43 protein-coding genes are annotated in these 57,671 nt (G+C 61.0%); 14 read left to right on the forward strand and 29 right to left on the reverse strand.

Features of this window, described 5'->3' with window-relative positions; genetic code table 11:
* Together V6B08_RS00005 and gmd are read right to left on the reverse strand one after the other, a co-directional pair.
* The coding region (locus V6B08_RS00005; RefSeq protein WP_341976798.1) for an NAD-dependent epimerase/dehydratase family protein at positions 1 to 183 on the reverse strand (183 nt) is incomplete at its 3' end.
* Positions 184 to 230: 47 nt separating this feature from the next.
* Entirely contained in the window at positions 231 to 1,286 is a 1,056-nt protein-coding gene (gene gmd, locus V6B08_RS00010) for a GDP-mannose 4,6-dehydratase (RefSeq protein WP_341976800.1), read from the reverse strand.
* Positions 1,287 to 1,734: 448 nt separating this feature from the next.
* On the opposite strand from gmd, the gene V6B08_RS00015 reads away from it, so the two are divergent.
* Positions 1,735 to 3,189 carry a mannose-1-phosphate guanylyltransferase/mannose-6-phosphate isomerase gene (locus tag V6B08_RS00015; protein WP_341976802.1) on the forward strand — a complete coding sequence of 485 codons (1,455 nt, stop codon included), beginning with the start codon at positions 1,735 to 1,737 and terminating at the stop codon, positions 3,187 to 3,189.
* Between the two features lie 26 nt (positions 3,190 to 3,215).
* On the opposite strand, the gene pgmG is transcribed toward V6B08_RS00015, so the two are convergent.
* The 6 genes from pgmG to V6B08_RS00045 form a co-directional block, all read right to left on the reverse strand.
* A complete protein-coding gene (pgmG, locus tag V6B08_RS00020; RefSeq protein ID WP_341976804.1) occupies positions 3,216 to 4,598 on the reverse strand; it encodes a phosphoglucomutase/phosphomannomutase PgmG in 1,383 nt (460 codons plus the stop codon).
* Positions 4,599 to 4,635: 37 nt separating this feature from the next.
* Positions 4,636 to 6,006, reverse strand: coding sequence for an NAD(P)/FAD-dependent oxidoreductase (locus tag V6B08_RS00025; RefSeq protein WP_341976806.1), 1,371 nt, complete (start codon positions 6,004 to 6,006; stop codon positions 4,636 to 4,638).
* Positions 6,003 to 6,401: a GtrA family protein gene (locus tag V6B08_RS00030; protein WP_341976808.1), complete on the reverse strand. Its 399-nt coding sequence runs from the start codon at positions 6,399 to 6,401 to the stop codon at positions 6,003 to 6,005. The genes V6B08_RS00025 and V6B08_RS00030 overlap by 4 nt, the downstream gene beginning before the upstream one ends.
* Positions 6,391 to 7,350 carry a glycosyltransferase family 2 protein gene (locus V6B08_RS00035; RefSeq protein WP_341976810.1) on the reverse strand — a complete coding sequence of 320 codons (960 nt, stop codon included), beginning with the start codon at positions 7,348 to 7,350 and terminating at the stop codon, positions 6,391 to 6,393. Before V6B08_RS00035 ends, V6B08_RS00030 begins: the two co-directional genes overlap by 11 nt.
* Entirely contained in the window at positions 7,334 to 8,026 is a 693-nt protein-coding gene (locus V6B08_RS00040) for an NAD-dependent epimerase/dehydratase family protein (RefSeq protein ID WP_341976812.1), read from the reverse strand. Before V6B08_RS00040 ends, V6B08_RS00035 begins: the two co-directional genes overlap by 17 nt.
* Before the next feature lie 102 nt (positions 8,027 to 8,128).
* On the reverse strand, positions 8,129 to 8,863 hold the full coding sequence (locus tag V6B08_RS00045) for a class I SAM-dependent methyltransferase (RefSeq protein WP_341976814.1): 735 nt from the start codon (positions 8,861 to 8,863) through the stop codon (positions 8,129 to 8,131).
* Positions 8,864 to 9,073: 210 nt separating this feature from the next.
* On the opposite strand from V6B08_RS00045, the gene V6B08_RS00050 reads away from it, so the two are divergent.
* The 7 genes from V6B08_RS00050 (at position 9,074) to V6B08_RS00080 (ending at position 19,787) form a co-directional block, all read left to right on the forward strand.
* Positions 9,074 to 9,967, forward strand: a complete 894-nt coding sequence (locus V6B08_RS00050; protein WP_341981543.1) for a glycosyltransferase family 2 protein — start codon at positions 9,074 to 9,076, stop codon at positions 9,965 to 9,967.
* A gap of 7 nt (positions 9,968 to 9,974) precedes the next feature.
* Complete coding sequence (locus V6B08_RS00055; protein WP_341976817.1) at positions 9,975 to 11,279, forward strand: glycosyltransferase family 4 protein; 1,305 nt, start codon at positions 9,975 to 9,977, stop codon at positions 11,277 to 11,279.
* A 41-nt stretch (positions 11,280 to 11,320) separates the two neighbouring features.
* Positions 11,321 to 12,451, forward strand: a complete 1,131-nt coding sequence (locus V6B08_RS00060; RefSeq protein WP_341976819.1) for a glycosyltransferase — start codon at positions 11,321 to 11,323, stop codon at positions 12,449 to 12,451.
* A gap of 29 nt (positions 12,452 to 12,480) precedes the next feature.
* Entirely contained in the window at positions 12,481 to 14,898 is a 2,418-nt protein-coding gene (locus V6B08_RS00065) for a glycosyltransferase (RefSeq protein WP_341976821.1), read from the forward strand.
* 128 nt (positions 14,899 to 15,026) lie between these two features.
* Complete coding sequence (locus V6B08_RS00070) at positions 15,027 to 16,022, forward strand: GDP-mannose 4,6-dehydratase (RefSeq protein ID WP_341976823.1); 996 nt, start codon at positions 15,027 to 15,029, stop codon at positions 16,020 to 16,022.
* A gap of 33 nt (positions 16,023 to 16,055) precedes the next feature.
* Positions 16,056 to 17,696, forward strand: coding sequence for a glycosyltransferase family 4 protein (locus V6B08_RS00075; RefSeq protein ID WP_341976825.1), 1,641 nt, complete (start codon positions 16,056 to 16,058; stop codon positions 17,694 to 17,696).
* Positions 17,697 to 17,819: 123 nt separating this feature from the next.
* Positions 17,820 to 19,787 (forward strand): hypothetical protein, encoded by a 1,968-nt coding sequence (locus V6B08_RS00080; protein WP_341976827.1) that lies wholly within the window; start codon positions 17,820 to 17,822, stop codon positions 19,785 to 19,787.
* A 6-nt stretch (positions 19,788 to 19,793) separates the two neighbouring features.
* Here the strand turns inward: V6B08_RS00080 and V6B08_RS00085 are convergent, their stop codons facing one another.
* Genes V6B08_RS00085 through V6B08_RS00095 form a run of 3 tightly spaced genes read right to left on the reverse strand, consistent with a single transcriptional unit; the run spans position 19,794 to position 23,754 of the window.
* Positions 19,794 to 21,797, reverse strand: a complete 2,004-nt coding sequence (locus tag V6B08_RS00085) for a sulfotransferase (protein WP_341976830.1) — start codon at positions 21,795 to 21,797, stop codon at positions 19,794 to 19,796.
* Positions 21,794 to 23,041: an ABC transporter ATP-binding protein gene (locus tag V6B08_RS00090; RefSeq protein WP_341976832.1), complete on the reverse strand. Its 1,248-nt coding sequence runs from the start codon at positions 23,039 to 23,041 to the stop codon at positions 21,794 to 21,796. Before V6B08_RS00090 ends, V6B08_RS00085 begins: the two co-directional genes overlap by 4 nt.
* Entirely contained in the window at positions 23,041 to 23,754 is a 714-nt protein-coding gene (locus tag V6B08_RS00095) for an ABC transporter permease (RefSeq protein ID WP_341976834.1), read from the reverse strand. The genes V6B08_RS00090 and V6B08_RS00095 overlap by 1 nt, the downstream gene beginning before the upstream one ends.
* A gap of 407 nt (positions 23,755 to 24,161) precedes the next feature.
* Here V6B08_RS00095 and V6B08_RS00100 point away from each other — a divergent pair, with 407 nt between their 5' ends.
* A complete protein-coding gene (locus V6B08_RS00100) occupies positions 24,162 to 25,127 on the forward strand; it encodes a GDP-L-fucose synthase family protein (protein ID WP_341976836.1) in 966 nt (321 codons plus the stop codon).
* Positions 25,128 to 25,284: 157 nt separating this feature from the next.
* A complete protein-coding gene (locus V6B08_RS00105; RefSeq protein WP_341976838.1) occupies positions 25,285 to 26,538 on the forward strand; it encodes a sulfotransferase domain-containing protein in 1,254 nt (417 codons plus the stop codon).
* A gap of 3 nt (positions 26,539 to 26,541) precedes the next feature.
* Here the strand turns inward: V6B08_RS00105 and V6B08_RS00110 are convergent, their stop codons facing one another.
* From V6B08_RS00110 to V6B08_RS00170, 13 genes are all read right to left on the reverse strand, one after another.
* Positions 26,542 to 30,756, reverse strand: a complete 4,215-nt coding sequence (locus V6B08_RS00110) for a hypothetical protein (protein WP_341976840.1) — start codon at positions 30,754 to 30,756, stop codon at positions 26,542 to 26,544.
* 128 nt (positions 30,757 to 30,884) lie between these two features.
* A complete protein-coding gene (locus V6B08_RS00115) occupies positions 30,885 to 31,946 on the reverse strand; it encodes a sulfate/molybdate ABC transporter ATP-binding protein (protein WP_341976843.1) in 1,062 nt (353 codons plus the stop codon).
* A 9-nt stretch (positions 31,947 to 31,955) separates the two neighbouring features.
* Positions 31,956 to 32,765: a sulfate ABC transporter permease subunit CysW gene (gene cysW / locus V6B08_RS00120; RefSeq protein WP_341981545.1), complete on the reverse strand. Its 810-nt coding sequence runs from the start codon at positions 32,763 to 32,765 to the stop codon at positions 31,956 to 31,958.
* A 65-nt stretch (positions 32,766 to 32,830) separates the two neighbouring features.
* On the reverse strand, positions 32,831 to 33,688 hold the full coding sequence (cysT, locus tag V6B08_RS00125; protein WP_341976845.1) for a sulfate ABC transporter permease subunit CysT: 858 nt from the start codon (positions 33,686 to 33,688) through the stop codon (positions 32,831 to 32,833).
* Positions 33,689 to 33,739: 51 nt separating this feature from the next.
* Positions 33,740 to 34,726 (reverse strand): sulfate ABC transporter substrate-binding protein, encoded by a 987-nt coding sequence (locus tag V6B08_RS00130; RefSeq protein ID WP_341976847.1) that lies wholly within the window; start codon positions 34,724 to 34,726, stop codon positions 33,740 to 33,742.
* Between the two features lie 54 nt (positions 34,727 to 34,780).
* Positions 34,781 to 36,679 carry an adenylyl-sulfate kinase gene (cysC, locus tag V6B08_RS00135; protein ID WP_341976849.1) on the reverse strand — a complete coding sequence of 633 codons (1,899 nt, stop codon included), beginning with the start codon at positions 36,677 to 36,679 and terminating at the stop codon, positions 34,781 to 34,783.
* Between the two features lie 4 nt (positions 36,680 to 36,683).
* Complete coding sequence (gene cysD / locus V6B08_RS00140; RefSeq protein WP_341976851.1) at positions 36,684 to 37,481, reverse strand: sulfate adenylyltransferase subunit CysD; 798 nt, start codon at positions 37,479 to 37,481, stop codon at positions 36,684 to 36,686.
* A 22-nt stretch (positions 37,482 to 37,503) separates the two neighbouring features.
* Complete coding sequence (locus tag V6B08_RS00145) at positions 37,504 to 38,244, reverse strand: phosphoadenylyl-sulfate reductase (RefSeq protein WP_341976853.1); 741 nt, start codon at positions 38,242 to 38,244, stop codon at positions 37,504 to 37,506.
* Complete coding sequence (locus tag V6B08_RS00150; RefSeq protein WP_341976855.1) at positions 38,241 to 38,762, reverse strand: DUF934 domain-containing protein; 522 nt, start codon at positions 38,760 to 38,762, stop codon at positions 38,241 to 38,243. The genes V6B08_RS00145 and V6B08_RS00150 overlap by 4 nt, the downstream gene beginning before the upstream one ends.
* Positions 38,749 to 40,407, reverse strand: a complete 1,659-nt coding sequence (locus tag V6B08_RS00155) for a nitrite/sulfite reductase (RefSeq protein WP_341976858.1) — start codon at positions 40,405 to 40,407, stop codon at positions 38,749 to 38,751. Before V6B08_RS00155 ends, V6B08_RS00150 begins: the two co-directional genes overlap by 14 nt.
* 10 nt (positions 40,408 to 40,417) lie before the next feature.
* Positions 40,418 to 40,717 (reverse strand): DUF2849 domain-containing protein, encoded by a 300-nt coding sequence (locus V6B08_RS00160; protein WP_341976860.1) that lies wholly within the window; start codon positions 40,715 to 40,717, stop codon positions 40,418 to 40,420.
* Between the two features lie 17 nt (positions 40,718 to 40,734).
* The gene (gene cysG, locus V6B08_RS00165) at positions 40,735 to 42,120 is read right to left on the reverse strand and encodes a siroheme synthase CysG (RefSeq protein WP_341976862.1); all 1,386 of its coding nucleotides are present in this window, start codon (positions 42,118 to 42,120) and stop codon (positions 40,735 to 40,737) included.
* Between the two features lie 182 nt (positions 42,121 to 42,302).
* Complete coding sequence (locus tag V6B08_RS00170) at positions 42,303 to 44,537, reverse strand: CHASE2 domain-containing protein (RefSeq protein WP_341976864.1); 2,235 nt, start codon at positions 44,535 to 44,537, stop codon at positions 42,303 to 42,305.
* Between the two features lie 214 nt (positions 44,538 to 44,751).
* Here V6B08_RS00170 and V6B08_RS00175 point away from each other — a divergent pair, with 214 nt between their 5' ends.
* Both V6B08_RS00175 and V6B08_RS00180 read left to right on the forward strand, forming a co-directional pair.
* Positions 44,752 to 46,068, forward strand: coding sequence for a tetratricopeptide repeat protein (locus tag V6B08_RS00175; RefSeq protein WP_341976866.1), 1,317 nt, complete (start codon positions 44,752 to 44,754; stop codon positions 46,066 to 46,068).
* An 11-nt stretch (positions 46,069 to 46,079) separates the two neighbouring features.
* Positions 46,080 to 50,819: a FecR domain-containing protein gene (locus tag V6B08_RS00180; protein WP_341976868.1), complete on the forward strand. Its 4,740-nt coding sequence runs from the start codon at positions 46,080 to 46,082 to the stop codon at positions 50,817 to 50,819.
* A gap of 65 nt (positions 50,820 to 50,884) precedes the next feature.
* On the opposite strand, the gene V6B08_RS00185 is transcribed toward V6B08_RS00180, so the two are convergent.
* From V6B08_RS00185 to V6B08_RS00200, 4 genes are read right to left on the reverse strand one after another with little or no spacing between them, the layout of a single operon-like run.
* Positions 50,885 to 51,556, reverse strand: coding sequence for a DJ-1/PfpI family protein (locus V6B08_RS00185; RefSeq protein WP_341976871.1), 672 nt, complete (start codon positions 51,554 to 51,556; stop codon positions 50,885 to 50,887).
* Positions 51,557 to 51,576: 20 nt separating this feature from the next.
* Positions 51,577 to 52,602 (reverse strand): fatty acid desaturase family protein, encoded by a 1,026-nt coding sequence (locus V6B08_RS00190; RefSeq protein ID WP_341976873.1) that lies wholly within the window; start codon positions 52,600 to 52,602, stop codon positions 51,577 to 51,579.
* A 43-nt stretch (positions 52,603 to 52,645) separates the two neighbouring features.
* Positions 52,646 to 53,104, reverse strand: a complete 459-nt coding sequence (locus V6B08_RS00195) for a hotdog fold domain-containing protein (RefSeq protein WP_341976875.1) — start codon at positions 53,102 to 53,104, stop codon at positions 52,646 to 52,648.
* A gap of 1 nt (position 53,105) precedes the next feature.
* A complete protein-coding gene (locus V6B08_RS00200) occupies positions 53,106 to 53,765 on the reverse strand; it encodes a TetR/AcrR family transcriptional regulator (RefSeq protein ID WP_341976877.1) in 660 nt (219 codons plus the stop codon).
* A gap of 142 nt (positions 53,766 to 53,907) precedes the next feature.
* Between V6B08_RS00200 and V6B08_RS00205 the strand changes: the two genes are divergently transcribed.
* Together V6B08_RS00205 and zapE are read left to right on the forward strand one after the other, a co-directional pair.
* On the forward strand, positions 53,908 to 54,975 hold the full coding sequence (locus V6B08_RS00205; protein WP_341976880.1) for an NAD(P)H-dependent flavin oxidoreductase: 1,068 nt from the start codon (positions 53,908 to 53,910) through the stop codon (positions 54,973 to 54,975).
* Positions 54,976 to 55,040: 65 nt separating this feature from the next.
* On the forward strand, positions 55,041 to 56,171 hold the full coding sequence (zapE, locus tag V6B08_RS00210; RefSeq protein ID WP_341976882.1) for a cell division protein ZapE: 1,131 nt from the start codon (positions 55,041 to 55,043) through the stop codon (positions 56,169 to 56,171).
* Positions 56,172 to 56,257: 86 nt separating this feature from the next.
* Here the strand turns inward: zapE and V6B08_RS00215 are convergent, their stop codons facing one another.
* Positions 56,258 to 57,568, reverse strand: a complete 1,311-nt coding sequence (locus tag V6B08_RS00215) for a pentapeptide repeat-containing protein (protein ID WP_341976885.1) — start codon at positions 57,566 to 57,568, stop codon at positions 56,258 to 56,260.
* Positions 57,569 to 57,671: the final 103 nt, after the last annotated feature.

Raw genomic sequence — 57,671 nt, forward strand, 5'->3', positions numbered from 1 at the left:
GCGGTCGCAGATATCGAGCTGCACGAAGCGGTGCAGGCCGGGATTGGGCAGGTTGGCGATGTTGTCCAGGTTGGCGGCATAGGTCAGCTTGTCCACCGTCACCACCGACTCGCCAGCCGCATTTAGCTGCCGCACCAGCGCCGAGCCGATGAACCCGGCACCACCGGTTACGATTACCGTCATCGCCTCGCCTCCTCAACGCGCCCCGCCCGTGCTATTAGACAGCAGCTTTATTCGGCTACAGGGTTGTGCGCCAGCTTCATGTCAGCCGCCACCATATCGGCGATCATCTGGCGGAAGCTGATCCTGGGCTTCCAGCCCAGAATGGTATTCGCCCGCTCAGGGTTGCCGAGCAGGTAATCCACTTCGGTGGGGCGGAAATAACGCGGGTCGATCTGCACCAGAATATCGCCGGTCTTGGCATTGACGCCAACTTCCTCAAGCTCGCTGCCGCGCCACTCGATCCTGACATCGGCCTCTGCGAAAGCCAGTTCGACAAATTCGCGCACGGTATGCGCCTCGCCGGTGGCCAGCACAAAATCATCCGGCTTGTCATGCTGCAGGATGCGCCACATGCCCTCGACATAATCACGGGCATCGCCCCAATCACGCAGTGAGTTCAAATTGCCGAGATACAGCCGGTCCTGCTTCCCGGTCACGATGGCGGCCACCGCGCGGGTGATCTTGCGGGTGACGAATGTCTCGCCGCGGGTCGGCCCTTCATGATTGAACAGGATACCGTTCGACGCGAACATGCCATAGGCTTCACGGTAGTTTCGCGTGATCCAGTAGGCGTAAAGCTTGGCGGCGGCATAGGGGCTGCGCGGCTCGAAAGGCGTATATTCGGATTGCGGCGGCTTGGCATTGCCATACAATTCCGAGGTCGATGCCTGATAGAAGCGCACCTTGTCGTTCAAGCGCAGGATACGGATCGCTTCCAGAAGGCGCAGCGTGCCCAGCGCGTCCGAATTAGCGGTGTATTCCGGCGTCTCGAAACTGACCTGCACATGGCTTTGCGCCGCCAGGTTATAAATCTCGTCCGGCTGCACTTCCTGAACCACACGGATCAGGTTGGTGGCATCGGTAAGATCGCCATAGTGCAGGAACAGATTGACGCCGGACGTATGCGGATCCTGGTAAAGATGCTCGATACGGCCAGTATTGAAGGATGCGGAGCGGCGCTTCAGGCCGTGAACCACATATCCTTTCTGCAATAGCAGTTCCGCCAGCAAGGCACCGTCTTGACCCGTTACGCCCGTGATAAAGGCGACTTTCTTCTTATCCATACAGCAAGCTTTTTCTATGCAGGTTAAAGAACAAGACGTTATATTTCATTTTTTTGGGTTGAGCCAAGCCGTAGCATGAAGTCGAGCAATTGCCTCCGTATTAAACCTTAAGGTTGCGGCGCACGCTGCAAACATGTAAATGCCAACCGAATACTTTCGCTTAGCTCTGAGTTCTATATATGCAATCTGTCCACTATTATGCCCATTTTATGGAGAGAATCTATAACTTTTGAGACATAAAAAAGTCTTATGGAATAGCATTAGGGTTGCTCAGATGCTATACGACCAGTCGATACAATTCTTCCATGGCCTTGAACGAAGGCGACCACTTGCTGGGCTGGAGCGTTTAGTTTACGAAATCTACAGTTTGTTTCTCTAATCTAGCCTCAGCTATTAAAGCAGCGGACAAATCATAGATTTTTATTATTTGGATGAAGAAACGGCCATTATGACAACAGCAGCCATTATTGTCCCCGTGGTTCTTTGCGGCGGTACCGGCACCAGACTTTGGCCTTTATCGCGCCGGGCGCTGCCCAAACAATTCCTTGCAATGGATGGCGAAGCCACCATGTTGCAGGAAACCGCCGCCCGGCTGAGCAATCCGGCACTGGAACCCACTTGGTATGTATGCAGCGACGAGCATCGTTTCATGATCGCCGAACAGCTGCGCCGCACCGGGCTGCCAATGGGGAAGATTCTGCTTGAGCCGGCGGCCCGCGGCACCGCGCCGGCGGCGGCCATAGCCGCCCTGGCCTGCCTCGCCCAATATGACGGCGCGGATAACGACCCGCTGCTGCTGGTGGCGCCGGCCGATCATGTTGTGCGCGATGCCGGCACCTTGCTCAACACCATCCTGGCGGCGGCCGACGCCGCCCGGGCCGGCCATATGGTGGTTTTCGGCATCGAGCCGGATGCGCCGGAAACCGGTTACGGCTATATCAAGGCCGGCGCCGCCCTGGCGCATCAATCAGCCGGCGCCGCGGCAACCGCCCGCCATGTCGACCGCTTTGTGGAAAAGCCGGATCGCGCCCGCGCCGAAGCCTTCCTGGCCGAAGGCAGCTATTACTGGAATAGCGGCATCTTCCTGTTTTCCGCCCGGCGCTTCCTGGCCGAACTGGAACAGCATCGCCCGGATATCCTGGCGGCCTGCACGGCAGCGGCGCAAAACCTGCTAACCGATGCCGATTTTGTCCGCGTCGATGCCGGGGCTTTTGCCGCCTGCCCGTCCGACGCCATCGACACCGCGGTGATGGAACGCACCAGCAAGGCCACCGTGCTGCTGTTGAGCGCCGGCTGGAGCGATGTTGGCACCTGGTCGGCGCTGTGGGATATCGGCAGCCGCGACGACGACGACAATGTGACACGCGGCAATGTCCACGCCATCGACTGCACCCGCTCATATCTGCGCAGCGAAGGACCGCTGATCGCCGCCCTGGGCGTATCCGATCTGCTGGTGGTGGCCACCGATGATGCCGTGCTGGTGGCGCCACGCGACCGGGCGCAGGATTTGCGCCAGGTTGTTGATCGCTTGAAACAGGCGCAATGCGAAGAAGTGGAGCAAAGCGCCACGGTTTACCGGCCGTGGGGCTACTTCCGGCGCATCGATGCCGGCGCGCGTTTCCAGGTCAAGCATATCATGGTCAATCCGGGCGCCAGTCTGTCGTTGCAGATGCATCATCACCGCGCCGAACATTGGGTGGTGGTCAGCGGCACGGCCCGCGTGGTGCGCGGCGACGATACTTTCCTGCTATCGGAAAACCAGTCGACCTATATTCCGATCGGCGTGACGCACCGGCTGGAGAATCCCGGCCGGCTGCCGCTGTCGCTGATCGAAATCCAGTCCGGCAGCTATCTGGGCGAGGATGATATCGTGCGCTTCCAGGATACGTTCGGGCGCGTCTGAGCAGACCGCAGCTCGCCGGCGCCCCCTCAATAGCCGGCAGGCCGGGCGATGCCGCAGGCGTCGAGATGCTGCCAAAGCGAGGCGAGCAGGATCGGCAGCCCTTCCGGCGCCGTGGCCTCGCAGCGCGCCACCAGCACCGCCTGTGTGTTGGAGGCGCGCAACAGCCACCAGCCATGCTCGGTATCGGTGCGGATGCCGTCCACGGCATTGAAGGCCGTGCCGGCGGCATGCAGCCGCTCACGCACCTCTGCAATCACATCGAATTTGCGTGAATCGGCGCAATCGATGCGGATTTCCGGCGTGTTGTAGAGCTTGGGCAGGCGCTTGCGCCAATCGGCCAGGCCCTGATCCGGCCAACCGGCAACAATGCCGAGCAGCCGTATCGCGGCATAAAGCGCATCGTCGAAGCCATAATAGCGGTCGGCGAAAAAGATATGGCCGCTCATCTCGCCGGCCAGCGGCGAGCCAATATCGGCCATCATGGTTTTGATGAGCGAATGCCCGGTGCGCCCCATCACCGCCTTGCCGCCCAGCTTGTCGACCTGATCGAAAAACACCTTCGATGCCTTCACATCGGCAATGATCGGAGCGCCCGGCCGATCCGCCAAAATCTGTTCGGCAAAAGCGATCAGCAATTTATCGCCCCATAGAATCTCGCCCTCGCCATCCACCACGCCGATGCGGTCGCCATCGCCATCAAAAGCAATGCCGAGATCGGCACCCTGGGCGCGCACCGCGGCAATCAGATCGATCAGGTTGTGCGGCTCGGTCGGATCGGGATGATGATTGGGGAAACTGCCGTCGATCTCGCCATAGAGAACCGTGTTCTGGCCCGGCAGGCGCTGCGCCAGCGCCGTCGCCACCGCGCCAGCGGCGCCATTGCCGCAATCCCAGACCACACGCAGCGGCCGGCCCGGCGTGAAATCCTGCAGCAGCCGCTGCACATATTCCTCGAATACCGAAGCCTCCGTTGCCAGGCCGTCGCCCTGCTCGCAATCCCCGGCGGCAGCCAGCCGGCCGATATCGAGAATATCGGCGCCAAAAAACGGCTTGTTGCCAAACACCATCTTGAAGCCGTTGTGATTGGCCGGATTATGCGAGCCGGTAACCATGATGCCGCCATCGGCATGCCGTGCCTTGGCGGCGTAATACAGCATCGGCGTGGGGCCGCAGCCGATCTGCACCGCCGTGCAGCCGGTGCTGGTCAGGCCGCGCACCAGGGCGGCGGCCATTGCCGGGCTGGAAAGCCGGCCATCCCAGCCGACGCAGACGACGCCGCCGCCGGCGCGGCGCACACGGGTGCCGAAAGCGCGGCCGATCGCATCGGCATCGGCTTCCCACAGGGTTTCGCCGACAATGCCGCGAATATCGTATTCGCGCAGAATGCTCTTATGGAAAACATGCGTCATGGCAATGCCCCGGAATAACAATCGGCACCGCGCCGGCTTATGCCTGCGGCTTGGTGGCAGACAGAGAATTCACGATGTGGGCAGCCACCTTCTTGCCTTCACGAATGGCATAATTGGTGCCCCGATCCTCAGGGTAGACCTGCGCCATGGTGGAAATCAGCACATTCTCAAGCGGCGTCTGCATGCCGGGCACGATCTTGGAATAATGCTTCTCCACGATCGGCTGGGCGTAATCCGCACGCCAGACATAATGCTGCTTGATCCAAGATTTCTCCATCGCCGGAAACATGCGCTTTAGATGCGGCATGGCGAATTCGAGCAATTCGTCATCCGGCATGGTGTAGAACGCATCGGTGGCCGGCAGATAGCGCGACAGATAGACGATATGGCTGTTGCCGTAATATTGCGGCGGCTCAAAATTAGTGTGTTCGATCACGCCGACAAAGGGAAAGCCGGGATCGTTTACGTTGAGCCAGTAGGTACTCGACAAGCTGCGGTCGAGTTGCAGCACCAGGCAGATATTGGCCAGATACTGCACCCTCCGCAGCGCCTGTAGATAGGTTTCCGGCGCGGCATCCCGCAACAGATCAGCCGCGTCGGGCAAAGCCGTTGTCAGCAGCACGCTCTTGGCCTTGTAGATACCCTTCGAGGTTTCCACCGCCAAGGCGCGACCATTTTCGGCGATCACCCGCTGGGCGGATTGACCGGTTTCGATACGGCCGCCGCGACGCAGGATTTCCTCGCCCATATGCCGCGCCAGGGCGGCGAAGCCGCCACGGTAATAGGCCAGCATCTCCTTGCCGCTATTGGCGCGGCTGCCGCCACGCAGCACCAGCTTTTTCCAAAACCAGACGGCGGAAATCGTATCGGCGAAAACACCGAACTTGCCCACCAGCAGCGGCTCCCAAACCACCTTGAATACCTTCTCGCCGAACAATTCGAGCAGCCATTCGCGCGACGAGCGGTTTTCCAACTGCATCCAGTCTCGCACTTGGCGTGCTCGCAGCACGCCGATGCCAAGCCGTATACGTTCCAGGAATGGCAAGGCGCTGAACCGCAGCAGGTCGACCGGCGTGCTTAGACGGAAAAAATTATTCGAGAAATACATGCCGGTGCGCGCTTCATGCGTCACCACCGAATCGGTGCGCCCAAGCTCGGCCACCAGATCGGTCACTTCACGGTCGCTGACAAACCAGTGATGATAGAATTTCTCCAGTTCGAAGCCGCCGATATCGAAGCCGCCGGCCAGGCCGCCAAGCGACGCATCCTGCTCTAGCAGCAGTACCGAGCGGCCCTGGCGCGTCAGATCGAGCGCGGCCGAGAGGCCGGTGAAACCGCCGCCGACGATCAGGCAGTCAACCGCTGCGTCTTCGGCGGCTTGAGTTGTCGGGAGAGTTGCTTGCGTCATGGAGTAGCCTGAGCTGATTTGAATGTAATCAGGCGGTTCAGGCTGAATTGCAGTACCAGAACAACGCCAAGGGTGAGAAGTTTTGCCAGAATCGGATGGATGGCCAGCCTGTCGATCATCCACCACAGCATCGCGGTGGAGACCAGATAGCCGGTGAAGGCGACACCGCAGAAAACCGCAAGCCGCAAGAGCGGCCGGTCGAAAACCTTGAAGGTGAAAGCGCGGTTGAGCACAAAACTGAGAAGCGTGCCGCCGGCATAACCGGCCAGATTGGCGAACTGGTACCATATGCCGGCCTGTATCAGCACGGAATAGAGTATAAAATCCATTGCCACACCACTGCCGCCGCACAACGCATAGAGTACAAACTGCCGCAAGGCAGGATTATTGAGCATTTTCATCTTCAACATTAGCACTGGCCGCGACCGTATATTGGGGCTTGCCGGTCAGCATCATGAAAATATTGCCGATATATTCGCCAACAATACCGATGCAGGAAAGCTGTGCTCCGCCCAGGATCAGCGAGGCGACAACCACGGAAGACCAGCCGACCGGCATGGCATTCCAGGTGAAACGCTGTACCACCAGCAGAATGGCCAGCACAAGGCCGCTAAAGGACAGCAACAGCCCCATCAGCATGGCAATGCGCAGCGGAATAATGGTGGTGGAGGTCGACATCCGCATCAGCAGCCGGGTGGATTTCAGCAGGCTGTAGCCGCCGGTGCCATGCAGGCGCGGATGATGCTTGGCCTCGACCGAGGTGATGTTGCGCGTTAAGCTGAGGATGATGCTGTCGATATAGATCGACACGCCGCGGTATTTCACGATCTCGTCGGCGAGTTCGCGCGAAAAAGCCTTGAACGGCGACAGGTAAAGGTCTTTCGGCTTGCGCAGCAGAATGCGCGCCAGCATGTCGTTGAACTTACTGCCCAGGCGCTTCCACAGCGCATGATGCCGGGCCGGAAATTTCGCATAACAAACATCGAAACCGTTGCGCACCTGCTCGCACAGCATGGCGATATCATCCGGCGCATGCTGCAGGTCGTCGTCCATGGTGACGACTATCTTGCCGCGCACGGCATTTAGGCCGGCCATGATGGCATTATGCTGGCCAACATTGTGGCGCAGGTTGAAACCGCGCACCATCGGATTGGTCTTGCACAATTCGACGATCACCTGCCAGCTGTTATCCGGCCCGCAATCATGCACCAGGATCACTTCGAAGGAGCGATCCTGCAAGGCTTCGCGAATCCTGGCGATAAGATCTGGAAGTATTTTTTCGCTTCTATAAACAGGAATGACTATGGATATGTCATATTTCTTTGACCTAACCATGGCGGACATAATACTTCCTTAGTATCTTTTCGAAGTAATTGCTGGGAAATTCTACTCCAGCAGCCGCCATTATAGCAGCCATATCAGTAGTATCAACATGATAGGGCGTACCCAGCGGCAGCACTTCATATTTGCCGACCCGGCCGAGAATAACCTCGAAAGCCCGCACAATATCCAGGGCGGTGACCGCGAAAGGCGGAAAGACATTCATGGCGCCGCTTGGCAAGGCTTCGTTATCAATTACATAGCTGCAAATCCGGCAGACATCTTCAATATCGAGCAGCGCCCGCGGCGCCCTGGCCCAAACGTTGAAACTTTCACCGGCCTTGATCTTGTCATGCAGAAAATTCGCCAAGGTATTCGGATTGCCGATATTGCCGACAACCTGCGGCAGACGAAAAATATAATGCCGCGGCGCGGCGGCGGCGATCAGCGCCTCCATGGCCAGTTTATGCCTAGTATAACGGCTGTCCTGGCGCTCCGGATCAAAAATACTGCAGGTGCTGAAATAAACGAAAAGCCTGTCAACGCCGCACAGATGCCGCTCAAGCAAATTCTGCTCGCGGCTATAGGCGGCCTGATCGGTTTCGGCAGAATTCGAAACCCCGGAAGCAAAAATGACTATATCGTCCCTGCCGCTATATTTACGGAAACCTTGCGCAAGCAAGCCGCTGCCAACAATCATTTTTAATCATTCCCCCGAACCACGCCGCCACCAGTATGTTGTTGGGTCGGTGAAGTTGCAACGCTCGTCGTTTTCAGGCCAGACAACCGGAATCCGGCGCGGTCATGCCCGCCTTGCCTGCAACCAGACGGAGCCGCCGAAAGGCAGCCCCAATCCATAGCGGTTCAGCCATTCTTCTTGGCGCGCAATGGAAAACAACGCCGTGTTGAGCCAGGGAGCGAGCGGCCGCACATCGCTGGCGGTCTGCATTTTACCGACGCTCATGCGGTGCAGCAGCATCAGGGGAAATAACAGGCTGTTCCAATAGCCCGCCGCCTCGATGGCAAACCCGGCCTGCCGCAGCCGCTGCATGGCCTGCCGCTTGGTGTAGCGGCGGACATTATGGACATGGATGTCATGCGGCGAATTCATCCAGGAATAAGCCGGCAGGTTGAGCAGAAGACGGCCGCCCGGCTTCAGGCAACGCAGGAATTCCGCCAAGGCGGCAGCTTGATCCACCCCGGCATGGCACAGTACATCGTCTGAAACGATGGCATCGAACGCAGCATCGCCAAACGGCATTGCATTGACCGAACCTTCGGTCACCGGCAGGCCGGATTTGGCCCGCGCCATGCCGGCCGCCTCGGCATTGAATTCCAGGCCGTGCAACACCAGCGCCGGCATCTGCTGGCGCAGAAAACGCAACAGGCCACCGGTGCCACAGCCAGCATCCAGGACATGGCCGGTCGGGGCGAGCCGCAGCGCCGCGAGACGCTGCTGCTGGATACGGTGCAAAGCCCTGTACCACCACAACGTCTCCTCAACCGCGGCCATGCGGTCATATTCATCCTGATCCATATTCCGCCCAGCAGTCTCGGGAAAGCCGGCGCCGGCGCATGCATTGCTCCCGGCGGCCGGCCGCAAACTAATCGCGGGAAAGCCGATTTACAACGCCTATTGGTTCAGCATAAATTTCGGCGCTGCGTGAAACAGCGCCTGAAAATCTACACTTTTCTTCATAAAGCCCATAATATTTCCCGGCGTCAGGGAAAGGTCGCAACCATGGTCATGTTCAGCGTTATTACACCCTCATTCAATCAAGGACAGTATATTGAGAGAACCATCTTAAGTGTTTTAAATCAAGGAAATGCAACTTTTAAGTATAATGTTTTCGATGGCGGCAGCAAAGACGATACGGTTGAAATCCTCCGCCGCTATGGCGACCGGCTAAGCTTTGTCAGCGAACCCGATGGCGGCCAGGCGGCTGCGGTAAATCGCGGCCTGGCCGCCGCCGATGGCGATATCATTGCCTGGCTCAATTCGGACGACATCTATTATCCCGGGGCTTTTCAGGCCGTGGCCGAGATTTTCGAGCGCCACCCCGAGGTTGACTTCGTATATGGCGAGGCCAGCCATATCGATCCCGCCGATGCGGTGATGGAACGCTACTATACCGAAGCCTGGAATCCGGAACGGCTGCGCGATGTCTGTTTTCTGTGCCAGCCGGCGGTATTCTTCCGGCGCCGCGTGGTCGATCGCATCGGCCCCCTGAACAGCACCCTGCGTTTCTGCATGGATTATGAATACTGGCTGCGTGCCGCCCAGGCCGGCTGCGTATTCCATCATACATCCGCGCATCTGGCCGGTTCGCGGATGTATCCCGAGAACAAGACCCTGGCCAACCGCGTTGCCGTGCATGGCGAACTGAATAGCATGCTGCGCCAGCGCCTGGGCAGGGTTCCGGCCCGCTGGCTGTCCAACTACGCCCATGCGGTGGCCGATGCCCGCGGCATCGAACGCCAGGATCATGCGCGCTTTGTGAAACACCTCACCCTCCATCTGATCTATGCCGATCTGCGCTGGAACCGGGGCCTGGGCAAGGAAGTGCGCGGACTGATCCGCGAATGGAACGGCCCGCTGATCGGCAAATATCCCCTGCTCGGCAAATTGCTGCGCGATTAGGAGCATCATGCGTATAGGCTTCGATGTCAGCCAAACTGGTCTGCTGCGCGCCGGCTGCGGCAATGTCGCGTATCAAACGATCCGTGAATTAGCGCAGATCGACAAGACCAACAGCTATCTGCTCTACCCGAATTTCGGCGACCTGTTCTGGGACGAGAACTGGCGGCAGAGTACCGTGCTGCCGATGCAGTATAACTTCCATCGCGGGCTGCACCAGGATACGTACGAAAAGCTGCGGCAATTCTGGTATAATCCACCGCCGGATCTGGAACACCTGCTGGGTTCGCCGGACGTGGTGCATAGCCACAACTTCTATTGCCCGCCGCATCTGCGTAAAGCCAGGCTGGTCTACACGCTCTATGACCTGAGCTTCATCAGCAACCCTGAATGGACCACGGAAGCAAACCGGATCGGCTGCTTTCGCGGCATCTTCCAGGCCAGCCTCTATGCCGACCGGATCATCTCGATCTCAAAATTCTCCCGCGACCATTTCCTGTCGCTGTTTCCGCATGTCGAACCGGAAAGAGTGGAAGTGGTGCCGCTGGCCAGCCGCTTCACCAGCGCCACGCCGCTGCCCTGCCCGGCCCGGCTGGCGCCGTATGCCGGCAGCGACTTCCTGCTTTCAGTGGGCACGCTTGAACCGCGCAAGAATTACTTCAAGCTGACCGAGGCTTATGCCCGCATCCTGCATGGGCGCGCGGATTGCCCGCCGCTGCTGATCGCCGGCGGCAAGGGCTGGATGTTCGATGGCTTCATGCAACACTTGGCCGAACTCGGCATCGCCGACCGGGTGCATATGATGGGCTTCTGCAGCGAGGAGGAACTGCAATGGCTGATGCAGAACTGCACGCTGTTTCTGTTCCCGTCCTATTGGGAGGGTTTTGGCCTGCCGGTGGTGGAGGCCATGAGCCAGGGCGCTTTCGTGGTGACATCCAATGTCAGTTCGCTGCCGGAAGTGGCCGGCGACGCGGCATTGATGGTGGATCCGCATGATGTGGCCGCCCTCGCTGCGGCGATCTGCAAGCCGCTGGACGATGCCGAACTGCTGCGCGCCGGACGCGAGCGTTCGCGGCTCCAGGCCGCCAGCTTCTCCTGGCGCAAATCGGCCGAACAGGTGCTGAATATTTATCAGGATACCGTCAACAAACCGAAAATCCACAGCCAAGTGGAGATGCAGCCGGCGGCTGTGCCTGACATGGCCGAATCGGTTGACATCATCGCAGCGGCCGACACTGCCGAAATCACCGACACCCGCGAAACCAAATCATGGTGGCGAGGATTGCTGGACCGCTGGCAGAGCCGCCAGCAATGAGCGGTTGCGCCGCCGGCACGGCCCAAAGTTTCAGCATCTCGGTGCCGCTGCGCACCGGGCTGGAGAAGCTGCACGGCGCCTTGGCCAGTCTGGCGCAACAGGAGGTTGCCCTTAACTATGCCCTGCTTGATGCCAGCGGCGATGCCGGGGTGGACAGCATCGTGGCAGCCGCCGGCTTGCGACCGGCCTATTCCTACTACCGTACGGCGGATGGCGGGCAGGCGGCCGCCATACAGGAAGGCTGGAACAATACTGCGGGCTCGATTCTCGGCTGGCTGAATGCCGATGACCGCCTGCTGCCCGGCAGCCTGGCACGGGTCGGCAGAATCTTCGACACCCATCCCGAGATCGATATTGTGTACGGCCAGGCCAGTTATCTGGACGCGGACGGCGCCTTCATCGGCTACTTTCCCGCCTATGCACCTGATACCGCCAGGCTGGACCGCAGCAACACGATCTGCCAGCCGGCGGCCTTTGTGCGCCGCTCCGCCGTCGAGCGGATCCAGGGCCTGAATACATCGCTGCATTATACGATGGACTGGGATCTGTGGCTGCGCCTGCGGGATGCAGGGTGCAAATTTCTCGGTATAGATACTGTGCTGGCGGTCGTTATCAACGACTCGAATACCAAGACCAACAGCGGCGGCGGCGCGCGCGCGGAGGAAATCGCCGCCATTCTGGCCCGCCGGCCGCGCCGGCCGGTTGAGCGCCTGCAGGATTGGGTCGGCCAGGCTTTTGGCGCCGCCGCACTGGCTGGCCGGCAGACGGAATGGCGCTTGCTATCGGCCTTGTTGGCCTGCAAACGCGGCTTATCCGGCGCTGGCCGGCGGGACCGCCTGCCCGGTTTCAGATACGGCCTACAGCCGCTGAGCAACGAGGTTGCAGGCCGCTGCACTGTGACACTGCCGGTGCCGCCCGATCAGCTGCCGGCACAATTCTCGCTGTTCAGCGACAGCAGTGGGCCGTTCCGCCTCAGCACCGATCCGGCACACCCCACCGCCACCCAGATGCTGGTGCCGCAGGGCCGGGTGCGGCAGCGGGGTATCGGCGGCATGCATCTTGCGTACAAGCACGTGACATCCGAACCCGTTACCTGGTCCAACCCATTCATTGCCGGCATCGAAGGCCCCGATCGATGGCGGCTGGTCGCCGCAAAAGCGGAACGCCTATAACCAGCCCGATTAGGGAAAGCCGCCTCATCATGAAAGCCATTATTGATATCCGCGCGCTGATACCGGAGAAATCCGGCGGCATCATCCAGAATATCATCGGCGTCTTGCGCGCCTTGTTCAGCCTGCCAGACAGCAATGATGAATATGTAATAGCCTGCTGCGTATTCAATCGGCACCTTGTGGAAGATATTCCCGGCAGCAAGGCGGTTATCACGCTGCCTCTGCACCAATATTATGACCAGCTTGAGGCATTGCGGCTGAAGCAGCAAGCCGACGTGATTTTTCATATCTATCCGCGCGGCGACTGCGTTGACTACGATCTGTCGAGACGGGTTTTTTATATCCCCGATCTGCAACATGAGTTTTTTCCGGAATTCTTCAACGCCGAGATTATCAAGGGCAGGCAGAACGCATTCACACCGGTGCTGAACCATGCCGGCGCCATCGGCACGATCTCGGAATTCTCCAGAAACACCGTGCTGGCGCATCCGGAATGCCGTTGCGCAGACATCTTCCTCATGCCGCCGGCCCTGCAGCTTGAACATGCAGAAATCCGGCCCGACACATTGACCGCGGCCGAGCAAAAGCAGATCCCCGACGGCGACTTCCTGTTTTTCCCCGCCAATCTGTGGCCGCACAAGAATCACCGGCGCCTGTTCGATGCCCTGCGCCTGCTGTCCAAGCGGCATGGCATCGCCATTCCGCTGGTGCTGACTGGCGCGAAGAACGACTGGCCGGCATTGGCCGCACAATATCGCGACCTGACGATCCGCCATCTCGGCTATGTGCGGGGTGAGCTGGTCAGCGCCCTGCTCGCCAGGGCCACGGCTTTATGTTTCTTCTCATTATACGAAGGCTTCGGCATTCCGCTGCTGGAAGCCTTCCATGCCGGCACGCCGGTTGCGTGCAGCAACACCACCAGCCTGCCGGAAATTGCCGGCGATGCCGCGCTCTACGCCTCGCCGCTCGATCCGGAAGCAATGGCAGACACGCTGCACCGGCTGATAACTTCTCCCAATCTGCGGCAGGACATAGTGGAGCGCGGACGCCAGCGTCTGAAACTGTATTCCTGGAAGCAATCGGCGCTGAACCTGCAACAAGCCCTGCGGCGTGTGGCGCGGCGTGGCGGCATCGGCAGATCCGTGGCCAAAACCAGCGATAAGCAAGTCGACGCCAGGCCGCTGGTTTCGATCATCACCCCGTCATTCAACCAGGCCCGTTTCATCGCCGCCACCATCGACAGCGTTCTCGGCCAGACTTACGACAATATCGAATATATCGTGATGGACGGCAATTCCACCGACGGCACCGTGGATATCCTGAAACGCTACGACGCCCGCGTGCGCTGGATTTCGGAGCCGGATGACGGGCAGACCGATGCGATCAACAAGGGTATGGCGCTGGCAAAGGGCGACATCCTGGCCTATCTCAATTCGGATGATGTGTTGGAGCCAACGGCGATCGCCGAGGTGGTGGCGTATTTCACCGAGAATCCCGCCGTCGACATGGTTTACGGCGAAGCCCTGTATATCGACGAGGATGGCGCCGAGATCGGCCGCTACAACACCCAGCCCTACACCAACGACGCCCTGGTCTATGACTGCATGATATGCCAGCCGGCGGCCTTCTGGCGCCGCCGTATCGCCAGTATCGTCGGGCCGTTCGATGCAGCGCTGCATTATGCGATGGATTACGATTACTGGCTGCGCATGCGCAAGCTGAAGGCCAGCATCACCCATGTGCCGAGGGTATGGGCACGCTCGCGGCTGCATGCCGATACCAAGACAATCGGTCAGCGCGGCAAGGTGTTTGGCGAGGTCTTCGATGTCTGCCGCCGCCATCTGGGCTTTATCGCCACACAATATTTTGAGGGCCTGTGGCACTACCGTCTGGTCGAAAGCCATCCTCGGATGGGGCCGCTGATCGGTTCCTTCCCGTCGATCTGGCGCCTCGTCGCCCGGCTGCACCGGGTGATCTATTTCCAGCAGCAGGGCATGCTGAGAACAATCGTCGGCTCCAAGCTGCGCTCCATGTCATATCACGGCTCGCGTCTGACCGGCCTGATCTACAACACCTACCGCCGCCTGCGCCGCAGCCGCAACAATGCCGGTGAAGTCCCGCGCTCAGTGGCCGGCTTCTGGGCCGATAACTGGTTTTCTGGCCATACCGCCATAACCTATGCCACGCACCAGAAGCCGCAACAGGCTTTTCTGCGCGGCGTGCCGCCGCTGACCTGCGATCTGGATATTACGCTGAACGGCAAGAGCCTGCTGCATCGGCAACTGGGCGGCGGCGAGCATGCCAGCATCACGCTCAACCTGCCGGCAATGCGCCCCGGCGACCGTTTGGTCGTGGCTTTCTCGAAATGGGAAGTGGAGGTGGGGGGCCGGCCTCTGGCCTTCCTGGCCGATAGCACAAATCTGTTCGCCGAGAGCGACCACCTGTAGCGGCCAGGTGGTTTCGTCTCGCATTTGTAGCGGCAGATGAATTGGGCTAGAATATCGGCTGAATTCCAAGGCATTCCGCCCACCAGATCGGCTAAACTACCGAATATACGGAGCGCTCGACATCTTTCATGACACAAGTAAATAAAACAAAAAGGGCGCTTATTTTTGGCATATCCGGGCAGGATGGCGCTTATCTCGCCGCCCATTTAAGCAGAAATGGTTATAAGGTCTTTGGTTCTTCACGCGGATCAAATGAGAATAGTAAGGATAATTTGCGCAGAATTTCCCCTGATCTGCTTGATTCCGTTGATTTTCTTACCACAAGCCTTGAAGACTTGCCTTCGTTAATTACATTGCTGGAAAAAATCGAGCCGGATGAGATGTATAATCTCGCCGCGCAGAGTTCGGTCGGGCTTTCCTTCGACCAGCCGCGCGCCACTTTCAACAGCATTATCGGCACCACGCAGAACCTGCTGGATGCGATCCATCTGAGCAAGGCGCCGATCCGTTTCTACAATGCCAGTTCCAGCGAATGTTTTGGCGCCATCGATGGCCCGGCGGATGAAACCACGCCTTTCGCGCCACGCAGCCCCTATGCCATCGCCAAGGCCGCAGCGCATTGGCTTGTCACGAGTTATCGCGACGGGCGCGGGCTGCATGCCAGTTCCGGCATCCTGTTCAATCATGAATCGCCGCTGCGGCCGGTGCGTTATGTCACCAAGAAGGTTATCAATGGCGCCCTGCGCATTGCCTCCGGGCGCAAGGAGCGGCTGAAGCTCGGCAATCTGGATATCCGCCGCGATTGGGGCTGGGCGCCCGAATATGTCGATGCCATGTGGCGTGTGCTGCAACATTCTTCCGACGATTATGTGATCGCCACGGGCGAAAGCTACAGTCTGCGCGAATTCGTCGCCTATTGCTTTGAACGGCTCGGTCTCGACTGGCTCGACCATGTTGATGTCGATCCCGGCCTGCTGCGTCCATCCGAAATTCCCTATAGCGGCGGCAATCCAGCCAAGGCCGCGGAAAAACTCGGCTGGCGCGCGCAAAGCAGGATGCAGCAGGTGGTGGAACAGATGCTGGCTGCGGAAAAGCTCGCCTTGCAGGAATCCGGGGAAATATAAACCAGTGTCGCCGCTGCCGAAAACGAGAGTGCCGTGAATACCGAGACGCAGAAACTGACCTTGCTGGTGGATTGCATGCCGATGCTGAGCGGCGGCGAAAATGGCGGCGCCAAATGGGCTGCGATCGGCATCGTGGACAGCATCACGGCGGTGCATCCGGAATGGCGGGTCATCGTCATGTGCCGCGCCATGGTGGCCGATGAACTGCGCGCCGCCCTGCCCAATGCCGAAATCCTGATCGGGCTGGACAGCAGCGGCATGCATATCGCCGGTCTTCGGCTGCCCCGGCTGCGCGATGGCCATCGCATCGATGCCATCCTGTGCCCCTTTGTCGGCCCGCAAATTGTGCATCCCGATATTCCGATTGTTTCCGTGATCTACGATGTTCAATTCCAGTATTACCCCAACTTCTTCGCGCTGGAGGATTTGCACGCGCGCGCGCGCAGCGTGGTCGATGCGCTCGGACAAAGCGACCGGGTGATCTGTTGCTCCGATGCCACGCGCAGCAGCCTGATAGATTTCTACACCTATGATGCCGAGCGCATTCACGCCATTCAGCTGCGGCTGGCCGACCGCCTGCCCGGCACCACGAATGGCGCACGGCACCTCGCCGAGCTTGGACTGAAGCCTCGGCAGTATCTGCTCTATCCGGCAAATGCCTGGTTGCACAAAAACCACGCCATGCTGTTGCTGGCCTATACGCTCTATTGCCGCCAGGCGGGCGAGGACAGCCTGACCCTGGTCTGCACCGGCACCGGCCCTGGCCATGAAATGGATATCGTGAAGGATGGCATCGAGCGCATGGGCCTGGCCGGCAAGGTTCTGCTGCCCGGCTTCCTGGATGCCGACAAGCTCGCCGCACTGTTCGACGATGCCTTCGCCATGATCTTCCCGTCGATGTTCGAGGGCTTCGGCATGCCGGTGCTGGAAGCGATGCAGCGCGGCATCCCGGTATTGTGCAGCGACCTGCCGCCGCTGCGCGAACTGGCTGCGGATGCGGCGGTGTATTTCGACCACCGCAAGCCGGACGAGATCGCTGCCGCCATACTGAAATTGCAGGCCGATCCGGCGCTGCATGCCGAAATGATCGAGCGCAGCCATGACCGCGCCCAGCCTTATACCGACCGCCTGGAAATGGGCCGCGACTTTGCCACCGTGATCGCCGATATGGTGGCGGCGCGCAACGCCGCCAGACCGGCGGGCGATACCAGGCTTTATGAATACGGCCATGCGATTACGCCGGCCAATCCGGCTGAGATGGAAGACTTGCTCGGCGATGGCTGGGCACATTCAGAGCCGCATGGTGTATGGGCCCTGGGCGAGCGCAGCGTGCTGTTCGTGCATGCCAATACAGTGTCCAGCAATGTCACCCTCGACCTCGAATTCTCACCCTTCCTGGCGCCAGGCCAGGTGGGCCAGCGGGTGGGACTGTTCGTAAACGGCAAGGCCCAGGGTGAATGGCTGATTACACGGCCTGGCGAAGCTGTCAGCGCGGAAGTGCCAGTGCATGTTTGGAATATCGGGCGACCGACGGAAATCACCCTGCTGCATCCGGATTACCAATCGCCCAGTGCGCTGGGCATGAGCCCGGATGAGCGGCGGCTTTCGATCAGCCTTAGCCGCTTCTCGGCCACGCTGGCGCCGGTTTCGGCCATACCAGAAGGCACCGACTGAAGATGTGGTGGCAATCGGCAAGTCGGCCACTAAGACCGGCTCGGCAAAAAGATCGGCGCGGGATCAACACAGGCCGCCAGAATTGCGGGACGGCTTTAATACTTGAAGTGGAGCGGGGGCAAAATGCGTGATATGGCGGCAATATGGCAGCCCCGGCTCCGCCTGAATCTCAATCATCTGCTGCTGCTTGGCGGCCTTTGCTGCATCCTGGTCTTTATGCTGATACTGCCCGCTCAGCGTGTTGGCGATGGCAGCGAATATTACGCTATGTATCTGTCGTGGCAGGAAACGCTGCGCCCCTATATGACCGAAACGGCCTACCAAGCCTACGCAAAATTCATGGCAAGCGGACAGGTTCCTGGTCTGGTTTCACGGACTCAGTTGGAGAATGCCTTTCCAGCACTACGCCTTGGCACCACCTCGGATTTCAATCACTTTTGGCTCTTCAGTTTTCTAGCTTTTGTGATCGGCAAGCTGACCAGCCTGCTGCAGATCGGGATCCAGCTGCATACCGGCTTCATCCTGCTGCATTTCATTCTGCTATCCACCACGATATTGCTGGCCTACCGCTTCTACAAATGGCCCGGTGTTACCACCGTTCTCATCATGACATTCGCCTCGCCGATGTTCTGGTTCATCGACAAGGCGCATACCGAGTTCTTCACCTATTGCCTGGTGCTGTCGTCCATCATCCTGCTGTTGCAGGAACGCTTCTTCCCTGCTGCTTTTTTCCAGGCCCTGGCGGCGACGCAAAATCCCAGCTTCGCCATCATCGCCGCCTTCATCCTGCTGCTCAGCCTGGTACGCCAGCCGGGCCGCTCCTATGGCCTGTTCGAATTGATTTTGGCCGGCGCAATTGGCCTGCTGGTGCTGCTGCATCCGTCTTATTATTTCTTTCGCTTTGGTGTTGCCACACCACAGTTACTCGCCGGTGGCGCCTCACTGGGCGGTAATCTGTCATCCTTCCATGTCTGGCTGCTCGATCTAGATATCGGCTTGCTGCCCAATTGGCCGATCGGCACGCTCTCCCTGTTGCTGGCGGCACTATTTTTCCTGAGCGCCCCACGCAGCTTCATATGGTCCAAGCAGAAGCTGGGCATCGCCGCTTTCATCCTGTTCTATCTGCTGATCAATCTTTACGCCCATTCCTCCACCACCAATATCAACAGCGGCGCCACGCCGGGCCTGTCGCGGTATTCCTTGTGGTATCTGCCGCTTGCATTCCCTTTTTTCATCTATGTCATCGTCAAATTGTCAGAACGCCTGGTAGCGGCTTCGGCCGCCGCAATGGCCTTCTGTGCGCTGGCCATGCTGAGCCTGTATCAGAATGTGCCTATCCGCTCGGAATCCTATACAAAACCAGCCTATCTCTCGATGCTGGTGCAAAGCCGACTCCCTTGGTTTTACAATCCACCACATGAAGTATTCCTTGAGCGTTACACACCATTTGGTGAAGCCGTTCATCTTCACGCCATGCTTATGGCTGTTGGTCCAGACTGCAAAAAAGCGCTGGTCATACCATTTGGTGATAGGCAAACAGTCACTTCGCCAACGCATTGCTTTCTAGATAATCAAAAACTCAAGGCTATTGCTTCTGAGCTCATCGGAAAAATGAAGCGACCGGATTATATCTCGCTCAGCACTGAACAGGTAAAATCAGCACGACTTACCATTAATACCGGCCAACGCTACAAGGTGGGCATGGATCAGCCCGGCAATTTCCTGCTCCGTTCGGGTTGGAGCGGCATCGAGCCGTGGGGCGTATGGTCAGAAGGTGCACAAGCCGCAATTGCTTTGCCTTGTGATGATGACCGTTTCAATGCCAAAGAAATGTTCCTAGGTTTTCGCGTATTTGAAAAACAGACCTTGACTGTAAAGGAGGCTAATGGCGCCGTATTGTGGTCCGGCCAGGTAGCTGGGGCTGCAGCATCTGTAAAATTTGATATGCGGAGGGAAAATTGCCAAAGCGGGCAATATCTCATCCTGTTGGATATTTCCAACCCGACCTCGCCGAGCGAACTAGGCCCGTCGAATGACCGGCGCAAGCTCGGTATCGGCCTCGTCGAAATGATGATCGGCAATACGCTTTAGAACAACTCACGGCTTGGCTTTCAGCCATGCCGTGAGTTGTTCAATCGCCTTGCCGCGCGCGGCACGGTCAGCTTCTGATTCACGCAGCAAGGCTTCCAGCTGATTGACCGCCGCCAACCGCGCGGCGCGATCAGCTTCGGCCACTTCAAGCAAGGCTGATAATTTTTCCATCGCCTCGCCACGCGCGGCACGATCGATTTCAGATTCTTGTAACTGCGTCACCAACTGTTTTATCGCCTCGGCATGATCCAGCTCTGCGGCCTGCAATTGCAGCCCGAGCTTGTCGATAGCTGCGCCACGGGCCGCACGATCTGCTTCCGATTCCTGTAACTGTCTACTCAACGTCTCAATAGCCCCGGCCCGCGCCGAACGATCCGCTTCAGACTCCTCCAACTGACGACTCAATTGTTCAATAGCCCGGGCACGATCCGCGCGGTCAGCCTCCGCTTCGCGCAATTGCCGCGTCAGCTCGTCAATCGCCCCAGCCCGCGCCGTACGATCCGCTTCAGACTCCTCTAACTGACGGCTCAATTGTTCAATAGCCCGGGCACGATCCGCGCGGTCAGCCTCCGCTTCGCGCAATTGCCGCGTCAGCTTGTCAATCGCCCCAGCCCGCGCCGTACGATCCGCTTCCGATTCTTCCAACTGGCGGCTCAATGTCTCAATAGCACGGGCACGATCCGCGCGGTCAGTCTCCGCTTCGCGCAATTGCCGACCTAATTGTTCAATGGCCTTGATCCGATCCGCGCGGTCCTTCTCCGCTTCGTTCAATTGCCCGGTCAACAAATCCATTGCCTGGCCGCGCGCGGTCCGATCCGCTTCGGCTTCCTGCAATTGCCGCGTTAATGTCTCAACCGCTGTGCCGCGGGCAAACAAATCGGCTTCCATTGCCACCAGCCTGCGGCCGATGCTTTCCGCTTCCAGCTTCAGCGCGACATGCTCGGCGAGCAGATTGGCCAGCCGGCCCCGCATGCCGGATTCGACATAATCGGCACTCCCAGAGAAGATGAAGCCTAGATCGGCCTGCTCGCCCTCGGATAGCGGCTGCGCCAGGCTGGCTGCCCGAATCTGGTCGGCTATCCGCGTATCATACAAGCGCTGCGCCTGTTGCCGGTATTGACCGGCGCGGCGCGGATCGGGCACCGGCATGCCACTAGCCGCAGCATGCTGCACCATCTCGGCATAGCCCCAATCCGTCACCACATCGACGCCGATCCATCCCAGCAGTTGCGCCAGTTGCTCCGGCGCCAGGCTGCGCCAGGTATCGCGCGACTGGCGGTGCACTGCCTGCGTTGCCAGGATTTTGCGGTCGCCCATATCGCCATCGGCGCGGCGCTTATGGCTGAGCTTGATCTGCTCGGCAAGCTGCCGATTGCTGCGCTTGCGACCGATAAAATCATAAATCTCGGCCAGCAGCTTCACCGGATCGTCAACCAAAGCCTCATAATGCACGGTGATCTGGCGCTCTGGAAAATAGGCAGCAAATCGATCCAACAACCGAGGGCCGAGCAGCAGATCGAAAACAAACGGATCGTCCGGCGCCTGCCGCATCAGCAAAAACGGATCGATATTCCAGCTATCCCGATAGGATAAGGCGACATTGACCGGATTGCGGCGCAGGATGATGAAACGGGCGGCCGGAAACAAATCCGCGATCTGCCCTGCAATCTGATAATAGCGCGGCGTCTTGTCGAGAAATATCGCGCATCCCGTATCAGCCAGCTGTGTATTATAGGCTTCGCGGGCAAAATCGCGCTGTGCCTTGCGTAAATTGTCATCGCCGAGAAAACGACGCACGGCACTGCCGATGGATTGCGAACCGGCTGGATGGCGAACACCCACGCAACCGATTTCCAAGGCCGCGAACATCAGCCAGGGTTCAGGCGGCGCCAGGATTTTCGGGTCGTTGCCCAGCATCTCGGCCAGCAAAGTGGTGCCGGAGCGCGGCAGGCCGAGCAGAAACAGCAGGTTCTCGCCGTTTATACCGATTCCCGCCGCCGGCGCGGTCATTGCTGAACCTGGATCGATGGCGGCGCAGCCAGCAACACATAGCCGGCAGCAGCGCTGCTGCCCAAAATCTTCAGCGGAAAGGCATCGATATATCGGGCGGCAAAATCATGCAAATTGCTCTCGCGCGAAATGCCGCAAGTGATGAAATAATCGCCTGGCAGCAATCCGCCGCGCACGGCCCAACGCAGTTCCAGATTCATACCGATGGCAGGGGTGACTTTCCGCACCTGTTCAAACAGCGTATTGGTCGACAGCACCACATCGCCGCGTTTGTTCACCAGGCGGATGCCGAAAACCGGATCGGCCAGGGCGGCATGGAACGATACGCTGTAGCAGATATCGAATGCCTCGCCCTGGCCGACCGTGCCGACCCTTTTATGCTCTGCATTCTCCAGCCACACGCCATCGATGGTGCAGGCATCCGAACGATAGACGATGGCGGATTCGGATAGCGGCAGATATTGCGTTTCTGGTGTTTCGGGCGGCGGCGCGGCCACAGGCAGCGCCTGCCGGGTACTCGACATCACATAGGCGCGGGTCACATCCGCCGGCTCGCCTTCGGCGGCAATGCGGCCCTTGTCGAGCCAGATAACGCGATCGCAAAAGCGGTTGATGGCGTTCATGTCATGCGACACTAGTATCACCGCGCGATCCTTGGCACCGATCAATTGTTCGATCCGGCGAAAACATTTGAGCTGAAAATCGGCATCGCCCACCGCCAGCGCTTCATCAATAATCAGGATATTCGGCTCAAGAAAGGAGAAGATCGAAAAAGCGATGCGGGTCAGCATGCCGGAGGAATATTTCCGCGCCGGGATATCGATGAAGTCGCCGATGCCGCAGAATTCAACAATATCGGCCTCGCGTTCGGCGGCATAGCCGGCCGGAAAGCCGAACATGGAGGCGGCGGCATGAATATTCTCCCGGCCGGTGAGATCCGGATTGAGACCGGCGCCCAGTTCAAGAATCGCCAGCACGGTGCCCTTCAGCGACACCCGCCCGCCCGAGGGCAGGGTGCTGCCCACCAGGAGTTTCAGCAACGTGCTTTTACCCGAGCCGTTGGCGCCGATCAGGCCAAGGCATTCGCCCGGCATAACCGTGAAATTAACCCCGTCCAGCGCAACGATTTCACTATGGCGGGGGGCTGCCAATGGCAATAGCATCTGCAACAGCCGGTCCCTCGGCCGCTTGAACAGGCGATAGCGTTTCGACAGGTCTTGCGCAGAAACCAGCGGTGCCGTCATCACAGATTATCCCGCACTTCATATTTCATGCCGCGATACAGCAAGCCAGCGCAGCAGGCCAGAAAAATCGCCCAGCCGCCGGCCAGCAACCATTGCAGCGGGTCGCCGGCATGATCGTAGAGCAATTGCTCGCGCAGCAGGATCATCGGCGCGCTGAACGGGTTCAGATAGAGCAGCCAGCGGAAACTGTCGCCAATGGCGGTGACCGGATATACCACCGGGGCCGTCCAAAGCAGCAATTGCAAGGCCGCCGGTAGCATCAGTTCCACATCACGGAAAAATACGTTGAACAGGCCGCAGATCATCGCAAGCGAGAAAGCCTGTGACAACACCAGGATCAATGTAGGCACCGCCAACAGCCAGGTTGCGGTTGGTCCGATGCCGAAGATGACGATGAAGAACAGCACAAGAGGGAAGCTGATAAGCAGCCCGACCAGCACCAGCAGCAAACCTTCCACGAAGAAAAAAACCAGCGGCACCGGCAGCCGCTTAATTGTATCGGCATTGCCACGCAGCACATTGGTCCCGGTGGAGATCAGTTCGCTACAGAATTGCCAGACAAAAAAGCCGGTGGCGAGGAAAAAGCCATAACTGATGCTGGCATTTTCGGCGACGATGCGGGTGGGCATGACCTGGGAAAAGATCAGCCAGAAAATACTCAGCATGATGATGGGATGCAGAAATGCCCAGAATGGGCCGGCCAGCGACAGCAAGTATTTCTGGCGAATCTGGACCCGCACCCGATTGAACAAAAACCCGGCATAGCCCGGAGCGTTCATGAACAAATCCCCTCGGCTCGACAGCGTGGCGTTTTACTCAGGGCAGGCGCCACGAACAAAATATTATCTACAATTGATGTAGTTACCGAATTCATTAGCCACCACATTTATTGATTGAATACTTTCGGAGAGCATTCATCATCCCGCCATCAAATGAAATTCCGGCACATAAATGCCCGGATACTTTCCTTCTCGCAATATTGCCTACACAAGGCTCAGCCAGCATTATATGGGCTTTAGCCGCTGTTTTGAAGTGGGCGGAGCGATGACCAATTCTGGCGCCCAGGTCATGTTTAGGTTAATTAAAAAGCGGTTTGTTGGCTGATATTTGGGGTAACATGATGGCGCAAGCGTCAGTTTTCGATTTGGCAGGGAAGCGGGTATGGGTTGCCGGGCATCGCGGCATGGCGGGCAGCGCCATCACACAACGCCTGGCCCCTGAGCATTGCACCCTACTGACCACTGACCGCCGCCAGGTAGATTTGCGCCAGCAGTCCGCTGTGTCGGAATGGATGCAGGCCAACCGGCCCGATGTTGTTATCCTGGCCGCCGCCACGGTGGGCGGGATTTACGCCAATTCCACGCGGCCGGCGGATTTCATCTACGACAATCTGATGATCGAGACCAATATCATCCATGGTGCGCATGAAGCCGAGGTCGCCAAGCTGGTCTTTCTCGGCTCCTCCTGCATTTATCCGCGCCTGGCGACACAGCCGATGGCGGAGGCGGCGCTGCTCACCGGACCGCTGGAACCAACCAATGAATGGTATGCGATCGCCAAAATCGCCGGCATCAAACTTTGCCAAGCCTATCGCAAACAATATGGCCGCGACTTCATTACCGCCATGCCCACCAATCTCTATGGGCCGGGCGACAATTACGACCCGCTGAACAGCCATGTGGTGGCGGCCATGCTGGTCAAGCTGCATAATGCCAAACAGCATGATCTGCCGACTGTCGAAATCTGGGGTACCGGCTCGCCGACACGGGAATTCCTTTCCGTCTCAGACATGGCCGACGCGGTGGTGTTCCTGCTTAAACATTATTCCGGCCATGACCACGTGAATGTCGGCACCGGGATCGAAACCAGCATCCGCGACCTTGCCCTGCTGCTGGCCGATATCATCGGCTTTCATGGCCAACTGGTCTTCAATCCGGAAAAGCCCGACGGCATGCCGCGCAAGGTCATGGATATCGGCCAGATCAAGGCGATGGGCTGGTCGCCCGTGCAAGACCTGCGCAGCGGCCTGACCGAAGCCTATCGGGCCTATCTGGCACATCTGGATGCCGAATCGCACTCAGAATGACAGCATTTTTACATGGACGCGTTTATTTTCTCGCGTCATTGTCTGTGTAGCTGAATAAAGAATTCACCGAGAACAAGAAACAATGTGGCCAACTTCTTTCCTGTATAAAAATACCGATGATGTTGTGTTCCAGGCCCCCTGGCCGGATCGTGAGGACTTGGAAAGCTTTTATGCCTTTGCGCTGCCTAAGGCCGGCAGCTCGCTGCTGGAAAGCATCCTGTTCGACATCTCCACCCTTAGCGGGCACACCACCTTCACGCCAACGGTGACGCTATTCGAACACGGCATCAAAGAAGAGGATGTCGATATCGATCAGCCCAATACGTTTGAGGCGCAGGGCTATTGCTTCTCCGGTTTTCGCCACGCCCCGCCCTTCCTGTCTTCGCGCCTGCTGGAAAACCGCAAGGCGATCTTGCTGGTGCGCGACCCGCGCGACATGCTGGTGTCGATGTATTTTTCCATGCGCTACAGCCATGTCGAACCGGGGCCGGGCGCCTATCGCGACTGGTTCCTGGCGCAGCGCAAGTCGCTGGCCGATATTCCCATCGACCGCTTCGCCGCCGGTGTGGCACAGGATCTCAATGCCACGCTGGAGGCCATGCTGGGCTTGCTGCGGCACGCCAATATCAGGCTGTATCGCTACGAGGATGTGATCTACCGCAAGCAGCAATGGATTGAGGATATCGTCAGCTTCCTCGGCCTGACCTTGGATAATGCGGCCCTGGCCGGCATTGCGGCAAAATACGACACCCTGCCCGCGGGCGAGAATGTGAACAGCCATTATCGCCAGGGCCATCCCGGCGACGGCGAACGCAAACTGGAGCCCACTACGCTGATGCGGATCGGCCGCATGCTGGCCCCGCAATGGCAATGGCTGGGCTATCCCACCGAACAGCCACAGGAAGCGCTGGCCCAGTCGGCCGATGTGGTGGCCCGGCTTATACCGCCTTCGCCGTCGGCCAGCATCACCTGCACGCGCCTGGAAGGCGAAATTCCGGATGGCCTTGGCCCGGCACTGGCCCGCGCCTCGCATCCCGGCACGATCAGCCTGAAAACTGGCCGCGCCGAAATCCTTTCCGCCCATCTGGCCACCCGGATCGCCGAGGACGGCACCAAGCGGCTGGCCTATTCCTACATCGTTGCAGTCGGCCCGGTGGCGGAGGAACTTATTTTCGGCTGCCGCATGGTGAATGAACGCGGCGGGGTGTTCTTCGGGCGCAATTCGCTGGCGCTGAACCAGCCGCCGCTGCATTTCCCCGAAGGCGGCACGCTGTGCATCACCTGGGATTTGCCGCATCCGGTGCCGCCCGGCCTCTATCGCTTCAGTGCTGGCTGCTCCTATGCCAACAACCCGACCAATTTCATCGCCCGGGAAGTGGATGCCTTCCAGGCCGCGCTGCCGCAGTCCTGAGCTTCAGGCCGGGGAGCAAATCCCCGGCTTCACCCGATAAATCCGGTATGGTCCGATGGCAGCCTGCAACGCATAGCGGGCAGCTAGGGCTGCCTCTTCGGGGCGGCCGGCAGGACTTAGGATAAAATCGTACTTCCATTCCAAGGCACTCCAGGCTGCAGCTTCATTGCGGGCCAGCCCGGCCCAGAACGCAGCCGCGCGCTGGCGCCCTTCCGGCGCCATGTATGAATCGGACCGGATGCGCGAGAAATCAAAATCGATCCGGCGCCCGGCAACCGATGCCGTGATCTGGTCGCCGCCGAACATGACAATATCGGCGCAGCGGGGCAGCCGCCTCAATTCCGCGATCAGCGCACGATGCGAGGCATCACCAGGCAGCCATGCGCCGCGCATATAGTAGGCCACGGTGGGAATATTGATTGCAGTCAGCAGAAGCATCGCCAGCGCTGCCAGACCAAGCACCAGATTGCCGATCTTCAGGCTGCGGCGCTCAACCAGCGCCATCAGGCCAAAAATGGCCAATGGCACGGCAACAACGCGAAGCCATAAGCCGGATTTCAAGCCGGCATCAGGATAGGCGCCGAATAGGTAAAACAGCAGACCGGCTGCAAACAAAACCAGCAATGCGACAACCAGCCGCCGGCTGTCATCGGTCCGCGCATAGCCGCGCCCATAGGCTACGGCGCCCACCAGCGCCAACGGCAGCGCCATGCCGAATGCGGCCAGCACATACAGCCATTGCACGGAAAATGCCTTGCCTCCGAAAAAAGCCACGTCGGCGCCACTGCCCCACAGCAATGCCTCCGCCAGAAACGGCACCAGCAAAGGCAGTGGCAGCAACGCAGCGCCCACCAACGCGGCCTGGGAATTACGCAGCCCCTGCTCACGATAAAGCTGCACCGCGAACAGCAACAAGAGCAGCACATATGAGAGCAGGATATGCGGCAGCAGGATCAGGCTGCCGAGAGCCGCAGCCACGGCCAGCAATCCAGCAAGCGCGATGCTGCGGCCCGGCGTGGCGGACTGGCTAGCATTCGCCAGCAACAACATCATGCATAGGCCGACAAGCACCACCAGCAAATGCTGCGGCACGAAGATATAGGAGATGAAAACTTCATCCACCCAGATGCTATCGAGAATCAGCCGGGCGCGGAAAAAAGCAAAGCCGATTGCCGGCACCGCATCGATCAGCAGCGGCAGCCCGCCACCAGCCCATGTGGCCAGTAGAACCGCCAGCACGTGCGCCATTCTGGATGCCGTCATCGCCTGGGCCAGTTCAAGCGCAACCACCGGCACGGCGACCGACAAGACAACAACCACAAGCCAGAAAGCGGCAAAACTCAGTTGACCGGGTCCGCTCAGTTGCGCCAGCAGCGCCGCAGGCGCGTAATACAGAAAATTGTAGGCAAAAGCCTCGCCCTTGAAAAAAGCGTTTTCCGGCGGCCAGGATTGCGCCTCATACAATGCCTGTAGCGCGAAGAAATGCTTCGGCAGATCGTATATCTCGGGAAAGCGGTAATTCGCCGCATCGCCCAGCATTGCTACCGGCCAATAGATGGCGGCCACCGCCACCACCCATGAAATCGTTATCAGACCAATAAACGCGCCGGCCCAGGTGAAGCGAGGAAAAGCAGGCACAAGGCCGGATTGGCCGCGATGCCGAAGCGCCAAGACATGGCCGGCGGCGGCAAAGAGCAGGATTGCCGCCGGCATCATGCTGCCGAACAGCCTGAGCGCATAAATAGCGGCCAGCCCAAGCAAGGCGTATCCGACAACCAGACCGGTGCCGAAATGGCTTGCCCTGCCGATGCCGCAGGCAAGCAGGAACGTGCGGCCAAGAAACGCCGCTGCGCCAACCATTGCCATGCCGAACACCGCCAGCAGCCAGTAGGATTGCGGCGTCACGCCGTTTGGCCTTGAAGGCTGGTCGGTGATGCGGAAGGTGAAAACGTCAAGCGCAACCAGTCTGATATCGCCACTGCCTCTGGACCATCCACCCAGGCCGAATGACACGGCGCCCTGCCACGGCCCGGCCTGGCCATTCGCCAGGCCGATATATTGCTGGCCGGGCCGGTAGCTGCCCGGGGCTAGAGAGACCAGCTTCTCACGCCCATGCAGGGAAACATGCGCAGAAGCCGCATTGTTGCCTGTGAGCTGACCGGCAAAAGCCGCCTTCACATAAAACGAGCCTTTGAAGTTCAATGGCTGCGATATGAAGCCGGCGTCGACAGGACTATCGCTTGATACCCTGGGCTGACCGTCGGCAATGGAAAAATCAACCCCGGCCGGCCCCCAGGTCTGCCATTGCAGCATCGACAAATCCGCAACCTTGGTTAATTCGACCCGCCGGCGCGGCACCGCAATCACATATTGCTCGTTATCAACCGCCACCCAATAACCACGCTGTTCCAGGCGCGCGGCGATGCCGGGATCGCGCAACCCCCGCAGCGCAGCCACCACCACAATATCCCAGCGCCGCAAATCGGCCTTGGCCAGCAAATCATTGATGGTGGCCACCAGGGTCAGACGGTTTTGCGCCTGGCTGCCGATAAAAGGCAGCAAGGCCGGCGCAAATTCCTTGTAAATCAGAATTTCGAGAGCCTTATCGGTATCCAGCCGCAATTCATCCACTGCGGCCGTTTGATAAATAAAATCGTAAGCCCGCAGCAGGCGCTTGATCGGCGTATTGGCAGCAGCCGACCGGCTTACTGGCTGCTGCCAGACCACGCTGGGCACAATTTCACCGGGTCGAACAGCCAGCGCCACATTGATCGCAACCACAATCACGCTGCAGAAAGTCAGTATTGCGAATTGCCAGCGTGTTTCAGCCACTAAACGGGCGCCGGCAGCCATGAAAAGCAACAGCAGGCCAGGCAGGAAATAGCGGAAATTCCAGTTGAAGGCCGGCGACAGAAACATTGTCACCAAAACAGCCGCCGCAACGCCAGCTAGCAAAAATGGCAACAGCCTAGGCGAGGCTACCGCCGGCTTGGCCTTGACTGAGGCGGCGCCAATGGTGAAGCGGCGCCAACCTGCCCAGAGCAGTAACGCGCCGCATAAAAACCAGGCGGTGCCACCCATATTGTTGGAAAGCGCCCAGGATAAATGATCGCTTGGCGTCTCGATCACGCCCGGAAATATTCGCGCAAAAGCAAGAACCAGATTGTCGAGCACGTAACTTGCCTGGAACGCGACCTTTTCCACATCCACCCGCTGCATCGGATTGCCATAGACAATCCAGTTGGTCCAGAAACGCGATGAAAAGATCAGCAGGCCGGCACCAGCCCATAACAGCACGGAACGCGGCAGCTTGATCGCGGCAACGGAAAGATCGCGCCCCAGCGCCAGCCCGGCAACGGCGACCAAAACCAGCAGCGGCAGCAATACCGAAATCTTGGCGCCAAAAGCCCAGCTTGCGGCCAGCAGCAGCAAGGCAAGGTTCACGCCGGACCTGTCGCCAAGCAGCAGGCGCAACAGCCAGCCGGCAGCGAACAGGAAGCCTACGCAGCCCAGCAGATCGCCCTTGAGTGTTGTGGCCAGACCAAGGATCGCCGGCATCGATCCAAGAAGCAGCGCCATGCACATGGCGGTGAAGATTGGCGCCCCCAACAGCCGGGTCAACCAGAACACAACGGCCATGAAGCCGGCCAGCACTTCAAGATTGGCATAATTGAAAGCGGCATAGGAACCTGCGGCGAGGCCATAAGCCAGAGCATTCAGTTCGCCGTTCCATTCATTGACGAACAAATTGAGCTGAATGGTCGGCATATGGACAAAAACAGTGCCGTAATTGAGCCAGATCGCCAGGCGCGGCACGCCATAGGTTTGCGCATCCCAGGTATAATCGGCGCCGAGGCCGGAGCGCAGCCAGAACAGCACCAGCAGAATCGCCAGTAAGCCAAGCGGAAGCATGAGCCGCGCCGGCGGAATATCGGCCACGGCAGCAGGCTGAAACCGGTATAGCTGCATTGCCGCATGTGCAGCGGCAACAGTGAGCAACGCACATATAACATAAGCCGGCTGAGACAGCGCATCGAATGCGGAAAGTGCCAGGATCAGTGCATTCTGCCCTGCATTCACCATCATCCAAGCAGCCAGCAGCGCCGTCAGGCAGTCATGGCTGAATCTGGCTGAAAAACCTTTACCTACCACCCAGACCGCCGCCACCTTCAGAAACAGGTAGGCAGTGGGAAGTACAAAATCTGTCATCACCAGCATAAAGCTGACCTTACGGGAACAGAGCGGCCTGACATTGGAATCTACCGGAAAGTGGCTATTTTCTATCCGAGACCATAGTCTCGGTGGACGCCAACCGTCCAGACATATCTAGGGCCGGAGATTATGGCTCAGCCCGCAAACACCTGTGCCCGCCTGAAGGCCAGACGCACCCGCTCGCCTACCTGCAGCGGCCGTTCGGCGAAAGCTTCGCGGGTCTGGCTCACTTCCAGCACCGGCAGACCTCCTTCGACTTCCACCTCGATACGCACATTGGCGCCAACTGAGGAAATGAAGCGCACGATGCCGCTATTCTGCAGCGGTGCACCAGGCACCAGGGCTTCCGCAATGATGTCATGCGGTCGTACATAGAGCTTGGCAGCCCCATCCAGCACACGCAAAGCCGGCAGCAGGCTGGTATCCACCGGACCGAACAGCACCCGGCCATTGCTGATCTGGCCATCAAGCTCGTTGATATCGCCAAGGAAGCGGTTGACGAAGGGGGTCGCCGGTTTCTCATAGAGCGCTTCCGGCGTATCCACCTGTTCGATGCGGCCCTTATCCATGACGACCACGCGGTCGGCCAGTTCTAGCGCCTCTTCCTGGTCATGGGTGACGAACACGGAGGTCATGCCGAGTTGTTCATGCAGGCGGCGCAGCCAGCGGCGCAATTCCTTGCGCACCTTGGCATCGAGCGCGCCGAAGGGCTCATCCAACAGCAGTACTTTCGGTTCAATGGCCAGGGCGCGGGCCAGGGCGACGCGCTGACGCTGGCCGCCGGAAAGCTGCGCCGGCAGGCGCTCAGCCAGCCAGTCGATCTGCACCAGGCGCAGCAACTCGTTCACCCGGCGCTGGATTTCGGCATCCGTCGGGCGCAGTTTGCGCGGCCGCACCCGCAGGCCGAAGGCGACATTCTCAAACACGCTCATATGCCTGAACAGCGCGTAATGCTGGAACACAAAACCGACATCGCGTTCGCCGGCGGTGCGCTGGGCGGCGCTTTTGCCATCGAAGCGGATATCGCCGGCATCGGGCTGATCAAGGCCGGCGATCAGGCGCAGCAATGTGGTCTTGCCGGAACCGGATGGCCCGAGCAGGGCCACCAGTTCGCCACTATTGATGCTGAGGTCTACCGCCTTGAGGGCGAGAAAGGAGCCAAATTGCCGGCTGACGCCGAGGATATCGATCTGCATGGCGCTATCCTATCCGCCGGCCCGTGCCGTGTCGCGCGCCAGACGCCATTCCAGCAGGCTCTTCAAGATCAGCGTGACGATGGCAAGCATGGCCAAGAGCGAAGCGACCGCGAATGCGGCAACGAAATTGTATTCGTTGTAGAGAATCTCCACATGCAGCGGCATGGTGTTGGTCTGGCCACGGATATGACCCGACACGACCGATACTGCGCCAAACTCACCCATGGCGCGAGCGTTGCAGAGCAAAAGGCCATAGAGCAGGCCCCATTTGATATTCGGCAGCGTAACGCGCCAGAAGGTCTGCCAACCCGAGGCACCGAGCACAATCGCCGCCTCCTCCTCCTGTGTACCTTGCTCCTGCATGATCGGAATCAGCTCGCGCGCCACGAACGGGAAGGTGACGAACATGGTCGCCAGCACGATGCCTGGTACAGCGAAGATGATCTTGATGTCATGCTCCTTGAGCCAGGGGCCGAACCAGCCCTGCAAACCGAACAGCAGCACGAAAACCAGGCCCGAGATCACCGGCGACACCGAGAATGGCAGATCGATCAGGGTGATCAGCAGGCTCTTGCCGCGGAAATCGAACTTGGTGATGACCCAGGCGGCAACGATGCCGAAAGCCAGGTTCAGCGGCACGACGATGACGGCGGTGATCAACGTGAGCCGGATTGCGGCCAGCGCCACCGGCTCGGTGAGGGCACGGAGATAGGCCGCCCAGCCCTGACGCAGCGCTTCGGTGAATACGATCACCAGCGGCAGCGCGATGAACAGCGCCAGGAACCCAAGTGCGATGGCGATCAGCGCCCAGCGCAGCATCCAGGCACCAGCCTGATCAATACGCCGTGAGGAGCGGCCGGGCAGAGCATACGTCGCGGCCATGATCAGCGCCCCTTCTCGCGGCGTTCCGCCCAATGCTGCACGGCATTGATCAGAAACAGCATGACGAACGAAGCCACCAGCAAGGCTACGGCGATCGAGGTTGCCTCGGCATAGAGGAATTCCTCCAGTTTGATCACCACCAGCAGGGGCGCGATTTCAGAAATGCCCGGCAGGTTGCCGGCAATGAAAATCACCGAGCCGTATTCACCCAGGCCCCGCGCCAGGGCAAGCGCGAAACCGGTCAGCGTCGCCGGCATCAGGCTCGGCCAGATGACACGGGCGAATATCTGCCAGCGCGTGGCACCAAGGCTTTCCGCTGCCTCCTCGATCTCTTTCTCGAAATCCTGCAGCACCGGCTGCACCGTGCGCACCACGAAAGGCAGGCCGATGAACACCAAAGCCACCACGATGCCGCTGGGGGTGAACGCCACTTTCAGGCCGAGCGCCGCCAGCGGTGCACCGAGCCAGCCATTCTCCGCCCAGAGTGCCGTGAGCGCGATGCCGGCGATGGCGGTGGGCAATGCGAAGGGAATATCCACCATGGCATCGACGATGCGGCGACCGGGAAATTCGTAGCGCACCAGCACCCAGGCTACCAGCAGGCCGAATACCGCATTGATCACCGCCGCAATCAACGCGGTGCCAAAGCTGAGCTTCAGCGAAGCGACCACGCGTGGGGCCTGGATGGTGTTGATGAAGGCATCCCAGCCGAGCGTGGCGGATTTCAGGAACAGGCCGGCCAGCGGCACCAGCACGATCAGCGCCGTCCACAGCAAGGTGAGGCCCAGTGTTAGGCCAAAGCCCGGAATCACGCTGTGGCGTGGCCGGAACGGCATGGCAGGCAAAGCAGTTGTCGCCATTCTTCTAAACCCCCATCATGAAAAGCTGCGAACCGGCCCCGAAATAGATGTTCAGGAGCGCGGCTTGTAGATCTGGTCGAACACGCCACCATCGCCGAAATGCTCCGGCTGCGCCTTGGCCCAGCCGCCGAATTGCTCGTCGATAGTGAAAAGAGAGACTTTGGCGAAGGTGCCGGCATACTTATCGGCAACTTCGCGCAGGCGGGGGCGGTAATAATGCTTGGCGGCGATTTCCTGGCCGTCCTTGCTGTACAAAAACTTCAGGTAGTTCTCGGCAACGGCACGGGTGCCGCGCTTGTCCACCACCTTGTCGACCACCGCCACTGGTGGTTCGGCCAGGATCGAGACACTGGGCACCACGATATCGAACTTGTCCTTGCCAAGCTCATTCACGGCCAGAAAGGCTTCATTCTCCCAGCTCAGGAAAACATCGCCCTGGCCGCGCTGAGTGAACGTGATCAAGGCGCCACGCGCACCGGTATCCAGGATCGGCACATTGCGGAACAATGCCTGCACGAAATCGCGCGCCCCCTGCTTGCTGCCGGTCTTCTTCTCGGCATAGCCCCAGGCGGCAAGGTAGTTCCAGCGCGCGCCGCCCGAGGTCTTCGGGTTCGGCGTGATCACCTTCACATCGGAACGGACCAGGTCACCCCAATCCTTGATGCCTTTCGGATTACCCTTGCGCACCAGGAACACGATGGTCGAGGTGTAGGGCGAGGCGTTGTCTGGCAGGCGCTGCTGCCAATCCTTCGCAATCAATCCATGCCGGGCGATGGCATCGATATCATAGGCCAGCGCCAGCGTAACGATATCGGCATCCAGGCCATCGATCACCGAGCGCGCCTGCTTGCCCGAGCCGCCATGACTCTGGTTGATGGTCAATTTCCGGCCCGGACTGGCCTTGATGAAGGCGGTGTTGATCTCCTGATACAATTCCCGTGTCGGATCGTAGGAGACGTTCAGCAGGGTCTGTGCGCGGGCTGGCAATGCAGCGCCAAGCGCAATAGCTGCGGACAGAATGATCCCGTGAATTCGCATGACCTCTCTCCCTTTGATTGGCGAGCGGACGCTGAAGGTCCAGGCTTGCGCTGGTCAGGCAACCGCCGTGCCGGCGGCCACAGAAAACTGACGATCGGCATAATCGACAAGCAATTGCGCGGCCAGCGGTGCAGCAAGCGCCCCCGTGTCGACCACCAGATCGGCCTGCCGCGGTACCTCGTAAGGCGCACTCACGCCGGTAAAATTGGCGATCTCTCCGGCCAACGCCCTTTTATACAGCCCTTTCGGGTCACGGGTACGACAGATATCAAGATCAGCGCTGACAAAAATTTCATGGAACCCCGGCCCGATAATGCCGCGGGCATGATCGCGATCAGCCTGGGCCGGTGAAATCGCCGCCACCATGACGATCAGGCCAGCATCGGCCATCAGCTTAGCCGTCTCGGCCAGACGACGGATATTCTCCGCCCTTGCTTCCGGCGTGAAACCGAGATCGCGATTGAGACCGTGGCGCACATTATCGCCATCCAGCACATAAACCTGGCGGCCGCGCGCAAAAAGCTGGCGCATCGCTGCCATCGCCACAGTGGATTTGCCGGCAGCCGAGAGGCCGGTAAGCCACAGCACGCCACCGCGATGACCATTCAACTGCGCCCGGTCCGCCGCCGTGACCGAGGCATCGACCCGAGTGATATCCGAAAGCTGGCCACCTTCGGCGGACTCGACCACAAAGCCAGCGACGATGTGGAAGTTGCGCGCCAGCACGCCACGCCCGGTGCGAGCCATGGTTTCGTAGCGATCCAGCGCCAAAGGCTTGCGGGTGCGCAGCACCACCCGCGCCACGCCATTGCGCTCGACCTGTGCAGCCTTCACCGGCTGCAGCGTCTCAACGTCGATTACTTCCTCGATGGTCTCCACCAGCGCATCGGCTTCCGCCGTACCGATCTTGAGCGTAAGCCGCTGGCCGACATGCAATGCTTCCTTGTCGAGCCAGAACAGCCGCGCCAGCACACGGGTGGTTTCCGATGGCGCCTGATCCGGCGCAGTAGCCAGCGCGCCGCGCTCCACGAACACGTCTTCATCCAGGGTGAAGGCGACGCTTTCGCCGGCCTTGGCCTCCAGCGGCGCCACCTTATTGCCCCAAGCCTCGATCGAAGCGACATTGGCCTCACGCCCACCCGGCGTGAAACGCAGGCGGTCACCGATCTTCACAGTACCGCTTTCGATCCGCCCGACGATGATGCGCTTGTCGTCGACCCGGTAGAGATCCTGGATCGGCAGACGCAACACTTCATCGACAGCATCCTTGCGGTCCGGGAAGGCATCCAGTGCTTCGAGCAAAGTCGGCCCCTGATACCAGGACATTCTGGTGCTGGGTTCCGCGATATTGTCGCCCTGCTTGGCAGAAAGCGGCACAATGGCGGCGGCCTCAATACCGATGCCGGCGAGATAGCCGCGCACAGAATCGGCCACCGCCTGGAAACGCACGGCATCATGCTCGATCAGGTCGATCTTGTTCACCGCCACCGCCACTTGGCGCAGGCCCAGCAGATGCAGCAGATAGGCGTGCCGCCTGGTCTGTTCGGCAAGGCCCTGGGCCGCATCCACCACCAGGATCGCGGCATCGGCCTGAGCCGCACCGGTGACCATGTTCTTCAGGAATTCCTTGTGGCCCGGCGCATCGATAATGACATAGCGGCGCTCGGCGGTGTGAAACCAGATCTGCGTCGTATCGACGGTGATGCCCTGGTCACGCTCCACCTGCAAGGCATCGAGCAGGAAGGACCATTCAAATTCCAGGCCGCGCTTTTCCGACACGGCACGCAACTGTTCCACCTTGCCGGTGGGCAACGAGCCGGTATCATGCAGCAGGCGCCCCACCAGGGTCGACTTGCCATGATCGACATGGCCGACGATGACGATGGGAAACGCCCGGCTGCGCTGGGTCTTCGATGCGGCCTTGATGCGGTCGGTCAGGTTCACAATGGTCATGGTTTCACATATACCCAGCGACGCGCAACCGCTCGAATGCGTCCTCCGAGTCGTGATCCATGGCACGGCCAGCACGTTCCGGCTCGCGGGTCACTTCAAGTTCGCTGATGATCTGGTCGATATTGCCGGCCTGGCTATCAATCGGGAAAGTAATGCCGATCTCGCCCAGTGAGCGGAAACGCTTGCCTTCCTTGGCAAAATACAGCGGCACCACCGGGATACCCTCGCGCTGTATGTAGCGCCAGATATCCAGTTCGGTCCAATGCAGCAGCGGGTGGATGCGCATATGCACACCCGGCGGCAGTTCCGAGGCGAAATGATCCCAGAGTTCGGGCGGCTGGTCGCGGAAATCCCAGGCACCATCCTCGGCACGCGGGCTGAATACCCGTTCCTTGGCGCGGGTCGCCTGCTCGTCGCGGCGGATGCCGGCGATCACGCCCTTGAAACCATACCTGGCGATGGCTTCCTTGAGGCCCAGGGTCTTACGCGCCGCGATACGGGAATTATGCGGCAGGGTCGGATCGGTGGCTTCCAACGGCGGGCACATATCCTGGATCAGTTCCAGGCCCCATTCCTTGGCGTAGCGGTCGCGGAAGGCATAGGTCTCGGGGAATTCCAGGCCAGTATCAAGATGGGCCACCGGAAACGGCACTCGGCCCAGGAAGGCCTTCTTGGCCAGCCAGATCATGACATTGGAATCCTTGCCCAAGGACCACAGCATCGCCAGCGGCTTGATGCGGCTATAGGCCTCGCGGAGGATGTAGATGCTCTGGGCTTCCAGCCAGTCGAGATCGTCGGTCATAATTTCACAAACTTTCAGCGTTCTATTCTTCACCAAGGCGGCTGGCCGGTAAAGGCATATGGAGGCCGCATTCGACTTTGTCCTGGCCGCGCCAGCGGCCCGCGCGCGCATCCTCGCCGGGCGTGACCGGCTGGGTACAGGGCGCGCAGCCGATGGAAAGATAGCCCTGGTCTGCCAGCGGATGCGCAGGCAGACCGTGGCGGCTGACATAGTCGGTAAGTTCCGCTGCCGTCCAGCCGGCCAGCGGATTGAATTTCAAGCGGCCATCCACCGCCTCCACCAGCGGCAGAGCGGCCCGGCTCCGGGCCTGGAAGCGTTTGCGGCCATTGATCCAGGCCTCGAAGGGCTTCAGGCCGCGCTGCAGCGGCTCCACCTTGCGGATGGCGCAGCAGGCATCGGCATCGCGGAACCACAGAGTGCCACTTGGATCCTTGGCCCCCAGCAATGCCGGCTCGGGGCGCAACACGCGCAGATCGGTAAGGCCGAACTGCGCCGTCAACTGCTCGCGATAGGCCAGGGTCTCGTCGAACAGCTTGCCGGTATCGATGAACAATACTGGTGTTGCCGGATTCACCTGCGCCACCAGATGCAGCAGCACGGCGGCATCGGCACCGAAGGACGAGACCAGGGCGATGCGCCCGGGGAATAATTCATCAATCGCCACGCGCAGCATGTCGGTTGCCGACAGCCCGGCAAAGCGCCGGTTCAGCACCGCCGCCGTATCGGCGAGCGCGTCGCCGCCTATGTCGAGCGCGGCACTCACAGCCCTGCCTTGCGCGCCAGGCGCTGCTGCAGGCCGAGACGCACATTCTGCGCCGTGGCACGGTCATCGCCAGTCGGCTGATAGAACACGGTCATTTCCTGCAAGGCCGCCTTGAACACCTTTTCGGCATCGGGGCGGTTGATCTCGAAGGCGTCGAAGCCGGCACGGTGCATGTAGAGAAGCTGATCGCGCAGCACCTGGCCGGTGGCACGCAATTCACCCTGGTAGCCGAGATGCTCGCGCAGCACACGGGCCTGGCTATAGGCGCGGCCATCGCTGAATTTCGGGAAATTCAGCGCGATCAGGGCGAAACGGTGCACATCGCCGTTCAGTTCTTCCGGCGCCGCCGTGTTCGGCAGGCTCAGACCCAGCGGCGCGTTGCGCTGTTCGAGCTGCGCCTTCTGCTCCTGCCAGCGTTTCAGCGACACCACGGCCTTGCCGTCCGCCGGCAATTCCGCGTCATCCGCCACCAGGATCCAGTCGTCAGTGGTTTCGATCCCGTTCTTAATGAGCGGCATAGACCTTCTCCTTGAACGGGGCGAGGCCGACGCGGCGATAGGTATCGAGGAAACGTTCACCTTCCTGACGCAAACCGAGATAGGTCTCGACCAGTGTATCGATGGCATGCAGCGCGTCCTGCTCATTCAGCGCCGGGCCGATCAGATCGCCGAGTGCCGCATCGTCGCTGGCGGAGCCACCAATAGTGATCTGGAAGAATTCCTCGCCGGCCTTGTCGACGCCGAGGATGCCGATATGGCCGACATGGTGATGCCCGCAGGCATTGATGCAGCCGGAAATCTTGATCTTCAGTTCACCGATATCCTGCGCCCGCTGCCAGTTCTTGAAACGCAGCGCGATGGCCTGGGCAATCGGGATCGAGCGCGTGTTGGCCAGCGCGCAGTAATCCATGCCCGGGCAGGCAATGATGTCGGAAACCAGTCCGATATTCGGCGTCGCCAGCCCTTGCGCCTTCAGCGCCCGCCACAACACCGGCAGGTCGGCCTGGGCGACATGCGGCAGCACCAGATTCTGTTCATGGGTGACCCGGGCCTCACCGAAGGAATAGCGCTCAGCCAGATCGGCCACCGCCGCCAACTGGTCCGCGGTAATGTCGCCCGGCGGCTTGCCTTCCTCTTTCAGCGAGATATTGACGATGGCATAGCCGGCCTGGCGATGTTTCACCACGTTTTGGCGGTGCCAATGGGCAAAGTCGCGGTCCTGGCGCAGGCCTTCCAGCAGGGCAGCTGGCGGCGCAGCAGGCAGGTCGGCATAGGCCGGCGGCGCGAACTGCGCCGTGATGCCGTCAATCACGTCCTGCGGCAGCTTCAGCGCGCCATCCTTGATCAACGCCCACTCGGCTTCCACATCCTCGCGGATCTTCTCGATCCCGGTCTCGTGCACCAGGATCTTGATCCGCGCCTTGTAGAGATTGTCGCGACGGCCATAGCGGTTATAAACACGCAGGATGGCTTCGAGATAGCTCAGCAGATGCTGCTTCGGCAGGAAGCTGCGAATGGTCTTGCCGATGAACGGCGAACGGCCGAGACCACCGCCGACAAAGACCTCGAAGCCGGTTTCGCCGGCATCGTTCTTCAGCATGCGCAGGCCGATATCATGCACACGCACGGCGGCGCGGTCATGCGGCGAACCGGTGACGGCAATCTTGAACTTGCGCGGCAGGAAGGCGAATTCCGGGTGGAAGGTCGACCATTGCCGGATGATCTCGCACCACACCCGCGGATCCTCGATCTCGTCGGCGGCGACGCCGGCATACTGGTCCGTGGTGGTGTTGCGGATACAGTTGCCCGAGGTCTGGATGGCATGCATCTGCACTTCCGCCAATACGGCAAGGGCTTCCGGCGCATCCTCCAGCTTGATCCAGTTGAACTGGATATTCTGCCGCGTGGTGAAATGGCCCCAGCCACGATCATAGCGGCTGGCGACGCGCGCCAGGCCGCGGAGTTGATGCGAGGCCAGCGTGCCATAGGGAATGGCGACACGCAGCATGTAGGCATGGAGCTGCAGGTAGAGGCCGTTCTGCAGCCGCAGCGGCTTGAACTCGTCCTCGCTCAATTCGCCGCTGACACGGCGCTCAACCTGACCACGGAACTGCGCCAGGCGTTCATCGATCAGTTGCTGGTCTAATGGATCATAACGGTACATGACGGTTTCCTCAGGCTGCTTCCGTGGTCGGTCCCTGAGCGCGGATACGCTCGCGGAACTGCACCGGCAGCGGGGGCGTGCTGCCAGGCTCGACCGGCACCAGATAGGGTGCCACTACAATATTGCGCGCCGCCTGGGCATTGGCTTCGGCCAGCAGGCTGGCGGCGGCGGCTTCGTCCGGTGCCACGACGGCATCCTTGATGCTACGGCTCCAGGCGGAATCGGCGGTGAGATAGACCACATCACCGCGCACCAGATGATTGGCGGTGACAATCTGCGGGTTGTGCTTGAGCTTCGGGGCTTTGGCCATGGGGCGGGGCTCTTTTCCTAAGCGATCTTGCGCTGCTGGTGCATGGATTGCGTGGCGCGGGCGCGCGCCGCCACGGCACCAAGCACCAGCAGGGTGGGGCCGGAGCCGTGACGGGCACCGAGCGATACCAGGTCGGCAAGCCGGCCCTGGCTGACAACCTGGTCCGGGCGGCTGCCATTCTCGATCAGCGCCAGCGGCAAGTCTGCGGAGACGCCATGGGCCAGCAATGCATCGCGGATCGCCGCCGCCTGGCTCAGGCCCATATAAATCACCAGCGTCTCATCGGCCTTCACGCGTTCAGCCCAGCCGAGTGCTGCTTCGCCGCTCTTGTCGTGGCCGGTGACGAGCGTAAGCGCGCGGCTCATGTCGCGATGGGTGAGCGGGATGCCGGCGGCTGCGGCACAACCGAGCGCCGCCGTGATGCCGGGAATCACCACCACCTCAGCGCCATGCGCCTCAAGGTGATCCACTTCCTCGCCGCCACGGCCGAAAATGAAGGGGTCGCCGGCTTTCAGCCGCACCACGCGCTTGCCGGCTTCCGCCGCCTGCAGCAGCAAGGCATTGATGCCGGCTTGGTCAATGCGGTGGCTGCCTTTGCGCTTGCCTACCGGTACACGTTCGGCATCGCGGCGGGCGCGCTCCAGCACCGCCGGCGCCACCAGATCATCATAGAACACCACATCGGCGCTGCTCAGCGCCCGCTGCGCGGCGATAGTCAGCAGATCGGGATCGCCAGGGCCAGCGCCAACGATATGCACCACACCAGCGATTTCAGCTTGTGGCCGGTTCAGTTCACGCAGCATGGTTTCGCGCGCGGCACCAAGGCGGCCTTCCAGTGCCTGGACCGCCGCCGGGCCATCGAACACCCGGCGCCAGAAGGCGCGGCGGCGTTCGGCATCGGGCAGTACACGGGCGACACTGGCGCGGAAATCTCCGGCCAGCTTCGCCAAGTCACCGAGCCGGCTCGGCAGCATCGCCTCGATCTCGGCACGCAGGCGACTGGCCAGCATCGGCGCGCTGCCCTCGGTGGCGATGCCGACGGTGATATCGCCCCGGCGCACGATGGCCGGCACGGTGAAATCGGAAAGGTCGGCGCGGTCGACAACATTGATCAGCAGGCCGCGCGCCCGGGCTGCCGCCGCCACCTGCTCATCGACACGCGGATCGGCGCTGACGACGATAAGGAAACCTTCCAGCGCCGCCGGGGTGAAATCCTCAGGCCGATGCCGGATCACGCCCTCGGCCGCCAGGCCGGCCAGTTCGGCATTGAGTTCAGGGGCGAGCACGGTAAGCACGGCCTCCGCATCGCGCAGCAGGCGCAGCTTGCGGGCAGCATTCTCGCCGCCGCCAATGACCAGGACCGGTCGCTGGCGCAGATTGAGAAAGGCAGGAAAGGACGACATCGGGGCGGCTCCAGGGGCAGCATCGCTTAGGAACGCCCGGATCGGCATTCCCCGCTAGCAGTCTGTGCCAGGGAATATTTTACACTGACATTCTATAGTCAATACAGTTTCACATAAATTCATTTAGTTTTATTATATTTCACATAATAAAAATGATAAAACAAACTAACCAATTGATTTATCTACTTTGACGTCGCGATGTACACGCCGGTCCAGTTTTCGCCCGGCGGGTTGGCGCGGTATTCCCCGATCCGCTCCAGATAGAGGTCGTACAGGTCTTCCAGTTCGGGATTGGCCTGGCTTTGAATCCGGATCGCCGCCTCGGCGGCATCCCAATCCTGGCTGCGATAGGCCGCCAGCATGGCGGCATGATCGGCCTGCAGTTTCTGAAAACCAGTATCGGCTGCCTTGGTGGCATCGCCGAGCAGGGCAAAGATCCGCACCGCCTCGGTCTTGCCCTTCACGGCGATCAGATCCAGTTCCAGCATCGCCCAGCCCGCCTTGGTCGCTTCCCGGGTCGATTCGCCCACCACGATGCCGACACCATAGGTCTTGGACTGGCCCTCGAGCCGCGAGGCCAGGTTCACTGCATCGCCGAGCACGGAATAATCGTAGCGCTGTTTCGAACCCATATTGCCGACCACGCATTCGCCGGTATTGAGGCCGACGCCGATATTGATCGGCACGAACGGCTTCGAGGCGGCCTTGGCTTCCGCCTCCAGCGTGGCATTAAGCTGCTTAAGGCGCTCGAACATGCGCAGGGCCGAGGCGCAGGCATGGTCGGCATGGTCCGCATCATCCAGCGGCGCATTCCAGAACGCCATGATGCAATCGCCCATGTATTTGTCGATGGTGCCGCGGCGATCCAGGATCACGTTGGTCATCGGGGTCAGGAAACGGTTGATCAGCTTGGTCAGGCCCTGTGGATTGCCCTTGAACTGCTCCGAAACAGCGGTGAAACCACGGATATCGCAGAACAGGAACGTCATGATGCGGGTCTCGCCGCCGAGCTTGACGCGCTCAGGATGCGCCGCGAGCTGCTCCACCAGGGCCGGCGAGACATAGCGCGAGAACACGCCGCGCACCTGGCGCTTTTCCGTCTCCGTGCGCATGTAGCCGATAAGCGAGCCGGAGAGATAGATCAGGAAACCGGCCAAACTCGGCGACACCGGATCGACCAGCAGGGCATGGACGCTGTAGCCATACCAGGACAGGCCGAAAGCCAGCAGGATGGCGCCGCCGCCGAACAGCGCCGTGCTGAGTGCCCCGCCGCGCGCCAGCAGGGCGATCAGGCCGAGGCCGAGCACCAGGGTGAACACCCATTCCAGGCCTTCCGACCAGTCCGGCCGCTGCAGGTAATGGCCGAGCAGCACCTGCTCGATGGCCTGCGCATGGGCCTCCACGCCCGGCATCACCGGATTGATCGGCGAGGGGCGGATATCACGCAGACCAGCGGCGGATGTGCCGATCAGCACGATATTGCCTTCGACCAGGGCCGGATCGAACTCGCCGGTCAGCAGCTTCCAGGCCGAGAGGTAGCGTTTAGCCTCCGGCGGGGTGAAATGAATCAGAATCTGACCATCGGCGGTAGTCGGCACTTCATAATTGCCGATCTTGATGCTGTTGATGCCGGTGGCGGCGCCGAAGGCGGTCTGGCCGCTGGCGCCCGATGACCGCACGACATAGCTGCGGGCATTCTGCGCCACCCGCAGCGCCTCGGCGACAATGCTGGGCAGCAACTGGCCATTCAACTGGAACAGCAGCGGCACGGTACGCACCACCAGGTCGCGACCAGGATGGAAATTGAAAGAGCCATTGCCCGCTGCCGCCGCCTCGAAGGCCGGCAGGGTAGGCACCGTGCCGTGGAAATCGCCTTGCAGGAAGGGGCGCGGATTGTCGCCGGCGGTGGCAAAACCCGCACGCAGCCTGGGCTTGCGGTCATTCTTCTCTTCCGTGAGGACAAAGCCGGTAACGGCATTCTTGGCCTGGCCCAGAATGTCGGCCAGCATGGCATCGTGGTCCGGCAGGTCGGCGAGACGCTGGGCGATATCCTCGGCGCCGGTGATCTTTTCCCACAGCTTGGCTACCTGGCCCGGCGAGGTACGGTCCGGTTCCGCGAAGACGATATCGAACACGATGGCGGCCGCCCCCGCGTTGGCGATTTGCGCCACCATCTCAGCAACCACTGGGCGTGGCCACGGCCATTGCAGACCGACTCGCTCCAGGCTCTCGTCATCAATGTCTATCACTCGAACGGGTGTATCCTGGAACGTCCGGGGTGAGATACGCTGGTAATAGTCGAACACAATTGTGCGGAAATCTGTCAGGAGGCCGGCCGGATCCAGCCCACGCAGGCCCAGTACCACCACGAGAACCAGGGTGGGCACATAAACACTGGCTTGCTTGAACCACTTCATGCTTACCCCCGCAGACTTTCCGCCCTGTTGTGGATGTTTCCACGCCGCATCGTAGCTTTACCGTTAATTCGCAGATTATCGCCTTGAATCCGCTTCGCAACGAACAAGAATTTGCGTATTCTTCGCTTGGTTGCAAGCAGCGTACTGCAAGTAGTGCTTTGGGGAAGCTCCAGACGTGTCGCCACATAAACAAAAGACTTCGCGCCGCCTCACCATGTCCGCGCTGGCCATCATTGGTGGCTTGCTTTGCTCGGGCGCAGCTTCGGCACAGCAGCAAATCAACTACACGCCGGAATACGATGCAGCTTTCAAGGCGATGCTCAGCGATCCTGGCAATCTCGACAAGACCTTTGCTTTCGCCAGCGAGGCGATCAAGGCCGGCGATCTGGAAGGCGCGGTAGCGGCGCTGGAGCGGATGCTGTTCATCAACCCGAATCTGCCGCGCATCCAGCTTGAACTCGGCGCCTTGTATTTCCGCCTTGGCTCGTTTGAGGCTGCGCGCGCCTACTTTCTGACCGTCAAGGATGATCCGAACGCACCGGCGGAAGTGAAAAGCAAGGTCGATGCCTTCCTCGCCGAAATCGACAACCGCCAGAAGCGGCATAAATGGTCGGGCTCGCTGTTTGCCGGCATACGCTGGCAATCCAACGCCAACACCGCTTCCGCCGATGGCGTGGTATCGGTGCAGGGTGTCGCGTCGACGCTGGACTCGCAGTTCACCCAGAAGCGGGACTGGAATGCCTTCGCGGCGCTGAGCGTCAAGCATACTTACCAGATGGATCCGGCGCAGCCCGATACCTGGGATACCAGCATCACCACCTTCGGCTCGCGCCAGATGCGGCAGGAAACCGTGGATGTCACGCTCGGTGAAATCACCACCGGGCCGAGCCTGAAGATATTCCCCGGCAACGACTACGATCTCACCTTCCGCCCCTACGGCCTGATCACCTATGTGGCGATCAACGATGTGCGGGATTTCTTCGCGCCCGGCGCCGGCGCCTCGCTCAGCGCCACGCTTGATCCGTTGACCTTGGCCGAATTGTCGACGGAATGGCGCGACAAACGCTACCGCGACAGCTTCAAGAGCCCGACCAAAAGCGACCGCGATGGCATCGAACGTGCGTTGCGCGCCCGCATTGTCCGCGTAATCAACCAGGATCTCAGCCTCAATCTCGGCGGCAGCCTGACCAAGCAGGAAACCCAGGCTGACTCGCAGGGCAATTTCGAATATGCCTGGACCTTCGGTGCCGCTTGGAATTTCGACTCGCCACTTGATGGCACGATGCCGCGCTGGACCTTGATCGGCAGCGTTACCCGCGCCTTCACGCCCTATGAGACACCCGACGCCACCATCAATGCGAACGTGACGCGCTTCGACAAGGATTGGCGTTTCTCGCTGACCCAGGCGGTGCCGCTGAACAAGGACTGGACCGCGATTGCCATGCTGGCGCGCACCATTCGCACGTCTTCGCTGCCGAACTACCAGTATACCAACAACGCGTTGACGCTCGGCGTCAGCTACCGTTTCTAGGAGCACAAGCCATGACCGCTCGCCGCTTTACCCGCGCCGCCGCCCTGGCCGTTCTTCCCGCCCTGGCGCTCTTCGCCCTGCACTCTGCCCTGGCAGCCTCCGATCCCATCGGCGTGGCAGCCGCGGTGAACCCCGATGCAGCCGGCACGCCGCCGCAGATGCAGAAGCGCCTGATCGAAGTCGGCACCAACATGCTGAAGGACGAGAAGGTGGAAACCGGCCCCAATGGCCAGGTGCAGTTGCTGTTCAACGACGGCAGCGCCATTTCCATTGGCCCCAACAGCGAAATGGTGCTGGATACCTTTGTCTACGATCCGGCCAAGGGCACCGGGCAGATGGCCGTGTCGGTCGCTAAAGGAACCTTCCGTTTCATCGGCGGCAAGATTTCCAAGGAAAACCCGGTCCAGATCAAGGCCGGCAGTGCCACCATGGGCATCCGTGGCGGCGTAGCCGTCATTCAAGCCACGCAGAATCAGCCAACCGGGCCCGGCGCTGCGAACAATCCGGCAGCGACGCCGGGGACAACCTCCACCGCGACCTTCCTGTATGGCAACCAGATGACCGTTACGCAGGCGGGCGTGACGCAAACCGCCACGGTGCCAGGCACGGCCATTGTTACACCGCCAGCCGGCCCACCCAGTCCGCCGCAGATTGTGACGGCGCAGCAGATCCGCCAGACCAACTCCCAGACCGCCAGGCAGGGTGGCTCCAGTGGCGGCAGCAGCGGCGGTGGCGGCGGTGACAGCGGCGGTGGCGGCGCGCCGAGCGGTGGCGGCAATATCGAAGCCGGCCTGTCCAGTTCGGGCGTCTCGCAGCAGAATTCATCCGCCCCGCCGTCGTCGATATCGACGGTGTCGCCCGCGCCTCAGGTGCAGCAGCAGCAATCCTCCAACCCGGCCCCGCAGCAATCCTCCAGCACGGACCAGGCGAGCAAGTCGGTTAACAGCAGCCAGACCCAGACTCAGACCCAGCAGGTGGTGAACAATACCAACCAGCCGGTGATCACCCAACTGCCCGGACGGATCGGCCGTTTCCTCTATGATAACGGCACCACCGCCGAGATTTTCTCCGGCACCAACGTCGCCAATGGCAACGCGACGGTGAACTCGACTTACAATCAGACCATCAATAGCGGCAATTTCCGACTCTACGCCGCGAACAAGAATGCGTCGGAATCGCTGCAGGCCACCATTGCCTCCACTCCAATCGGCACTGGCACGACACTGACATTGCCGATCAATGTCGAAGATTCGGCCTTCACGCTCTCGGTTTCCAGTTCGCCCTACGGCGCTCTCTCTGGCAGTGGTTACGCCAGTTCGGATAATGATTTCTTCTATTACTCGCTGCAGAGTCAGGCTGCTTCGACCACCAAGCTGGTGCTATTCGGCGGCACACCGACCACCACGGCTGATTTCCGGCATAGTGGCTTCAGCACCTATACCCTGCTGAACGGCGTGAACACCGTGCCCCTGATGGGCTCGGAGATGAACTCCACCTCCGTAAGCTCCTCTGCCCAGGTATCGAAACTATACTCGAACCATTCGAGCAACATGCTGCCCAGCAGCATGACCGGCGCTCTTGCCACCAATCTGCAGGCGACGATCTCGATCGCCGGCCAGGGCACCAGCCAGTCGTCGATGCTTTCGGGCATGACCGGTGTTTTTGCCAACGACACCACGAATAACGATGTGGTGCTGACCGGCGGTGTCAACGGCTCCTTCCGCGCCGGGGCAAGCAACACACTGCGGAATTACACCTCCACTGTCAGCAGCGCCGCCGCCGGCAGCAATGGCTCGTCAGTCTTTGGTGATACTGGTGAATACCTGGTACTGACGCCTGACAGCCTCTACCTCGATACCGACACCGAAGCCGTCACCCGCACGACCAAGATCGGCATTTCCTCGCAAGCGGCCACCACGCCGGTGCTGGAGGATTATTTCTTCATGAATGGTGCCACGCGCACCAGCAATCCCAGCGGCGTTACCAGCCCCACCCGCACCAGTCGCACACTGCAAGGCTATGCCTCGGGCATGCTGGAACGCGCCAGCCAGACCGATCAGATCCTCTACACCAAGGATCACGACCCGACCAATGTGTCGCTGACCACCAACGCCACCAGTAACCAGGCACGCGCCACCTTCACCCTGCGGGGCAGTACGCAGGACTTCGTGGTGGAATTCGGCGACGTGAATGCTGGCCTCAACGACAGCGTGTCGCGCTCCTCCTTCATCAACGACAAGCTCTATGCCGCCCGCGAGTCCTATGGCCGCAATAGCAGCGTCGATGGCACGCCGGTGCAGAGCGCCCAGAATTTCCTCGCCTCATCCGCGCTGGCCAGTGTCAACAGCAGTTTCGTCAGCCAGGGCAACGCCTTCTGTGCGACATGTAACGACCTGTCCTGGGGCTGGTGGCTCAGCAACATGCAGGAAGCGAGTTCTGGGCCGAATGACCGGGTGCATATGGGCACGTTCGTCACCGGCCTGCTGCCGGCGACAAGCGCCATCCAGCAGACCGGCACCGCCACTTTCCGGGGCCAGGCACTCGGCAGTGTCACGAATGGTTCCAACCGCTACCTCACGCTTGGCAACTATCTCCAGACCTGGAACTTCGCCAGCAAGACTGGCCAGATCTACATTACAAACTTCGACAGCTATAATTTTGTCGGCACCGGAAGCGCCCCGGACAACGACCGCGATTTCAATGCCAACCTGACGCAGCTTTATGCCAGCGGCATCAGCGGCTCGATGCACGGTTCCTTCTTCAGCGACGGCCTGGGCAACAATGCCAAATATGTCGGCGGCCAATTCACCCTGAGCGGCACCGGCTACAACGCCATCGGCACCATCGCCGCTTCCAGCAATACTGCCTCGACCGGCTTTCTCGGCCGCTTCCTGCGCTCTGACCCAACCAACAGCATCAATCCATTCACCGGCTTCAATAACTCGACGCTGCGCGCCACGGCCGTGAGTGCCTACAACAACACCAATATCAGCTTCACCCGGCTGGATCAGACCTGGATGAGGGCCAGCACCACGGAAGGCGATCTGTATTTCTACGCCGTGCCGTCAAACAGCAGCTACACTGCCAGTGCCGCCACGGTGATTTCGCCCTATGGCCAGCAGGCCGGCACGGTGTATTACGCCGCCGACCAGACCTTCTTCTTTGCCGGCCTGCGCGACTCCCTGGACAACACGGCGCGTACCGTGGTGTTTGGCGGCAATCCGACTCCGCGCGTGGATTTCCCCACCCTTGGGCTTGCCAGCTATAATATGGGCCAGGGCAACAACCCGGTGCCCTTCGCCAGCACCGCGATCACGTATGCTGACACCAACCTCTCGAACGCCCGCACGGTCTCGCCGCTTTACGCGGCCTTCTCCAGCAACCTGACCTATGCCGGCACCAGTTCCGCGCCGGAGCGTGCGGTGCATACCCAGGCCTCCATCGGCATCTATGGCCAGGGCGCGTCGCAGCAATCCTTCCTGGTGGCGGAAACCGGCAATTTCATCGAGGAAGCAGCGAATAACGACGTGGCGCTGACCGGTGGCATGCGTGGCTCGATCCGGATGAATGCTACCGGTGCCACCACCCGGCTTGTCAGCAACGTGACCAGCGCCGATGCCGATACGCGCAACGCCATTTATGGCTCGAATGCGGATCACATGGTGCTGACGCCAGATGCCACGGTGACCAACACGGTGGACGGCACCATCGACCGCGAGACCGCGCTGGCCTTCAATCAGCCGCATACCAACCTGACTGGCTCGAGCTACAATTTCTTCGAAGTCGCGAACCGGACCAGCACCAACTCCACCACCCTGGCCGCACCCGGGCGCACCAGCCAGACGCTCAACGGCTATGCCGGCGGCTTGATGGAAATCACCCCGCCGAGCAGCAGTGTGGTGAACAGCACTGACCGCGTGCTGGTGAACCAGAGCGGCACGGCGGCTGACGTGACAATCCAGACCAGCGCGGCAAACAACCGCGTCTCCGCCAACTTCTCGCTTGGTGACGCGCTGAACGGCACCAGCACCAACAGCTACCTGATCAAGATGGGCTCGATCACCGGTACGTCCGCCGGCTCTTCCGCTTTCATCAATGATCAGGTCTATGCTGCCCGCGACATCGCCGGCGCCACCGACAACACCTTCAATGGCGGCGCCAGCGTGAATGGCGGCTCCTCGGTGAGCGTGGACCAACGCGGCATCATGGTAACCCACACGCTGGCGGAGGTTTCCTCCAGTGCCATCCCGAGCGGCGTTACCCTGTGTAGCTGCGATTATCTGCAATGGGGCTGGTGGATCACCGATATCCGCCACGGCACCGGCGATACCAATGGCGAACGCGACCGCGTGCATCTCGCCACCTGGGTCGCCGGTACACTGCCGAATGTGGCCGAAGTGCCGACCACCGGCACCGCCAGCTACAACGGCAGCGTGATCGGCAGCGTGAACAACAACGGCGCACGTTACATTGCCATGGGCAATTATACCCAAAGCTGGAACTTCGCCACCAAGGCGGGTACGGCGACAATCAACAGCTTTGACAACCTTGCCAATATCAGCGGTGCGCTCTCTTCCGGTAACGGCCGCGATTTCAATGGCGCGCTTACCGGCAGCGCCGGCATTACCGGCCAGCTTGCAGGCTCGTTCTTCAAGGGCGGCACCGATCCGGTGAAGGCGGCGGCGGGCAACTTCACGCTCACCGGTACCAATTATCAGGCCGCCGGCACCTTCGCCGCGCAGAAGCCGTAAGCACATTGCGCCAGCCGTCCCATCATGGGGACGGCTGGCGGAAGCGCCGGATGTAGTTGTTGCGCTTAAAGCCGCGCGGCGGCCGCCTTGCTCGCAGCAAGGCGCTTTTCCAGCATCGGCGCCATCACGCCGCGCATCTTGCTCAAAACAACTTCCCCTGCTCCCTCAGGCGAACCAGCATTGAACGGCGGCGCCGGATCATACTCGATGGAAAGCTGGATCGCCTTGGCCACATCTTCGCCCAGCATTTCCGCCACCAGCGCCAGCGCGAAATCGATGCCGGCGGTGACGCCGCCTCCGGTGACGCGGTTGCGGTCAATTACATACCGCGCCTGCGCCGGATAGGCGCCAAACATCACCAACTGGTCATGCGAGGCCCAATGGGTGGTCGCCTTGTAGCCTTTCAGCAAGCCAGCGGCACCCAGCACCAGCGCACCGGTGCAGACCGAAGTGATCCAGCGCGCGCCATCGGCCTGGCGGCGCAGGAATTCCAGCACCTCGTCATCCAGCATCAGGTCGATCTGACCCGGTCCGCCCGGCACGCAGATCACATCCAGTTGCGGCGCCTCAGCCAGTGTCTTGCTCGGCAATAGATGCAGACCACGATCATCACGCACCGGCTCCAGCGTCTTCCACAGAAGATGCACTGTGGCGCCCGGCGTGCGGGCAAAGACCTCGAACGGTCCGGTGAGATCAAGCTGCGTCAGGTTGGGGAACAGCAACAGGCCGATCTGCATGGTCATCTCCTTCAGGCCGATTACGCTTGGGCCGGCTTCGCTTGTTTGCGCCGCTCGGCGAAGATGCGCCGCAGCGTGTCGCGGATATCGCGTACCTCGGCGCCCTGCAGCAGGCCGCGCGCCTGCATCTCGGCATGGGCGCGGGGCAGATTGTAAAACGGGATCGCCGGATAGAGATGGTGCTCGATGTGATAGTTCACGCTATGCGGAAACATCAGCCAGATCAGCCAGCCCGGCCCGGTATTGCTGCGCGCCGCCAGCAGCGGCGACGTGGTGTCGCTCACCGCGCCATGCTCGCAGATGGCGCGCAGCCGCAGCAAAGCCTGCAACAGCGTCACCAGCGGCAGCAGCCACAGCACCAGGTATTCCAACAGATAGCCGCCAGCATAGGCGGCGATGGGGGCGGCAACATGGAATCCCACCACCCACCAGCGGTCGATACGCGCGGCACGCCGCAGTTCCGGTGCGGTATCGTCGAGCGGACGATTCACGGCGGTGGCGTCGTCATTGATCGCCGGGGCGCCGAAGAAATAGGCGTAGGTCTTGGGCGCGGTGGCGCCAGTGAGGTCGCGCAGCAGCTTCTTCGCCAGATAGGCGCGACCGCGCGGATAGCCGCCATGCAGCGGAATATCAGGATCGCGCGACTCATAGAGGTGATTGTGGTGCAGGCGGTGCACCACGCGGTAGGTGCGCATCGAGATGCCCACCGGGATCGCCACCAGGCAGCCGACGAGATCATTGAGCCAGCGCTGTGCGAACAGCCGGTAATGCGCGGCATCATGCGCCAGCACGAAGCAGGCCTGCTGGCGCGAGCAGATCACCACCAGCATCGGCGCCACCACCCAGGGCGTCCACCAGACCAGCGACACGGCAATCGCCGCCGCCAGCACCCCCAGGGTCTCGATCACACCCAGCATCGCCGGCCAGAAAGAGAGCTGATAGAGCTGCTTCAACACATCCGGCGGCAGGCCGGCGGCGCGGCGGCCATCGGCGCGGAATTCCCTGCCTAGCTGGGTTTCAGGAGCAGTGCTGCCCGGCGTTTCCATGACCCGAGCATAGCCAGCACCGGGGTAGCGAGGAAGCCCTTGCCTATGCGGGACCAATGCGCCAACGCGGCCGCGCCAGCATCACCAGGTCCCCGGCTTGATCGCGCAATTCTACACGGCCCTGCACATCCTGCGGTTTCGACCAATCCTGGTCCTCAATGCGGCATTCCGCCGTGATCGGGCCCCGCGCCTTCTTGAGGAAATCGCTGTCCATGCCGGTGACGATCCAACGGCCTTCGCGCGGCTGGCCACTGCTCATTGCCAGGTTGGCGGTGGTCTCGGCCAGGGTGATCAATGCCGTGGCATGGATCGAGCGCAGATGGTTGCGCACGCCGCGGCGGTCGGCCAGGCGCATGCGGGCGCGACCGGGTTCCAGGCTCAGCACATCGGGCCGGATCGTCGCGGCATAGGGCACCACGAAGCCGAGCAGACGGCCAAACAGGTAACGCCCGCCGGGCAGGCGATTGAAACTGTGCCACTGCTTCATCAATTGCGCGGCCATGTCATTTACTCCTGGATGGGGTGAAAAGCAGGGCGGCGACGGCAAGGTCGCCGAGATGCTGGATCGCCTGGGCCGGGCTTTCCTTGGCCTGGCCATCGAGCCACAGCCGCAGCCAGAGCTGCGCCGGGCCGATCAGTTGCGCCAGCAGGATTTCCGCCGGCATCTGCGCCAGGCCGCCCGCCCCCTGGGCCTGGCGGAACAGCGCCCCGACCTGGCCATGGAACGCGCGCGTGCCAGCACGGATATCGGCATCGGCCTTGGCCAGCGCACCTGCGCGGCGCGCAGTGGCCAGGAAGGCGGCTTCGGCGCGATGCTGCGTCGCCCAGCCGATATGGCCGGCGACACAGGCACGGATCAGGCCGGCGGCATCGCCGCGCGCCTTTGCCAGGGCGGCCAGCAACGCCTCGCGCGAACCCGCCAGGCAATCGGCATACAGCGCGGCAGCAATGCCTTCGCGGTCGCCGAAGAAGTGATAGATGCTGCCGGTACTGGCACCTGCGGCATCGCGGATCATCTCAATCGTGGTGCCTTGCAGGCCATGGCGTGAGAAACAGCCAAGTGCTGCCGCCAGGATACGGCCGCGCGTGATCTCGCCGCGCGGCGGTTTCGGCGGCGCCTTGGGCAACGGTTTCGGACGGACGGCAAGGGCTGTCTTGGCCATGGCCGCACTATACGGCATCTAGAATATTTTTCTAGAATAAAATTTTAATTACTCAAGGCCGGCTGATTTCCGCTGGCGCCGCCCCATCATCGGGTCCAGACTGCCGGAAACGTCTCGCCCCGCCGGCAGCAGGAGGAATGCCATGCTGTTTGCCAATGATTTCACGCGCCGCCTTGGCCTCGATCACCCGCTGGTGCAGGCACCGATGGCCGGCGAAACATCCACCGTGCCGCTGAGCCTGGAAGCCAGCAAGGCAGGCGCCCTCGGCTCGCTTGGCGCTGCCTATTTCACCCCGGCCAAGCTGCGCGACTCGATCCGTGCCATGCGCTCTGGCACCGACCGCAGCTTCGCGGTGAACCTGTTCATCCCGGTGCCCTGGGGCCGCGATCCGGCCCGCGAAGCCGCCTATGCCGCCGAAATCGCGCGGGCACATCAGGCGCTCGGCCTGGAGCCGCCGCAGCCACCGGCCCAGATCGAGGAAAGCTTCGAGGCGCAGATGCAGGTGGTGCTGGAAGAAGCGCCGCCAGTGTTCAGTTCCACCTTCGGCGCCCCGGATGCGGATCTGGTGACCGCGCTGCAGCAGCGCAGTATCTACGTGATCGGCACTGCCACTACCGTCGCTGAAGCCCTGGTGCTCAAGCAGCGCGGCGTAGACGCCATCATCGCCCAAGGCGCGGAGGCCGGCGGCCATCGCGGCAGTTTCCTCAAGCCCTTCAGCCAATCCATGATCGGCACCATGGCGCTGGTGCCGCAGATCGTTGATGCCACCGGCCTGCCGGTACTGGCGGCGGGCGGTATCGGCGATGGACGCGGCGTGGCCGCTGCGCTTTGCCTTGGCGCCAGCGCCGCAGCCCTCGGTTCGGCTTTTCTGCTTTCGCCGGAAAGTGGCGCCAGTGCCGCCTACCGCGCCGCGCTGACCAGCCCGGCCCAGACCGAAACCACGATCACCCGCGCCTTTTCCGGGCGGCCGGCGCGCGGCCTGCGCAATGATTTCCTGGAACGGCTGGAAGGCCGCGAGGAGATCATCCCGGATTACCCGATCCCCAATGCCTGGAGCCGCCCGATGCGGCAGGCCGCCGCGCGCCAGGGCGAGGCCGGCTACCTGTCGCTCTGGGCCGGTCAGGCCGCCGCCATGACCAAGCCTGAGCCGGTGGCAACCATCGTGGCGCGCGTGATGGCCCAGGCCAAAGCCGTACTGGGCGAGACTTGATCCCCCAGGCTTTGCTTGATGCTGGGCGACTTGATCCCTGCCAGCTTCATTGCTAGGTCCTGAGCATGGGACCGCTGGAGACTTACCGCGCCAAGCTGGCAGCGGGCGAATTGCAGGGCGACGAGGCGCAGGAACTTGCCGCCGAGAAGCTGGAATTGCTCAGCCGTCGCCTGGCGCATTACACGCCGGGCCAGGGCGATGAAGGCTGGCTGCAGCGCCTGAGCTTCGGCCGCAAGCGCGAGCCGGCACCGCAGGGCCTCTATATCTTCGGCGAGGTCGGGCGCGGCAAATCCATGCTGATGGACCTGTTCTTCGCCACCGCACCGGTAGCGAAGAAGCGCCGGGTGCATTTCCATGCCTTCATGCAGGAGGTGCATGCGGCGATTTTCCGCTACCGCAGCCTGCCGGAAGACGCGCCTGAGAAAAAGAAGGGCGGCGACGATCCGATCAAGCCGGTGGCCAAGGCCATTGCCGAACAGGCATGGCTGCTCTGCTTCGATGAATTGCAGGTGACGGATGTAGCCGATGCCATGATCCTCGGCCGGCTGTTCCAGAAGCTGTTCGACCGTGGCGTGGTGGTGGTGGCAACCTCCAACCGTGCCCCAGACGAGCTTTATCTCAACGGCCTCAACCGGCCGCTTTTCGTGCCATTCATCGCGCTGTTCAAGGAAAAGCTAGATGTGCTGCAGCTTGCCGCCGCGCGCGATTACCGGCTGCAGCGGCTCTCTGGCGCGAAAGTGTGGCATAGCCCGCTGGGGGCGGAATCCGATGCCGCCCTGGCGCGCGCCTTCGCGCTGCTGACCGACGACGAGGCCGGCGAACCGGCGGATATCGAACTGTTGGGCCGCAAGCTGCATGTGCCGCGCCAGGCGCGCGGCGTCGCCTGGTTCAGCTTCGCCGAGCTTTGCGAAAGCCCGCTCGGGCCGGCGGATTTCCTGGCCATCGCGCGCAGTTTCCATTCGGTAATCATGGGCGGCATCCCGGAACTGGGGCCGGACCGGCGCAACGAGGCGAAACGGTTCGTGACGCTGATCGATGCGCTTTACGAAGCCAAAGTGAAGCTGATTGCCTCGGCCGCAGCGCCGCCGGAAACGCTCTATCCGAGCGGCGACGGCGCGTTTGAATTCCAGCGCTGCGTCAGCCGCCTTAATGAAATGCAGAGCGACGATTACCGCGCCCAGCGGCATATTTCTTGATCGTCATGCCCGCGAAAGCGGGCATCCCATACAGCGTCTTGTAAAATGCGACCCCAGGTCGAACACCCAGGATGACAGCCGTGCCGTCAGTTCGGCAGAACCAGGTCGCGCGCACCTTCGGTGCGGGCTTCGTTCAGCACCGTGTCGGAAAGCTTGGCGCCGGTGAAGCGGCCATCGGTGAGATCGGCGCTGGTGAGATTGGCCTGGGTGAGATCGGCATCGCGTAGATCGGCACCGACCAGGCTGACGCCGGAAAGATTGGCCCCCACCAGCTTCACCTGCTTCAGCTTGGCCGCACTCAAGTTGGTGCGGGCAACGCGGCCAGCGCGGGCCTCGTCGCGGATCGCCGATAGATTGGAATTCGACATGTCGGCGCCATCGAGCACCGCGCGGCTTAAGTTTGCGCCACGCAGATTGGCCTTGCGCAGATCAGCCTTGCGCAGATCAGCGAAATTCAGCCGCGCCAGGGCCAGGTTGGCGCTGGTAAGCAGGGTCTCGGCGAAGCAGGCACGCTCCAGCAGGGCGCCCATCAGATTCACGCCGGCCAGGTTCATGCCGCGGAAATCGAAATCGGAAAGATCGGCGCGCTCGCCTTCACGACCCTCGCTCATCACCCAGGCGGCGTGGCGTTCGAGCAATACCGTCAATTCCTCGCGGCTGTGGCGCGACACGGCGGCAAACACCGCCTCGGCGAATTCCGGCAGGCTGCGCATCGCCTGATCGAGGATGGCCCCGCGCATGTCAGCACCGGTGAAATTGGCGCCATCCACCGAAGCGCCGGCGAGGTTGGCGCCGGCCAGGTTGGCGCCGCTGAAATCCGACCCGGCGAGATTGGCTTCGTTCAACCGCGCCGAGACAAGCTGCGCCTTGCGCAGATCGGCGCCGGCCAGATCGGCCTTGCCGAGATTGGCGTCGGCGAAATCGGCATGCAGCGCGAAAGCCTTGCCGAGGCTGGCGCCGGCCAGATCGGCGCGCTGCGCCGAAGCACCGGAAAGGTCGAGCGGCCGGCGCTGCTGCGTCGAGGCGTCGGTGAGGCGGCCCTCGGAATCGTAGACCGGCGCCACCGCATCACCGCCATCGATCTCGGCGAAATTGGCATCGTTCAGGCCGGCGGCGCGCAGGCAGGCGCCGCGTAGATCGGCCCAGCGCAGGTCGGCGCCATCAAGTGTTGCATTGCGGAAATCGGAACCGGCGCATTTCGACAGCGACAGCCGGGTGCCATCGAGGCGGGCGCGGTGCAACCGCGCGCCGGTGAGATCGGCCTGGGCCAGATTGGCGCCGGAAAGGTCGGCGTCGGACAGATCGGTGTAGGAGAGTTTCGCCGGCTTGGCGTCGCCGCGTCCCGCCAGATGTGCCTCATGCTCCCGCACCACCTCGCGGAGGCGTTCCTGGCTCATCTTAGCCAGTTGTCTGGGGGCATCTTTCAGAAGATTCGGCATACCAACGTCAACGCTTGCTGAGGCATCATATTACGCTGAGGTATGGGGCGCTGCAGCAAAA

Source organism: Ferrovibrio sp. MS7, assembly GCF_038404985.1.
In the GTDB taxonomy this organism is placed as follows: Bacteria; Pseudomonadota; Alphaproteobacteria; order Ferrovibrionales; family Ferrovibrionaceae; genus Ferrovibrio; species Ferrovibrio plantarum.

Excerpts from the sequence above, each read along its gene's own strand:
- V6B08_RS00160 (WP_341976860.1), bottom strand. The coding sequence starts at position 40,717 with ATGGCCAAAGCCCCGAAGCTCAAGCACAACCCGCAGATTGTCACCGCC.
- V6B08_RS00040 (WP_341976812.1), bottom strand. The coding sequence starts at position 8,026 with ATGATTGTTGGCAGCGGCTTGCTTGCGCAAGGTTTCCGTAAATATAGC.
- cysC (WP_341976849.1), bottom strand. The coding sequence starts at position 36,679 with ATGACCATTGTGAACCTGACCGACCGCATCAAGGCCGCATCGAAGACC.
- V6B08_RS00090 (WP_341976832.1), bottom strand. The coding sequence starts at position 23,041 with ATGACGGCACCGCTGGTTTCTGCGCAAGACCTGTCGAAACGCTATCGC.
- V6B08_RS00110 (WP_341976840.1), bottom strand. The coding sequence starts at position 30,756 with ATGCTGGTGATGACAGATTTTGTACTTCCCACTGCCTACCTGTTTCTG.
- V6B08_RS00065 (WP_341976821.1), top strand. The coding sequence starts at position 12,481 with ATGAAAGCCATTATTGATATCCGCGCGCTGATACCGGAGAAATCCGGC.
- V6B08_RS00100 (WP_341976836.1), top strand. The coding sequence starts at position 24,162 with ATGGCGCAAGCGTCAGTTTTCGATTTGGCAGGGAAGCGGGTATGGGTT.
- V6B08_RS00015 (WP_341976802.1), top strand. The coding sequence starts at position 1,735 with ATGACAACAGCAGCCATTATTGTCCCCGTGGTTCTTTGCGGCGGTACC.
- cysW (WP_341981545.1), bottom strand. The coding sequence starts at position 32,765 with ATGCTGCGCTGGGCGCTGATCGCCATCGCACTTGGGTTCCTGGCGCTG.
- V6B08_RS00050 (WP_341981543.1), top strand. The coding sequence starts at position 9,074 with ATGTTCAGCGTTATTACACCCTCATTCAATCAAGGACAGTATATTGAG.
- V6B08_RS00215 (WP_341976885.1), bottom strand. The coding sequence starts at position 57,568 with ATGAGCCAGGAACGCCTCCGCGAGGTGGTGCGGGAGCATGAGGCACAT.
- V6B08_RS00155 (WP_341976858.1), bottom strand. The coding sequence starts at position 40,407 with ATGTACCGTTATGATCCATTAGACCAGCAACTGATCGATGAACGCCTG.
- gmd (WP_341976800.1), bottom strand. The coding sequence starts at position 1,286 with ATGGATAAGAAGAAAGTCGCCTTTATCACGGGCGTAACGGGTCAAGAC.
- V6B08_RS00085 (WP_341976830.1), bottom strand. The coding sequence starts at position 21,797 with ATGACCGCGCCGGCGGCGGGAATCGGTATAAACGGCGAGAACCTGCTG.
- V6B08_RS00045 (WP_341976814.1), bottom strand. The coding sequence starts at position 8,863 with ATGGATCAGGATGAATATGACCGCATGGCCGCGGTTGAGGAGACGTTG.
- V6B08_RS00035 (WP_341976810.1), bottom strand. The coding sequence starts at position 7,350 with ATGTCCGCCATGGTTAGGTCAAAGAAATATGACATATCCATAGTCATT.
- V6B08_RS00185 (WP_341976871.1), bottom strand. The coding sequence starts at position 51,556 with ATGCAGATCGGCCTGTTGCTGTTCCCCAACCTGACGCAGCTTGATCTC.
- cysD (WP_341976851.1), bottom strand. The coding sequence starts at position 37,481 with ATGACCGACGATCTCGACTGGCTGGAAGCCCAGAGCATCTACATCCTC.
- V6B08_RS00195 (WP_341976875.1), bottom strand. The coding sequence starts at position 53,104 with ATGGCCGCGCAATTGATGAAGCAGTGGCACAGTTTCAATCGCCTGCCC.
- V6B08_RS00025 (WP_341976806.1), bottom strand. The coding sequence starts at position 6,006 with ATGACGCAAGCAACTCTCCCGACAACTCAAGCCGCCGAAGACGCAGCG.
- pgmG (WP_341976804.1), bottom strand. The coding sequence starts at position 4,598 with ATGACGCATGTTTTCCATAAGAGCATTCTGCGCGAATACGATATTCGC.
- V6B08_RS00150 (WP_341976855.1), bottom strand. The coding sequence starts at position 38,762 with ATGCCGCTCATTAAGAACGGGATCGAAACCACTGACGACTGGATCCTG.
- V6B08_RS00200 (WP_341976877.1), bottom strand. The coding sequence starts at position 53,765 with ATGGCCAAGACAGCCCTTGCCGTCCGTCCGAAACCGTTGCCCAAGGCG.
- V6B08_RS00080 (WP_341976827.1), top strand. The coding sequence starts at position 17,820 with ATGCGTGATATGGCGGCAATATGGCAGCCCCGGCTCCGCCTGAATCTC.
- cysG (WP_341976862.1), bottom strand. The coding sequence starts at position 42,120 with ATGTCGTCCTTTCCTGCCTTTCTCAATCTGCGCCAGCGACCGGTCCTG.
- V6B08_RS00175 (WP_341976866.1), top strand. The coding sequence starts at position 44,752 with ATGTCCGCGCTGGCCATCATTGGTGGCTTGCTTTGCTCGGGCGCAGCT.
- V6B08_RS00180 (WP_341976868.1), top strand. The coding sequence starts at position 46,080 with ATGACCGCTCGCCGCTTTACCCGCGCCGCCGCCCTGGCCGTTCTTCCC.
- V6B08_RS00190 (WP_341976873.1), bottom strand. The coding sequence starts at position 52,602 with ATGGAAACGCCGGGCAGCACTGCTCCTGAAACCCAGCTAGGCAGGGAA.
- V6B08_RS00030 (WP_341976808.1), bottom strand. The coding sequence starts at position 6,401 with ATGCTCAATAATCCTGCCTTGCGGCAGTTTGTACTCTATGCGTTGTGC.
- V6B08_RS00055 (WP_341976817.1), top strand. The coding sequence starts at position 9,975 with ATGCGTATAGGCTTCGATGTCAGCCAAACTGGTCTGCTGCGCGCCGGC.
- V6B08_RS00115 (WP_341976843.1), bottom strand. The coding sequence starts at position 31,946 with ATGCAGATCGATATCCTCGGCGTCAGCCGGCAATTTGGCTCCTTTCTC.
- cysT (WP_341976845.1), bottom strand. The coding sequence starts at position 33,688 with ATGGCGACAACTGCTTTGCCTGCCATGCCGTTCCGGCCACGCCACAGC.
- V6B08_RS00170 (WP_341976864.1), bottom strand. The coding sequence starts at position 44,537 with ATGAAGTGGTTCAAGCAAGCCAGTGTTTATGTGCCCACCCTGGTTCTC.
- V6B08_RS00130 (WP_341976847.1), bottom strand. The coding sequence starts at position 34,726 with ATGCGAATTCACGGGATCATTCTGTCCGCAGCTATTGCGCTTGGCGCT.
- zapE (WP_341976882.1), top strand. The coding sequence starts at position 55,041 with ATGGGACCGCTGGAGACTTACCGCGCCAAGCTGGCAGCGGGCGAATTG.
- V6B08_RS00205 (WP_341976880.1), top strand. The coding sequence starts at position 53,908 with ATGCTGTTTGCCAATGATTTCACGCGCCGCCTTGGCCTCGATCACCCG.
- V6B08_RS00070 (WP_341976823.1), top strand. The coding sequence starts at position 15,027 with ATGACACAAGTAAATAAAACAAAAAGGGCGCTTATTTTTGGCATATCC.